The organism is Thermodesulfobacteriota bacterium (genome assembly GCA_040755095.1).
In the GTDB taxonomy this organism is placed as follows: Bacteria; Desulfobacterota; Desulfobulbia; order Desulfobulbales; family JBFMBH01; genus JBFMBH01.
This window is the reverse complement of sequence record JBFMBH010000011.1, coordinates 1-52,953: the sequence shown is the minus strand read 5'-3', so window position 1 is coordinate 52,953 and position 52,953 is coordinate 1. Positions and strand designations below refer to the sequence as shown.

At 67.5% G+C, this 52,953-nt stretch carries 54 protein-coding genes; 7 read left to right on the top strand and 47 right to left on the bottom strand.

The window, feature by feature from the left end; genetic code table 11:
• The 25 genes from AB1634_03635 to AB1634_03515 all read right to left on the bottom strand — a co-directional run.
• Nucleotides 1-1,042 (bottom strand): hypothetical protein (locus tag AB1634_03635; GenBank protein ID MEW6218610.1); only part of this gene is annotated, 1,042 nt, incomplete at its 3' end.
• 13 nt (nucleotides 1,043-1,055) lie between these two features.
• Nucleotides 1,056-2,036 (bottom strand): sulfotransferase, encoded by a 981-nt coding sequence (locus AB1634_03630; GenBank protein ID MEW6218609.1) that lies wholly within the window; start codon nucleotides 2,034-2,036, stop codon nucleotides 1,056-1,058.
• 19 nt (nucleotides 2,037-2,055) lie between these two features.
• The gene (locus AB1634_03625) at nucleotides 2,056-3,447 is read right to left on the bottom strand and encodes a flippase (GenBank protein ID MEW6218608.1); all 1,392 of its coding nucleotides are present in this window, start codon (nucleotides 3,445-3,447) and stop codon (nucleotides 2,056-2,058) included.
• Nucleotides 3,448-3,502: 55 nt separating this feature from the next.
• Nucleotides 3,503-4,651: an NAD-dependent epimerase/dehydratase family protein gene (locus tag AB1634_03620; GenBank protein ID MEW6218607.1), complete on the bottom strand. Its 1,149-nt coding sequence runs from the start codon at nucleotides 4,649-4,651 to the stop codon at nucleotides 3,503-3,505.
• A gap of 48 nt (nucleotides 4,652-4,699) precedes the next feature.
• Complete coding sequence (locus tag AB1634_03615) at nucleotides 4,700-5,755, bottom strand: polysaccharide biosynthesis protein (GenBank protein MEW6218606.1); 1,056 nt, start codon at nucleotides 5,753-5,755, stop codon at nucleotides 4,700-4,702.
• A gap of 56 nt (nucleotides 5,756-5,811) precedes the next feature.
• Nucleotides 5,812-6,774 (bottom strand): Wzz/FepE/Etk N-terminal domain-containing protein, encoded by a 963-nt coding sequence (locus AB1634_03610; protein MEW6218605.1) that lies wholly within the window; start codon nucleotides 6,772-6,774, stop codon nucleotides 5,812-5,814.
• 42 nt (nucleotides 6,775-6,816) lie between these two features.
• Nucleotides 6,817-9,912, bottom strand: a complete 3,096-nt coding sequence (locus AB1634_03605; protein MEW6218604.1) for an SLBB domain-containing protein — start codon at nucleotides 9,910-9,912, stop codon at nucleotides 6,817-6,819.
• Between the two features lie 222 nt (nucleotides 9,913-10,134).
• Complete coding sequence (locus tag AB1634_03600; GenBank protein ID MEW6218603.1) at nucleotides 10,135-10,551, bottom strand: DUF86 domain-containing protein; 417 nt, start codon at nucleotides 10,549-10,551, stop codon at nucleotides 10,135-10,137.
• Nucleotides 10,541-10,969, bottom strand: coding sequence for a nucleotidyltransferase domain-containing protein (locus tag AB1634_03595; protein MEW6218602.1), 429 nt, complete (start codon nucleotides 10,967-10,969; stop codon nucleotides 10,541-10,543). The genes AB1634_03600 and AB1634_03595 overlap by 11 nt, the downstream gene beginning before the upstream one ends.
• A 77-nt stretch (nucleotides 10,970-11,046) precedes the next feature.
• Nucleotides 11,047-11,274 (bottom strand): DUF4926 domain-containing protein, encoded by a 228-nt coding sequence (locus AB1634_03590; GenBank protein MEW6218601.1) that lies wholly within the window; start codon nucleotides 11,272-11,274, stop codon nucleotides 11,047-11,049.
• The gene (locus AB1634_03585) at nucleotides 11,271-11,618 is read right to left on the bottom strand and encodes a DUF6883 domain-containing protein (protein MEW6218600.1); all 348 of its coding nucleotides are present in this window, start codon (nucleotides 11,616-11,618) and stop codon (nucleotides 11,271-11,273) included. The genes AB1634_03590 and AB1634_03585 overlap by 4 nt, the downstream gene beginning before the upstream one ends.
• 21 nt (nucleotides 11,619-11,639) lie before the next feature.
• Complete coding sequence (locus AB1634_03580; GenBank protein ID MEW6218599.1) at nucleotides 11,640-12,785, bottom strand: RNA-binding domain-containing protein; 1,146 nt, start codon at nucleotides 12,783-12,785, stop codon at nucleotides 11,640-11,642.
• Nucleotides 12,786-12,997: 212 nt separating this feature from the next.
• A complete protein-coding gene (gspG, locus tag AB1634_03575) occupies nucleotides 12,998-13,435 on the bottom strand; it encodes a type II secretion system major pseudopilin GspG (GenBank protein MEW6218598.1) in 438 nt (145 codons plus the stop codon).
• Nucleotides 13,436-13,845: 410 nt separating this feature from the next.
• Nucleotides 13,846-14,262 carry a DUF86 domain-containing protein gene (locus AB1634_03570; protein ID MEW6218597.1) on the bottom strand — a complete coding sequence of 139 codons (417 nt, stop codon included), beginning with the start codon at nucleotides 14,260-14,262 and terminating at the stop codon, nucleotides 13,846-13,848.
• Entirely contained in the window at nucleotides 14,252-14,671 is a 420-nt protein-coding gene (locus tag AB1634_03565) for a nucleotidyltransferase domain-containing protein (GenBank protein ID MEW6218596.1), read from the bottom strand. The genes AB1634_03570 and AB1634_03565 overlap by 11 nt, the downstream gene beginning before the upstream one ends.
• Before the next feature lie 205 nt (nucleotides 14,672-14,876).
• Nucleotides 14,877-15,812 carry a metalloenzyme gene (locus AB1634_03560; GenBank protein MEW6218595.1) on the bottom strand — a complete coding sequence of 312 codons (936 nt, stop codon included), beginning with the start codon at nucleotides 15,810-15,812 and terminating at the stop codon, nucleotides 14,877-14,879.
• Nucleotides 15,809-16,810: a UDP-glucuronic acid decarboxylase family protein gene (locus AB1634_03555; protein ID MEW6218594.1), complete on the bottom strand. Its 1,002-nt coding sequence runs from the start codon at nucleotides 16,808-16,810 to the stop codon at nucleotides 15,809-15,811. The genes AB1634_03560 and AB1634_03555 overlap by 4 nt, the downstream gene beginning before the upstream one ends.
• Before the next feature lie 95 nt (nucleotides 16,811-16,905).
• Nucleotides 16,906-19,047, bottom strand: a complete 2,142-nt coding sequence (locus AB1634_03550) for a YjbH domain-containing protein (GenBank protein MEW6218593.1) — start codon at nucleotides 19,045-19,047, stop codon at nucleotides 16,906-16,908.
• Between the two features lie 196 nt (nucleotides 19,048-19,243).
• Nucleotides 19,244-19,684, bottom strand: coding sequence for a hypothetical protein (locus AB1634_03545; GenBank protein ID MEW6218592.1), 441 nt, complete (start codon nucleotides 19,682-19,684; stop codon nucleotides 19,244-19,246).
• 125 nt (nucleotides 19,685-19,809) lie between these two features.
• Nucleotides 19,810-20,814 (bottom strand): endolytic transglycosylase MltG, encoded by a 1,005-nt coding sequence (gene mltG, locus AB1634_03540; GenBank protein ID MEW6218591.1) that lies wholly within the window; start codon nucleotides 20,812-20,814, stop codon nucleotides 19,810-19,812.
• A gap of 49 nt (nucleotides 20,815-20,863) precedes the next feature.
• Nucleotides 20,864-22,648, bottom strand: coding sequence for an aspartate--tRNA ligase (gene aspS / locus AB1634_03535; GenBank protein ID MEW6218590.1), 1,785 nt, complete (start codon nucleotides 22,646-22,648; stop codon nucleotides 20,864-20,866).
• Nucleotides 22,649-22,695: 47 nt separating this feature from the next.
• The gene (gene hisS, locus AB1634_03530) at nucleotides 22,696-24,078 is read right to left on the bottom strand and encodes a histidine--tRNA ligase (GenBank protein MEW6218589.1); all 1,383 of its coding nucleotides are present in this window, start codon (nucleotides 24,076-24,078) and stop codon (nucleotides 22,696-22,698) included.
• Between the two features lie 20 nt (nucleotides 24,079-24,098).
• Nucleotides 24,099-24,521, bottom strand: a complete 423-nt coding sequence (locus tag AB1634_03525) for a CoA-binding protein (GenBank protein MEW6218588.1) — start codon at nucleotides 24,519-24,521, stop codon at nucleotides 24,099-24,101.
• A gap of 120 nt (nucleotides 24,522-24,641) precedes the next feature.
• Nucleotides 24,642-25,154 carry a hypothetical protein gene (locus AB1634_03520; protein ID MEW6218587.1) on the bottom strand — a complete coding sequence of 171 codons (513 nt, stop codon included), beginning with the start codon at nucleotides 25,152-25,154 and terminating at the stop codon, nucleotides 24,642-24,644.
• 96 nt (nucleotides 25,155-25,250) lie between these two features.
• A complete protein-coding gene (locus AB1634_03515; GenBank protein ID MEW6218586.1) occupies nucleotides 25,251-25,874 on the bottom strand; it encodes an HAD family hydrolase in 624 nt (207 codons plus the stop codon).
• 128 nt (nucleotides 25,875-26,002) lie between these two features.
• Here AB1634_03515 and nadB point away from each other — a divergent pair, with 128 nt between their 5' ends.
• The 5 genes from nadB (at nucleotide 26,003) to AB1634_03490 (ending at nucleotide 31,479) form a co-directional block, all read left to right on the top strand.
• Entirely contained in the window at nucleotides 26,003-27,619 is a 1,617-nt protein-coding gene (nadB, locus tag AB1634_03510; protein ID MEW6218585.1) for an L-aspartate oxidase, read from the top strand.
• A 238-nt stretch (nucleotides 27,620-27,857) separates the two neighbouring features.
• The gene (gene nrdD / locus AB1634_03505; GenBank protein ID MEW6218584.1) at nucleotides 27,858-29,972 is read left to right on the top strand and encodes an anaerobic ribonucleoside-triphosphate reductase; all 2,115 of its coding nucleotides are present in this window, start codon (nucleotides 27,858-27,860) and stop codon (nucleotides 29,970-29,972) included.
• A 21-nt stretch (nucleotides 29,973-29,993) separates the two neighbouring features.
• On the top strand, nucleotides 29,994-30,305 hold the full coding sequence (locus AB1634_03500; protein MEW6218583.1) for a hypothetical protein: 312 nt from the start codon (nucleotides 29,994-29,996) through the stop codon (nucleotides 30,303-30,305).
• Nucleotides 30,306-30,338: 33 nt separating this feature from the next.
• A complete protein-coding gene (locus AB1634_03495; GenBank protein MEW6218582.1) occupies nucleotides 30,339-31,010 on the top strand; it encodes an anaerobic ribonucleoside-triphosphate reductase activating protein in 672 nt (223 codons plus the stop codon).
• Between the two features lie 148 nt (nucleotides 31,011-31,158).
• Entirely contained in the window at nucleotides 31,159-31,479 is a 321-nt protein-coding gene (locus tag AB1634_03490) for a TusE/DsrC/DsvC family sulfur relay protein (GenBank protein MEW6218581.1), read from the top strand.
• 85 nt (nucleotides 31,480-31,564) lie between these two features.
• Here AB1634_03490 and AB1634_03485 read toward each other — a convergent pair whose 3' ends face one another.
• The 5 genes from AB1634_03485 to AB1634_03465 form a co-directional block, all read right to left on the bottom strand.
• Nucleotides 31,565-32,335: a hypothetical protein gene (locus AB1634_03485; GenBank protein ID MEW6218580.1), complete on the bottom strand. Its 771-nt coding sequence runs from the start codon at nucleotides 32,333-32,335 to the stop codon at nucleotides 31,565-31,567.
• Nucleotides 32,332-32,577: a hypothetical protein gene (locus AB1634_03480; protein MEW6218579.1), complete on the bottom strand. Its 246-nt coding sequence runs from the start codon at nucleotides 32,575-32,577 to the stop codon at nucleotides 32,332-32,334. Before AB1634_03480 ends, AB1634_03485 begins: the two co-directional genes overlap by 4 nt.
• A 117-nt stretch (nucleotides 32,578-32,694) precedes the next feature.
• Nucleotides 32,695-32,976: an acylphosphatase gene (locus AB1634_03475; protein ID MEW6218578.1), complete on the bottom strand. Its 282-nt coding sequence runs from the start codon at nucleotides 32,974-32,976 to the stop codon at nucleotides 32,695-32,697.
• Nucleotides 32,977-32,990: 14 nt separating this feature from the next.
• On the bottom strand, nucleotides 32,991-34,964 hold the full coding sequence (gene ligA, locus AB1634_03470; protein MEW6218577.1) for an NAD-dependent DNA ligase LigA: 1,974 nt from the start codon (nucleotides 34,962-34,964) through the stop codon (nucleotides 32,991-32,993).
• Nucleotides 34,965-35,009: 45 nt separating this feature from the next.
• Nucleotides 35,010-35,189, bottom strand: coding sequence for a 4-oxalocrotonate tautomerase family protein (locus AB1634_03465; GenBank protein MEW6218576.1), 180 nt, complete (start codon nucleotides 35,187-35,189; stop codon nucleotides 35,010-35,012).
• A gap of 152 nt (nucleotides 35,190-35,341) precedes the next feature.
• On the opposite strand from AB1634_03465, the gene AB1634_03460 reads away from it, so the two are divergent.
• Entirely contained in the window at nucleotides 35,342-36,154 is an 813-nt protein-coding gene (locus tag AB1634_03460; protein ID MEW6218575.1) for a biotin--[acetyl-CoA-carboxylase] ligase, read from the top strand.
• A gap of 136 nt (nucleotides 36,155-36,290) precedes the next feature.
• On the opposite strand, the gene ahcY is transcribed toward AB1634_03460, so the two are convergent.
• From ahcY to AB1634_03385, 15 genes are all read right to left on the bottom strand, one after another.
• Entirely contained in the window at nucleotides 36,291-37,586 is a 1,296-nt protein-coding gene (gene ahcY / locus AB1634_03455) for an adenosylhomocysteinase (protein MEW6218574.1), read from the bottom strand.
• Nucleotides 37,586-38,767 carry a methionine adenosyltransferase gene (metK, locus tag AB1634_03450; protein MEW6218573.1) on the bottom strand — a complete coding sequence of 394 codons (1,182 nt, stop codon included), beginning with the start codon at nucleotides 38,765-38,767 and terminating at the stop codon, nucleotides 37,586-37,588. Before metK ends, ahcY begins: the two co-directional genes overlap by 1 nt.
• A gap of 75 nt (nucleotides 38,768-38,842) precedes the next feature.
• Complete coding sequence (locus AB1634_03445; GenBank protein MEW6218572.1) at nucleotides 38,843-39,799, bottom strand: 2-dehydropantoate 2-reductase; 957 nt, start codon at nucleotides 39,797-39,799, stop codon at nucleotides 38,843-38,845.
• Between the two features lie 57 nt (nucleotides 39,800-39,856).
• Complete coding sequence (locus AB1634_03440) at nucleotides 39,857-40,744, bottom strand: OB-fold nucleic acid binding domain-containing protein (GenBank protein ID MEW6218571.1); 888 nt, start codon at nucleotides 40,742-40,744, stop codon at nucleotides 39,857-39,859.
• Nucleotides 40,745-41,020: 276 nt separating this feature from the next.
• Nucleotides 41,021-42,175 (bottom strand): pyruvate carboxyltransferase, encoded by a 1,155-nt coding sequence (locus AB1634_03435; GenBank protein ID MEW6218570.1) that lies wholly within the window; start codon nucleotides 42,173-42,175, stop codon nucleotides 41,021-41,023.
• Nucleotides 42,176-42,333: 158 nt separating this feature from the next.
• Entirely contained in the window at nucleotides 42,334-43,185 is an 852-nt protein-coding gene (locus AB1634_03430; GenBank protein ID MEW6218569.1) for a UbiA-like polyprenyltransferase, read from the bottom strand.
• Nucleotides 43,175-43,756 (bottom strand): UbiX family flavin prenyltransferase, encoded by a 582-nt coding sequence (locus AB1634_03425; GenBank protein MEW6218568.1) that lies wholly within the window; start codon nucleotides 43,754-43,756, stop codon nucleotides 43,175-43,177. Before AB1634_03425 ends, AB1634_03430 begins: the two co-directional genes overlap by 11 nt.
• Complete coding sequence (locus tag AB1634_03420; protein ID MEW6218567.1) at nucleotides 43,753-44,475, bottom strand: ubiquinone/menaquinone biosynthesis methyltransferase; 723 nt, start codon at nucleotides 44,473-44,475, stop codon at nucleotides 43,753-43,755. Before AB1634_03420 ends, AB1634_03425 begins: the two co-directional genes overlap by 4 nt.
• A complete protein-coding gene (locus AB1634_03415) occupies nucleotides 44,472-45,335 on the bottom strand; it encodes a menaquinone biosynthesis protein (GenBank protein MEW6218566.1) in 864 nt (287 codons plus the stop codon). The genes AB1634_03420 and AB1634_03415 overlap by 4 nt, the downstream gene beginning before the upstream one ends.
• Nucleotides 45,317-46,573, bottom strand: coding sequence for an amidohydrolase family protein (locus AB1634_03410; protein MEW6218565.1), 1,257 nt, complete (start codon nucleotides 46,571-46,573; stop codon nucleotides 45,317-45,319). The genes AB1634_03415 and AB1634_03410 overlap by 19 nt, the downstream gene beginning before the upstream one ends.
• A gap of 22 nt (nucleotides 46,574-46,595) precedes the next feature.
• Nucleotides 46,596-47,681: a cyclic dehypoxanthinyl futalosine synthase gene (gene mqnC / locus AB1634_03405; protein ID MEW6218564.1), complete on the bottom strand. Its 1,086-nt coding sequence runs from the start codon at nucleotides 47,679-47,681 to the stop codon at nucleotides 46,596-46,598.
• Nucleotides 47,678-48,817: an aminofutalosine synthase MqnE gene (mqnE, locus tag AB1634_03400; GenBank protein ID MEW6218563.1), complete on the bottom strand. Its 1,140-nt coding sequence runs from the start codon at nucleotides 48,815-48,817 to the stop codon at nucleotides 47,678-47,680. The genes mqnC and mqnE overlap by 4 nt, the downstream gene beginning before the upstream one ends.
• A gap of 11 nt (nucleotides 48,818-48,828) precedes the next feature.
• Complete coding sequence (locus tag AB1634_03395; protein MEW6218562.1) at nucleotides 48,829-49,548, bottom strand: TetR/AcrR family transcriptional regulator; 720 nt, start codon at nucleotides 49,546-49,548, stop codon at nucleotides 48,829-48,831.
• Between the two features lie 79 nt (nucleotides 49,549-49,627).
• Complete coding sequence (locus AB1634_03390; protein MEW6218561.1) at nucleotides 49,628-50,119, bottom strand: 8-oxo-dGTP diphosphatase; 492 nt, start codon at nucleotides 50,117-50,119, stop codon at nucleotides 49,628-49,630.
• A 2-nt stretch (nucleotides 50,120-50,121) separates the two neighbouring features.
• Nucleotides 50,122-50,727, bottom strand: a complete 606-nt coding sequence (locus AB1634_03385) for an HD domain-containing protein (GenBank protein MEW6218560.1) — start codon at nucleotides 50,725-50,727, stop codon at nucleotides 50,122-50,124.
• Nucleotides 50,728-50,913: 186 nt separating this feature from the next.
• Between AB1634_03385 and AB1634_03380 the strand changes: the two genes are divergently transcribed.
• Complete coding sequence (locus tag AB1634_03380; GenBank protein MEW6218559.1) at nucleotides 50,914-51,756, top strand: phospholipase D-like domain-containing protein; 843 nt, start codon at nucleotides 50,914-50,916, stop codon at nucleotides 51,754-51,756.
• Nucleotides 51,757-51,774: 18 nt separating this feature from the next.
• Here AB1634_03380 and AB1634_03375 read toward each other — a convergent pair whose 3' ends face one another.
• Both AB1634_03375 and AB1634_03370 read right to left on the bottom strand, forming a co-directional pair.
• Nucleotides 51,775-52,272 carry a zinc ribbon domain-containing protein gene (locus tag AB1634_03375; GenBank protein ID MEW6218558.1) on the bottom strand — a complete coding sequence of 166 codons (498 nt, stop codon included), beginning with the start codon at nucleotides 52,270-52,272 and terminating at the stop codon, nucleotides 51,775-51,777.
• 43 nt (nucleotides 52,273-52,315) lie between these two features.
• The coding region (locus AB1634_03370) for a type I DNA topoisomerase (protein ID MEW6218557.1) at nucleotides 52,316-52,953 on the bottom strand (638 nt) is incomplete at its 5' end.

The following is a 52,953-nucleotide window of genomic DNA, read 5'->3' as shown; positions in this document are numbered from 1 at the left end:
AGGGGGTCTTGTCGAAGTCGAGAAAGCTCTCGATGTCGAAGACGAAGTAGGCCCCCATCCCCTTCCCCACCAGAGTCCGGCCGAGATCGGCGAAGGACCATTGCGAGAAGACATCCCGGAAGGCGTAGATCATCTCATAGTAGCGCAAAAACGACAGGTCGTCCTCGCTGCGGGCCTCGCCGGACAGAACTCCGGAAACCTGCGCAGCCAGGATCACTTCGAAACGTTCCCGGAGCACCGCCATGATGGGCGAGTTCCACACCACGACAAAGGCCGCAGTCATCGCCAGGAGAATGCCTCCGGAGAATAAAAGACGCCGGCCCCAGTGGTGCCGGCCAGCACGGACCCGGCTCGGCCAGGCCAGAGAGAGCAGGAGGATCGCCATGTTCAACGCGTAGAGCCGTGAATTCATAAGCAACACAATGGCCGTGATCACCACCAGGGGCACCGCCGAGGCCATGATCTGCCGCAGTCCTGACGCCAGTCGCGTCCGCACCACGTAGTAGGCCGCGAAGAAGATGATCAGGTAGTCCCGATCGAGGTAATCGTACTCACCCGTTGGCACGACAGCCGTGTAGGCCATGTTCAGGAGGACTTTGCCAACAAGGAACCAGAAGCAAACCGTCAGAATGGTCCGGCTGTCCGCCTGAGTGGTCTGCCGGCTCCCGAGCTCGAACATGCCAAAACAGCCCAGTACGAAGCCGAAGAGGCTCACAAAGTTGCTCACCACCCAGTAGATCGGGTTGAGAAAGAGGCTTGCCAGACCATTGAGGGAAAACGAGGCGAGCAGGACGATATTGAGCAGCTCGGCCTCCTGAAGACGGCCAATGAAAGCCATCCTGCCCAGGCTACGCCCGCTGTAGGCCAGGTAAGCCCAAGCGAAGAGCAGGAAGGCTGGCGCCAGAAGAAGGCTGAACTGGTCCCGGAAGAAGATGTAGCTCTTGGGCGAGCAGACGAAGAGCACGAGGGCACCGGCCACCAAGTCCGACGGGCGCAAGGGCCGCAAGCGGACGGTCCCGGCCGTGTCCGTCAACATCGTCATGCCGTCCCCGGACTCACGCCGCTAGCCGGTGGCGCTGGGTCCAGCTGCTGTAGTCCACACCCAATCCGTCGAGCAGGGCGCACAGCGCCCGGAGCTCGAAGGCGAAGGCAGCGGTCAGATGCTCGTAGGCGACCCGGGACATGGCCCGGTCGTTCTTGGACAGCCAGCGGAAGAGGTGGTTACGGATCCTGACCCGCGCCTCGTCACTGAGGAGATGCCGGGCGGCGTTGCGCATCAGGTTATCGTCCCCGAACAGCAGCTCGTAGAACGGCTTCAGAAGTGGATAGCGGCAGACACCGCTGGCGTTGTTCACCGCCAGCTCCTGGCGGAAGCTGTCGTCAACGCCCAGGAACCGGTAGACCTCCCCAAGCACCAGGTCAGGTCGGGCCACAAAATCCTCGAACAGCACCACCTTCACCTGGGAAAACGTCTGTACATAGGCCTGCAGCTGGCGACTGTAACAGCCGACCGTCTTGTAGCCATAGCGCATGGGATAACGGCCCTCGGCCAGGCGGGCATCCTCGGCCTTCAGAGCGGCCAGGAAATCCAGTTCCTCGGTACAGGTCTGGGCCACGAATTGAAAGTGAGACAAAGCACGATCCACGGGGTGACGAAGAATGGCGATGATCTTCAGCTTCTGCCAGTCGGCAACATGTTGCCGGATGGTGGCGATGGCCTTGTCATGGAAGAAGAGATACTCCGGGGAGCACTCTCCGGTCAACCTGGCTGGGCCGGCCTCTGCGAACAGCTCCTGATACCGCTGCCAGTCGGTGACAAAGGGGGTGTTGACCAGATAGCGGCCGTAGCGGGAGGCGATCTCGCCGTCATGGAAAGCGAAGAAGGCCGGCTCCTTGATCCTGGGCAGGAAGAGCTGGGGGTGCTCCTTGAGGCACATGTAGAGAGAGGTGGTTCCAGCGCGCTGGGCGCCCACCACGAGAAAGGCCGGACAGGGTCGGGCCCCGGAACGGAAGGTGCTTGCAGGGTTCAGGGTCATAGGCGGCGGATCTCCCGGTTCATTGGCCGGCTCGGTGCCTCCGGAGCAGCCTTTCCAAGCCCGGAACATACGGAGTGAGCACTCCGAACTCCCGCCAGACCAGCCAGACCGCCAGGAGATTCCACGACGAGACGGTAGCCACGTTGGTCACCGCCGCCCCGTAGATGCCAAACCGGGGGATGAAAACGGAGTTGAGGCCCAGATTGAGAACAGTGGCTGCGCAAGCGATATTCCGGAACAGCCGCTCCCGGCCGGTCATCTGCAGGATGATGCCAACGGAGCCGCAGTTGGCGTTGATGAACTCCCCCAGGGCGAGCAGGGCCAGAATCTGGCTGCCCTGCCGGAACTCCTCCCCGAAAACGCCCAGCACCGGCCCGGGCAGGAGGAGGAGCAGGAGGAGGAGTGGCAACGACGAGATGAAGACCACCCGGGATGTGCGCCATACCAGCCCGACGAAGCCGTCCCTATCCCCCAGAGTATGGAGCTGGGCGTACCGCGGTGCCACCACGACGTTGATGACCAGGAGTACGATGCCCACTACCGAAGACAGGCGCACGGCGATGTTGTAGATCCCCACCTCGGCCCCCGTCCGGAACACCCCCAGCAGGAGAATGTCCACCCACCCCATGACGAAGAACATGATCTTGGAGGTCATGAGGGGCAGCGATACCGCCAGCATGGGACGAATAGCGGCCATGCCTCCACGGTACAGGCCGGCCAGCCCCAACTGGCGGTGGAGCAGCAAACCGCCGATAACCGTCGCCAAGACGATGGCTGCTCCCAGGGCCTGGATCGGTACCTGTGCACCCTCCCAGTCCAGGCCCTCCAGGAGCAAAAAGGCCGCCAGACATGAAAACAGGTACAAGGAGGCGTTCTGGAGAAACCCGTAGGCGCCGATCCGCCGCAGGCCCCGCAGGCTCTCGGTCTGCAAGAAGAAGAGGGCCAAGACCGGCACCAGGCACGCCACTTCCCGCAGACTCGCCTCCAGCTCCGGCTTCCTGAAGAGATCCCGGGCCAACGGGCCGGCGGCCAGGAACAGCAACAGCCCCACGCCCAACGAGCAGGGCAGGGCCACCGCTACCGCGCCCGCCAGAAAACGCCGCACCTGCTCGCCCTGTTCCCTGGCCGAAAATTCCGCCACGAAGCGCAGCAAGGCGATATCCAGCCCCAGACGACCCAATACGGTGGCAATGTTGAGCACGGTGTAGGCGATGGTGAACAATCCCATCGCCTCTGCTCCCAGACGCCTACTAATAAGAAGTGCGAACAGATAGCCGAGGACTATTCCCAGCCCGTGGCAGGCAAAGGTGATGACGCTGCCCCGCACGAACGGCTCTGCGAGGGCAGCTCGAATCCTGGCCAGCCCCCGGTGGACGCCTCGTTGCTGCCCGTCCCGGTCCACAACGGTCATCGGGCGGCAGCAGCCGGTCGCAGGGAATGGCAGGGCACCCCGAGAATTCCCCACCTCAGGCCCATGTGGTCCCCCGGAAGATCTTGTGGTGGTCGATCCGATCCTGATGGCAGACGACAAAGGCCAGCAGCTGTTGGAGCACGGCATCGGTGAGGAAGTGCGGCTGGAGGCCCAGCTCCAGCAGGCCCGTGTGCCGGGGGTTGTAGTAGTGCTCCTCCTTCTCCACCCGGGGGTTGGGCAGATGCTGCACAGTCACCGGCAGCCCCATGGCTTGACCCACCCGCTGCACCCGCTGGGCAAGGTCATTCACCGTGAAGGTTTCGGTGAACTGGTTGAAGATGCGGAGCTCCCCGGCCCCAGGCGGATTCTCCAGGGACAGACGCACACAGTTCAAGGTGTCCCGGATGTTGAGGTAGCCCCGGGTCTGGCCACCCTTGCCGTAGACGGTAAGCGGTACCCCAGCGACGGCCTGGACCACGAAACGGTTGAGGACGGTGCCGAACAGCTCGTCGTAGCTGAAAAAGGGTAGAAGAGCCTCGTCCCCTTCGTTCTCGTCCGTGAACACGCCGTAGACCGGTCCCTGCATGAGATCGGTCACCCGCAGCCCCCAGATCCGGACATAGAACCACAGGAGGTCGGTGTCCATGATCTTGGTGGAGTGGTACAGACTGCCTGCCTGGCGCGGAAACAGAAATCGGTCACTGCGCCCCTGGTGGTGGATCTGAAGCCAACCCTCCTCGATGTCGATGTCCGGCGTGCCATACTCGCCCATGGTTCCCAGCTTGATGAGATGGACCTGGGGGCAGAACTCCCGAATGGCATGGATGACGTTGGCCGTCACTCCCAAGTTGTTGTGAAGAGTCAGGTCCGCAGCCTGGCGGCGGAGCATGGAATAGGGCGCCGACGGCTGCTCGGCATAGTGCACGATCGCCTCCGGCTGGAATTCCCGGAAGACCCGGGCTACGAATTCCCAATCCAAAAGGTCACCGACTGCAGCCCACAGCGTCCGGCCGGAATAACCGGACCAGCGCCGAATCCGGGCTTGGAGGTTCGGCACCTCGTAGAGCGGCTCTACGTCCTCTTCCCGGGCCAGGCGGCGGCGCAGGTAGCTGTCCACCACCCCCACCTCGCAACCCTGCGCCGACAAATGCATGGCGGTCGGCCAGCCAAGATAGCCATCCCCGCCCAGGATCAGGACGCGCATGCCTCCGCTCCTGCCTGGTTGTTGCTCCAAAGCGGTCGGTGTCATACCTCAGGACTCGTTGTCTTGCCCGAGCAGGCCGTTCTGCCGCAAGAACGAGCGAACCGTCTCCCGGTCGATGGCCGTCTCCCGGGAGGAGACGTAGGGGTTGGTGACGGTGGTGGAGAGCACGTCAGGGTAGTCGTAGCCGATGCCTTCGTACAGGCCACGAAACGCCGGCAGCACCACGAAATAGCGACCCAGTTCCACAGCGCGACGGGTCTCCTCGCCGTTCATGAGCTCCTCATAGAGCTTCTCGCCAGGCTTGACGCCGATCTCCGACACCTCGATGGTTCGGGGGTCGCGCCCATGCTGGGGGGCCAGTTCCTCGATCATCACCGCAGCCAAGTCCTCGATGGTGACCACTGGCATCTTGGTGATGAACACCTCACCACCCCGCGCCAGCTCCACGGAATCAATCACCAGGCGCACCGCCTCCTCAATGCTCATGACGAAGCGGGTCATCTCCCGGTGGGTCAAGGTGACTGGCCCTCCCCGGGCGATCTGCTGCCGGAAGATGGGTATCACCGAGCCCCGCGAGCCGAGGACATTGCCGAAGCGGGTGGAGGTGAAGACTGGGCCGCCTTCGCCCCGGCTACTGTTAGCCGCGGTCATAAGTCGCTCGCCCATAAGCTTGGAGGTGCCCATGACATTGGTGGGGTTGACCGCCTTGTCGGAACTCGTGAAGATCACCTTGCGGACCCGGTTCTCGAAGGCGGCGGCGATGATATTTTGAACCCCCAGGATGTTGGTTTGCACCGCCTCGAAAGGGGAACGTTCACAAAGAATCACATGCTTAAGGGCCGCAGCGTGGAAGACGATGTCAATTCCGCGCATGCGGCGATACAACTTATCCCGGTCCCGGATGTCCCCGAGGAAGAAACTGGCGCGCGAATCGGCGAGATACCGCTGATCCAGGAAGAAGAGCTCACTTTCGTTGTTGTCGATGCCGATAACCTCAGCCGGATCGTACAAGGGATTGCCCAGCAGCTGCCGGATCAGCTCCGAGCCTACCGTACCGCAAGCACCGGTGATGAAGATTCGCGATCCCGCGAGTGGATGTGCCAAGGAACCCTCCTCCGCTCTATCCCCAGGGTACAGAGGCTGCTTCAGAATCGAGGCGATCAGGAGGCCAACCAGCGGGTGCCCCAGGGCAGAGCCTGCCGCAGACGAGCCAGTTGCGCCGGGTCAGCGTTGGCCTTCATACTCCGCCCGAATTCCCGCAGAAAAGCTGCGATCACCCCAAAGGCCAAGGCGACCACCACCGCCATGACACAAATAAGCGGCCGATTCGGACGCACCTTCTTGTCCTCGTCTATCTGCAACGGCGGGTCCACCACCTCGAAGCTGTAGTAGTGTTGGGCACGGGCGAAGGTCTCCCGCTCTATCTCCTTGGCGAGCAGGCCGGCCAGCTTGTCCCGCAACAGAGCATCGGCCGTATGCTGCAGCTGCTCCTGAAAGAATCGCTGGTTGTCGATGGCCTCCCGCAGGACCGCCTCTCGAAGGATCTCGCTCAGTCCGCCCAGGTACCACTCCACCATCGCCTTAGCCATGACTGGATCCCGATGCTCGACGGCCAGCACCAGCACCCCCTTCTTGACCTCCGTGGTCACCGAGCGCATGGCCATCAACCGTCTGATGCCATCCTGCTCGGTGGGTATCTTCTGCCCCCGCCATGTCTTGACTTGGGGATCCCACAGCTTTGGAAACAGAACGGGCATCAGGTCGTGCTCGGCGATCACCCGGCGCGCCAGCTCTCGACTTTTCGCCGTGACCTCGAGCCGGGCCAGTTCCTTGCTGCCGCCCCCACCGAACAGGTCGGTAGCCATGCCACCGAGACCGCCTGCCGCGGCCAGGTCCGTCTGCTTCGTGCCTGGAAGCACGGTCAGGGTCGCCTCCGAGCGATAGACATTCGGGAGCAGTCCGAAGGCGACAGCAGCCGCGGCAGCCCCGGCCGCCAGAGCCAAGCCAAGGATGATGCGCCTGGCGGCGAGGATCACCAACAGAAGGTCCAGGAGGTTGATCTCCCCCACACCGCCCGCTGGTGCCGTTGAATCCACAAGTGCTGTGGCAACCGGATCATTCATGGGCAGGACCACCGGGCCAGGATAGCAATGGCGCTGGCTGCATCAATCGAACACCTGAGTGATGACAATGCCAGCCGCCACCGCCATCTCATAGAGGATGGAGGTGACGTCCTTGATGTCCCGCTTCAGGCTGGTGTGGATGAGCTTCGGTGGTACCACCAGGGTGTCGCCGGGATAGAGAGGCCGGTCCTCGAAGCTGGAGAAGACGGTAGTCACGTAGCCGCGTTGTCTCTTGCCATGCACCGAGCCGTCGGCCTGGATGACATAGATTTCGTCCTCTTCGGCGTACTTGGTGGGCCCGCCGGTCTGGCCCAGGGCCACGGTAATGGTGGTGCCCTCCAGGCCGCAAATCAGGGTGGTGGGGTTGTAGACCTCGCCCAGGACGGCCACAGTACGGCGGACCGGCGGTACATGCAGATCGTCGCCGTCTTCCAGGAGCACGTCAAACTCGCTGTCCGCAAACCCCGGTCCGGGGGCCAGCTTCATGACAACACGGCCGGTGGCCTTGATCCTGCGCAGCCGCTCGATGAGGGTGCGCTGGGCGTCCATGGTCTGCTTCTCGGCCTCGATATCCTCTTTGGTCAGGGTCTCGGTGAGTTCCTGGGTGGCGCCCCGGGCCAGCTCACCGGCCAGGCGATCCACCAGCTCACTCATGCGCTCCTGCTGCTGGACCCGGGCCGATTCCCGGGTAAAGCGGGCGCCCCGGAAGTAGGCCAGGGGCGTGAAGCCGCCCGCCCGCTCGATGAGGGAACTCAATCGTTCCCCTTTGCGGATGGTGTAGGAGCCTGGGAAATTCACCTCCCCAGAGATCCGCACCTCGGCGGTCTCGCCCCACTCCGGGATCCGTTTGACGGTGAGCACGTCCCAGGGCTGCAAGGCGATATTGTGCCGCAAGTCGCCCGCCAGGGCCTGGCGGAGGTTGATCTCGACGAGGGATGTCTCCACCTGGCGGCCGTCGACGATCCGGTAGCGGACGATCTCGGCGCGGTCCAGATAGGCAGCCTCTCGGGGGCTGCCGGCCACCAGTACCAGGTCGCGGACGGTCATATTGGCGGCATAGGGATAGGAGCCGGGCTTGTTCAGCATGCCCTTGGCCTGCACGGTATGGTGCTCCTTGTATTCCCAGACACTGTGAACCACCACCCGGTCCAAATCCTGGAGGATGAGGTTGTAGTCCGGATCGCCGGCCAGGGCCTTGTCCAGCTCGAAGGTGAGGATGGTCACCTCCTTGGTGCGCCAGTCGGTACGATAGAGATGGCCGGTGGTCATGGAGGCATCCCGAGTGAAGCCGCCGGCCTTGAAGACCAAGTCCTTGACCCGCATGCCCTGGGTGAGGGGATAGGCCTTGGGCTCCTTGATCTCGCCATCGATGCTGGCGAATTCCTGCCAGCGCTCCTCCCACACCGAATGGATCCGCACCCGATCCAGGTTCTGCACGGCCAAGTTGTGCTGGGGATCATCGGCCAGGGCAGCGGCAACGTCGAAGTACAGGGTGTGTTGTCTCTGGGCCTCGTCGGTGCGGATCAGCTCGGCCTTGGCAAGATAGGCGGTCTCGGTGAGGCTGCCGGCTTTCTGGATGAGATCCTTGACCCGCATCCGCTCCACCGGGTAGCTGCCGGGCTTCCGCACCTCCCCCTCGATAAGGGCCTTGGGCTTGTCTTCGAAGGCCCATTTCGAAAAGACATGGATCTCATCCATGGGCTGGAGGGCGATGTTGTGGCTGCCCGGCACCCCTGCCAGGAGAGCACCCAAGTCGAAAGGGATGAGCTCGGTGCTCATGTCCTGCAAGTGGTAGCGCTTGATGAGGGCATACGAGTAATGGGCGTCTGGCAGCAGGCTCTCCACGTCCGGCAGCACATCCCGCACCCGCAGGCCGGGCCGGAAGGCGTACTCGCCCGGCCGGGCCACGTTGCCGATCAGGGTCACGGCGTTGGCGGCAACCGGCATGAGGGAGAAGACCTTGACCACGTCGCCGTCCGCCACGGGCACCGGCTGCTGCTTCTCCACCGTGTCGTACGGGATGTCGAGGATGATCTCCTGCTGGTTGGCGAAGGCCCGCTCGATCTGCAGCCGCTGGTTGTAGGCCCGGGGCGCCAGGCCGCCAGCCAGGGCCAGCACCCCCTGCAGGGTTCGCTCACCTTGCATCTCGTAGATGCCTGGCCGCTTGACGTTGCCGGTCACCGCCACCAGGGGGCCCACCGCCGGAACAAACACCACGTCGCCTGCCATGAGACGGGTGTCGTCACTGATGTCGCCCCGCTGGAGGAAGCGGTAGAGATCGATGCGGCTGGTAATCTCGCCGTTGCGCTTCAGCTCCAGGCCCCGCAGGGAGCCCAGGGGCGTAGGACCGCCGGCGGCGAGCAAGGCGTGCACCGCCGTGGCCAGGGCGCTCACGGAGTACAGTCCCGGCCGCTTCACTTCGCCCAGAACGAAGACCTGGATGGTGCGCAGCTTGCCCATGGAGACGCTCACCGACACGCCGGTGATGCTCTCCGCCTGCTGGCTGATGAGGGCCTTGACCTCCCGCAAGGTGAGGCCAGCGACACTCAGGGTGCCCAGCTTCGGGAAGTTGATCTCCCCCTCCGGGGTCACCTCCAGCTCGTAGCTGCCTTCCAGGCGGCCCCACATGATCACCTTGATGGCGTCGCCAGGGCCGACCACATAGTCCTCGGACACCGGCACATCCCGCAGGGGCGAGAAGGTCTCGGCCGGCCGGGAGAAGAGATCCTGGCCGAAGATGGTGAGACCCTTGGCAGCCGGACCGAACATCCGCTGGGCAAAGGCCGGCTGCCCGGCTACGATGCCCTCCGGCGCCCGCTGCTGCTCCGGTCCGGCTTCGCCGCCCGTGGCATCGGGAGCCGCCCCGCTCGCGGTCTCGGACTGCCGCGCGCCTTCCAGGAGCCGGCGACCGGTCTCGATCTCGGCGGGGGTGAGGGTGCCGTGGGCCAACCGCTCCCGAGCAGCTGCCGCCTGTTCGGGGCTGATCTGCCCGCTTTCCAGCATCTGCAGGCCCTGCTGCACCTGGGCCGGGGTCACTTGGCCGGAGGCCACCGCGGCCTGTACCGCCGGTGACTGGGCGATGGCGGCAGCGCCCTCCTGGGCCCCTGCGGGGCTGGCGGCCAGTAGCAGCCATGCCACGACGAGGGTGGCTAGTCGGCTCCCCCATGAAGATACGATCGCGTGCTTCAAGCTCAACACTCCGTTGGTGTTCTTGTTCCAGGTCCAACCGTTCCGACATCAGCTCCCGCTGGAGGGAGGAGGCCTACAAACTCGATGCCGGGATGTTTTGCCCCCTCCCTTAGCGGGAGAGAGTCTGCCCCCCGGGTCCGGCGCCGAGGGGGGGCCTACAGGGGCTCAGGCTCAGCCCAGGTCAACGATCAGGTCCACGAACTGCGCCAGATCGCCAAGGTGCCGCTGGATGATATCACGAATCATCCGGTAGTCCACCTTCCAGTACATGTGCACCAGGAGGTTGCGGAGCCGCGCCATTCTTTGCAGCCGCTCAGCCAGGTCCCCGGGCAGAAGACCGTGGACAGCCAAAGCGCGAAAGCAGGCGGCATAGTCCTCGGGCACGATACGCAGCCGGCGGGCCGCAACATGGTAACAGAGGGCCAGCGCCGCCTCAATGGCGATCTGCAGCCGGTAGCAGGCGATGTCCTGAAGATCCGCATCGGCCAGGAAGCGCTCCAGCGGCTCGACACCGATCCGTTGCAGGCGGGCAACGGAGTCGGTGATCTCCTGGCATCGGGTCCGGACCAGCTCCGGGTCAAGGGGCACGGCCGAAGGCCTCCCGGGTGGCCTGCACTAAAATCGGCTTGATGTCCAGGTAGCGCCTGGCCACCTCCTCCGCAAAACGGCAGCGCTCCTCCGGGTCCCGGTCCACGAGGATTTCGCCGCGGATCACCGAGAACAGAAAGGACACTGGCGCCTCGTTGACGATGCGCACGTCCACCGGATAAGCGGCCAGCTCGCCGAGGGCTCCGGCCAGCTGGGCGGCCTGGAGCAACGGGTTGTCCGGCCGGCCAGCCGTGATGACCGCGACGTCGATATCGTGAAAGGCCAGATCGCCCAGGAACGAGCCGTGCAACCAGGCGAAGCGGATCTCCGGCCGCGCCTCCAGGGCCGCGGCAAGGGCGGCACGGATCCTGGTCTTCTCCTCCCGGGTCGCACGGTAGGCCTTCCCTGGAATACCCATGACGCATAGCCTCATCCAAGGCTTCGTGCCTGTCGCGGCCGAGTTTTTCGCAACGCCGATATCCGATGGGCGAACAGCTATGCCGCGAGTTGACGTGCGTGGAGAATTTCGTGAGCTTGCATAGGTCGTATTTCTTGTGCTCGGAGAGTCAGAACCGCAACCGTTTGGCCTTCGCCCGTCACGAACTCCACCTCGAACGCCTCTCCGTCGCTATGGGACAGCACGACCGCCCCGATGTCGCCAGTGCTCAGCCCGTGCTCCTCGATATCGTGCGCCAAAACCACCGTATCCAGTTCTTGAATCATCTTCGTTCTCCTCCGGGATAATAAGCGGTTACAAATCGCGGCGGACCGCCTTCACGATCGGCGAACCAGACGGTTCTCACCACGATGGTTGTGCTTCTCGGGGTAACTATAGAGCCTTCGATGACATACTTCATCCCGTATGGTGTGCTCTCCTGTTCGACGACCCGCCCCACGGCGGCGATACGGCGGAGATCCTCGGCGAAAATCTGTGTGTTTTCGTCAGAATACCCGTGAGAACGGAAAAACTTGGCCTTCGCTTTCCCGACCGGATGGCGTAACGAGAGTATGTATTCGGCTATCTTCGCCGGCGGGATCGACGCAATTTCGAAGCCAGGAATAGACATACGTTTTGGATTCAGGAGTCATCACATCGGCAACACCACCTGGAACTCCTCGCCCACCTCGGCCATGGCGACCTGGCGCCCCCGTCTTTCGGCCTCCTGGCAGACCATGGGCAGGCCAGGTCCAAGCTTGTCGATGTACCGCAGGTTCTCCATGAACTTGACGATCACCGGGTTGACCGCATAGGAAACCCCCCGGCGAAGCTTTTCGACGGTGACGGTGTTGGGCAGCCGACCCGGGCTGATGACCTCCAGCCGGTCGTCGAACAGCAGCACCCGGGTCCGGGAGCCGGCAATGGCATAATTGCGGTGCACGCAGGCGTTGACCAGAAGCTCCCGAAAGACCTTGTCCGGATAGGTTGGCTCCAGCTCCCGCCGCTGTGCCCCTTCGATGACCGAGGGCTGTCGGAGGTTGTTCCGGATCACTGCCAGCGCCGTATCCACCTGGTAATCCAGGTTCCCTTCGATGACCTGGCGGTCCACCAGCTCGGCATCCGGCCGGCGACCGGCATAGTGGGCGAAGCTGATGCTGCTGTTCCGCAGGTGGCGCTGCGGTTGGATGCCAAAGACCAGAAGGCCGGCCACCGTCGCCTCGCCAGTCTCGGTGAGGATGTCGGTGTTGCGCAACAGGCTCGCAGGGTCTTCTTCCTGGGCAAGATCGATGTCGTAACGCTGAAAATAGACCGCGATCTTGGCCAGGTTCAGATCCCGGATACCGGTCTTCTCGACCCCGGTCAGATCGTAATGGAAGACGCCTGCCTGCTGAAACAGGCGCATCAGCTCCCCCTGAGATGCCGCCCGGCTCGTGGATCCCACCCGCACCAGGAAGAGGTTACGGCTGGTCTGGTAGGGCCTTTCCTTGCCCTTGGGGACATCGATGACCGCCAGACGCTTCCCCTGCCAGACCACCTCCTGGTACGTCGGCGACAGGGGTGGCACCACGTTCTGGCGCGCGATGTTGGCGATCCACTCCTCCCATGAGCGTGAGTCATCCAGCCCCTCGACCCTGCCAGCATCATCGATGCCGAGCAGGATGGTTCCCCCCTGGGAGTTGGCAAAGGCGACCAGTTCGCGGGCCAGCGAGTCCGGATGCGCTCCGGCGGACTTGAATTCGACGCCGCTGTTTTCAGCCTGAGCGATCAGTCGCTCGACCCGGTCAAGCAGTTCCATTCCAGCGCCGGTACCCCTCCCCCTGCCACCGCACCCGGCTCTCCGAGCATCCTTGCGGACCGCTCAGATCACCTGCGGGTGAGCCCATCCTTGTCCAGGCGGGCACAAACGATGGCGAAGACCGCCTCAGCTGCAGCCAGAGCCCGTTCGGCCTGCTGCCGGCCGATCATCTCGAAGGGTGCCCCGCCGGGAAAGGCGTCGGGATACCCTACTCACTGCCAGCTGCCGACATCGGCATCCTCGCCATCGCCTCCAGGCCGATCGTCGTTGCCGTAGGAAAAGATATCCACCTCGCCATGCTCGCCGGGGTTCTGGTAGTGGTAGCCGCGGTCCCAGGGATCCCGGGGCAGATCCTTGGCCAGATACGGCCCAGTCCAGCGGTCACTGCCCGGGTTTCTCACCAGGGCCTCCAGGCCCTCGCCCTGGGACGGATAGCTGCCCACGTCCAGCCGGTAAGCGTCCAGGGCCGTCATCAGCATCTCGATCTGGGTCTTGGCCGTCTTCTGCTTGGCCATGCCCAGCTTGCCGAAGAGACGGGGCCCCACCAGAGAGGCCAGCATCCCCAGGATGACGATAACCACCAGAAGCTCGATGAGGGAAAAGCCCTTCTGACGGGCACAGCGAAGACGACGAGGGGTGGCACGATGCATGGCGTTTCTCCCCGACCATGATGGACAATACAAGGCGCGGCCGGCTGGGCCATGGCGGAAAGGACTTGCCGCAGGGAGGCCATCCGCTCCGCCGGCCTCAGGATGGCAGATCCCAGCGCAGATAAAGCGCCCCAAGGCGGTCCAGAAAACGTTTGCCCGTCTGGCACACAACGACGAGGTCGACGTCACTGAACTCGTCCCAGTCCTCCCGGGCCAGGGGAGCCACAAAGGATGATCAGCTCCGGAGCGAAGGGCTGAAAGATCCTCAGCACATGGCCTTGAAGAGCCGGCAGATCCAGAGCCGCCCGCTTTGCCGGCACGCCGGGGCTCCGCAGGGCCGTGCGGAGTGCTCTGTGCCCCAGGTCGTTTGGGCTACCTCGGCTGACAGACATGCCGCTCCCCCGAGAAGTTCACAGCCAACGCCCGCCAATGACGGCCAGAAAACTCTCGAGGGTGGCGACCACGTCCTGGGCAATGCGATGGACTTGGCCCAGGTCGATGCGAGCGTATTCGTGCACCAGCAGGTTGCGGAACCCCACGGCCCGTACCATCTGCTCCACGAGGGCCGGATCGAGGATCCCCTCCCGCTCCAACAGATAGAAGAGCTCACTCGTGCTGCCGGCCACCCCAAGATCCAGGTCGCTCACCAGGTGGGCTGCCAGGTCGATGCACCCCTGCACCGCCATTTGCAAGTTGAAAAGGACGCTTTCCTGACGGTCCAGGTCAGCCACAAAAACGTCCAGGGGCACGTCCCGCTTGCTGCGGACCCGGTCGAGATGCCGGGCGATGGCTCCGGCCTTGGCGCAGACGAGATCCCTATCCACCATGGCTGGCAAACCTGTCCATGAGCCGCGCCTGCATCCGCCTCAGATGGGGCAGAAAATCCAGGTACTGCACCAGGCTGGTCATCCGGAAGCGGGCCAGCTGGCCGGGATCGACGGCCAGAACCAGCCGGCCTCGGCGAAACACCTGCATGCGGGCCACGTCCGAGGCGTCGTTGAGCACGAGGATGTCCACATCCCGCCGCAGCAACCGGCAAAGGTCAGGCAGCCACTGGTCCAGAAGGGCCTTGCGATCCAGGTTCCTTGCGGACTGGAGCAGGACGGCGATGTCCACGTCACTGCCAGGACGCTCCCGGCCCGCGGCCACCGAACCGAACACGTAGACCGCCAACACCTCCGGCCGGAAGGAAAAGTACTCCGCGAGCTGCCGGCCGAGCTGAACCAGATCCGCCATGGCCGAAACCGTTCCCCCCACCGGTCTTCGCTCCGCTGCAGTAAGGCGTTGCCCGGCCCCGCCGCCCCTGGCTCCACGCGCCCCCTCCCCCAGCGGGGGACGGCCGGGGTGCGGGCATGCCAGTCTCTGTTCCTCCGCGAGCTCCCGGTGAACAGGGCTGCCTGCCGCCGGCCGCCCCGGCCCGCCTCCGTTCCAGCGTGGCCTCTCAGGAGTGACGGCCAAACAGCCCGCCCAGAAAGCCGGGCTTCCTGGCAGGCGGACCGCCGGGGGCCGCCAGCTGCGCCTTGAGGCCAGCGGTCACCTTGCCTTCCAGAAACGGCACTTCGAAGCACTTCTCGTGCATCACCGGTCCATGGCCAAAATAGCCGTCCTCGCCGAAGAGCTCGCCATGGTCCGAGGTGATGATGATATGGGTGCCTTCCGGTGCCTTCCCGAACAGGCGCCGGTACTGGCCGTCCAGGTATTCCACACAGCGCACCTGCTGCTGCCGGAGCCGCTCCATCTCCTGGGGATCGAAAAACCGTTTCTCCTCCGGCTGTCCCGCCCCCTTGCCCTTGTCCCGCAGCAGGTCGTCCATGTGCTTGAAGACACCGTGCACGCCGGAGATGTGGGGCAGATCCTCACCCTGGAGCATGTACGGGTAATGGGTCTCGCCCAGGTTGAGGAACGAGAACACCGGCGCCGGGCCCCCGAAGTCCAGGCCGTCGATCATGCCGGCAAAGTCGTTGTGGCTGTCCATGAGCCGGTAGTCATCGAAATGCACGGCCATGGAGGTCATGGGATTGAGGACCGGCATGGAGACCCGGGCCACGGTGCGATAGCCCAGGTCCTTCAACACCTTGGGCAGGGAAAGCTCCGGCACAAAGGTCCGGAAGGACAGGCCCTCCTGGCCGATCCGCTCCACCCACTTGCTGAACTCCTCCTTGTAGACCTCGGAGGCAAACACCCCTCTGGGGGAGGTGTGGGGCATCATGCCCATGAGATAGGCGTAATGGGCCGGTGAGGTCCAGGAGGCGTAGGAATAGCGCTTCTCCACCCCGGTGCCGTTGGCGGCGGCGAAGGCGTCCACACTGGGGGTGGCCGCGGCCACAAAGGTGTCGTGGCGGCAGCTGTCCATGATCACGAAGACGATATGGTTCATGGGACCGTCGCTGTTCCTTCGGCCAGCAGGCAGCGGAAGTAGTCGATTGTCCGCACGAGACCGCGGTCGAGATCGACCTGCGGCTGCCAATCCAGCTCTGCCCGGGCCTGGCTGATGTCCGGCCGCCGCTGTAGGGGATCGTCGCTGGGCAGGGGCCGGAAGACGATCCGCCCCCGGCTGCCGGTCATGGCCAGCACCTTTTCGGCCAATTCCAGAATGGTGAACTCGGCCGGATTGCCCAGGTTGACCGGGCCGGTCACGGCATGGTCCGTGGCCATGAGCCGGATGAGGCCCTCCACCAGATCGTCCACATAGCAGAAGGAGCGGGTCTGACGGCCGTCACCATAAACGGTGAGGTCCTGGCCCTGGAGGGCCTGGACGATGAAGTTGCTCACCACCCGGCCATCATGGGGATGCATCCGCGGCCCATAGGTGTTGAAGATGCGGGCCACCTTGATGGTCAGGTCATGCTGGCGCCGGTAATCGAAGAAAAGGGTCTCGGCACAGCGCTTGCCCTCGTCGTAGCAGGAGCGGACGCCGATGGGGTTGACGTTGCCCCAGTAGTCCTCCCGCTGGGGGTGGACAGCCGGGTCACCGTACACCTCGGAGGTGGAAGCTTGCAGGATCCGGGCCCGCACCCGCTTGGCCAGGCCCAGCATGTTCAAGGCGCCCATCACCGAGGTCTTGGTGGTGTGCACCGGGTTGTACTGGTAATGGATGGGCGAGGCTGGGCAGGCCAGGTTGTAGATCTCATCCGCCTCGACAAAGAGCGGCTGGCAGATGTCGTGGCGGATGATCTCGAAATAGGGGCTGGCGAGCAGATGCTCCACATTGGCCTTGGTGCCGGTAAAGAAATTGTCCAGACACAGCACCTCGCAGCCCCGGGCCAGCAGGCGCTCACAGAGATGGCTGCCGAGAAAACCGGCCCCACCGGTGATCAGCACCCGCTTGCGGGCCAGGGAGGAATAGGGCGGTGAGGAGGCAGGATAGCTGGTCATGGGGCTCCCGGAAGAACGGAGTGAACAAGAGGTCAAGAAAACCGCTTTTCCCCCGGGCTGTCAACCCCCTTTTCCCGCCGCTGGTCCCGGAGCGCTCAGTCCCGCAGCTCGTCGAGGTGACGGCTCAGGGTGTCGGGGTTGCCTCGGTTGGCCATGGGGTAAAGAGCGTTGATCTGGCCCACCGTCTGGCCTGGATCCCTGGTCCAGGGCCGCAACGAGTAGCTGAGCTTGCGCGGCACATCCCGGTCGGTAAAGAGGCTGAAGGGGATGGTGAGGTAGATGCCCTTGTCGTGGTAGCCCCGGTTGTACGAAGCGACAAAGCCGCTGGTATCGGTGATCGAGTACCAGACGCCCACGGTGAAGTGGCGGAAGGTGCGGCTGACATCCAGACGGCCACCCCAGTCACCGGCCAGGAACCGGCCCACCTTCAGCCCCAGGTCAACCCCGTAGGCCGGCAGCAGCGCCCCGTAGAGATTGCAAAAAAGGGTGCGATAGTCCTGGGCGCCTTGCAGGTGGAATTCACGATCCAACCCCCGTTTCCAGACCCACTCCGACTCCAGGCCCGCCCCCCAGCGCCCTGACGGCGCCAGCCGGAAGATCTCGGCCCCGAAGCCACCGTAGGCTGACTCGAAGAAGCCGAGCGCCCCCCGGGCCAGCCAGTGGCCAGGCAGGTCCACGACCTGGTCGAAGGCCAGGGTCTCCACCCGCAGATCGGTCTGCGCCATGTAGGAGACGAAATCGGTACGGGACGGATTGGGCTCCTCCACCCGGTTGCTGGTACTGACGTTGTTGTAAAGGGGGGTATGCACAGCCAGCCGGCCCAAAACGCCCGTCCAGGGAAAAAGAGAGGCGTGCCAAACGAGCCCGATGTTGTTCTTCAAAAATCCGGAAGGATCATTGAGCAGGGTGCGCCAGCTGGGACGCACGCCGTAGCGCAGCAGGCTGGAGCCTCCTTCCGGCGTCAGCGGCGAGGCACTGGGCTCCTGCCAGAAAAACATCCGCCGCGCCTCCCCGCCGTCGGTGGTCAACCCACTAAACGTCAGCAGTGTTGCCGCGTCGAGCCGGTTGTCGAGAAAGGCCGCAAAGTCCTGGCGGCCCATGGTCATGGTCACCAAAATGATATTCTTGGTCTTGAGGCTCACCGAGAGCCACTCGATCCGCTCCGGCAGCATGGACAGGGTGGCGCGGGCCGCCCGCCCCATGGCCTTGACGTCCGAAAGATAGGTGGGGTTCTCGATCTCCAGCCAGACCGCCCGGTCGCTCACCGCCACCTGGACGTTGGAGAAGTGCTCCGCCACCACCTCCTCCCGGATGAACAGCGCCAGCTCATCGTTGCCCGCCGACGCCGCCCGGCGGCGGAGCTCCTCGTCGGCCACCCAGTACGGCTGTTTCTTCCAGGGCAACATCCCTTCCGGCTCGAAGGGCCAGATGCCGGCCAGGGACCAGCCCAGACGCTCACCCCGCAGGGCGGTCAAGGACATGAGCAGGTGCGGCGTCAGGCGGTAGCGCAGCCCGAAGTTCAGCGGACTGCTGCCGGGGTCGCTCACCTGGGCCAGGCCGAACATGGTCTCATACTCCAGGCTGGAATACTCACCCACCGCCGACAGCTCCTCGGTGAGGTGAAGCTCGGCGCCGCCGAAGAGGCGGGTGTGGGTTTCTCCGCTGGTGAGGAAGTCCACCGCCGCATCTTCCGAGGCCGGACCTGCCGAGCCGGCCCCCTTGGTCTGATCGCCGGCCAGGATGCCCTGGCCAGCGCCCAGGGTCAGGTCCAGGGCACCAAGGCGGCGCGAGAGGACCAGATAGCGCGAGGTGAACAGGCCGGTGCCGTGGATGTCGGTAGCGCCGATGGCCACGGCAGGATGGCCGCCGGATTCCTCCAGAAGGCGCACCTTGACATCGATGGCCTTGTCCTTGTAGTCGCCATACCCGGCTCCGAAACGGGTGCCGAGCCCGGACACCTCGGTGAGCCGACCGCTCACCTCCAACCACGGCATAAGCGCGGCGCTCAGGGCATAGGTGGCGTACGGATCCGCCCAGGTGTAGCCGGCCCGTACCGTCCAGTCCGGCAGCAGGCGGGCGGAGGGCATGTCCAGAAGACCGCTGCCGCCGCCATGGCTCGGGAAGGGGTAGATGGCGGGAGGAGATGCAGCCTGGAGGTCCGCAGGGGAGGCCGACAGCAGAACGGCGACCAGGAGGGATGTGAGCCCTGGGGAAAGACGTCCCCACTGAAAAGGCATACACCGCAACGTAACGCCAAGCGATGGCCTCAGTCGACTGCGAATGCTGGCTAGCCGAGTCCCAGACCCGCCGAGCATGCATCCTCCGCCAAGACAAAAAACGACACTGACCCCACCCGGGAGCGGAGCCAGTGTCGTTGTTCAACAGGGATGGCCGCTGCGCAGAGGTGCGCAGCAACATCCGGAATGAAACCGTCTAGTGGTGGTGGGTGGTGGCCGTGTGGCTGGGGGTCGTCTCGTCGTCGCTGGCCAGGGCCGCAGCAGTGATACCCACCGCCACCGCCGCACCAACCGCCAGCGCCGTGCCCAGGGTGGCACCGCCCAGCCCGACGCCCGCGCCAACCCCGGCCCCCACTCCTGCGCCGGCCCCTGCCCCGGCGCCGGCAGCCCCGGCCCCGGCGCCTGCACCTCCGCCAGCACCGGCACCAGCCCCTGCACCAGTACCGGCGCCGGCACCGGTTCCGCCACCCGCGCCAGCACCAGCCCCGGTGCCACCGCCGGTGCCCGCTCCTGTGCCTGTACCCGTGCCACCCCCCGCGCCGGCACCGCCGGCGGCACCGGCCTCAGCGTAGGTCATGGGCGCACCAGCCAGCAGCATCGCCAGAACCAGAAATGGAACAAGCAGCTTCTTCGCCACGGTTGCCTCCTCCCAGTGTTGATGAATCAACCGCCCCTACGGGCGTAAGCTAGAAGCTCTTATAACGTGCGCCTTTTACCCGTGTCAAGCTCTTTTGCCCCGGACCGACCCGAGATCAGACCTGCTCACGGCCGGCGGCTGTCGCCCTGGTAGCGGCGAACCGCCTGGCTATGGGCAGCGAAATCGGTGGAAAACTGGTGGCTGCCGTCGTTTTTCGCCACAAAGTAGAGGTAGGGCACCGCGGCGGGTGCCAGCACCGCCTCCAGGGCGGCCCGGCCAGGATTGGCGATGGGGCCTGGCGGCAGGCCGCGATGGACATAGGTGTTGTAGGGGGAGTCGGAGGCGAGATGCTGGCGGGTGAGGTTGCCATCAAAGCGCTCCAGGCCATAGATCACCGTCGGGTCGGCCTGCAGCGGCATGTCGAGGCGCAGGCGGTTCAGAAACACCGCCGCCACCAGGGGCCGCTCCTGGGCACGGCCGGTCTCCTTTTCGACGATGGAGGCCAGGGTGACCACCCCGTGGCGGTCCAGGGCAGCCCCCGGATACCGGTGAGCCAAGTCCTGGTAAACCGAGGCAAAACGGTTGACCATGAGCCGGACGATCGTCTCCTCGTCCATTCCCGGCACCAGGGCATAGCTGTCCGGGAAGAGGTAGCCCTCAAGGTGCGTCGCGGCGATCCCCAGCTCCTGGGCCAGGGTGTCGCTGCCGGTCAGCTCCAGGAAACGCTCCCGGTCCGCCAGGCCGGCGCCGGCCAGAAGATCGGCCACCGCTGCCGCGGTCAGGCCTTCGGGAATGGTGACCGGCTGGCGGGCGGTGCCCCCCCGGACCAGGGCCGCCAGGACCTCCACGGGTGCCAGGCCGGCGCTCAGGCGGTAGACACCGGCCTGGAGCCGGCCGGCTTGGCCGCGGAGGCGGGCCAGGACGGCGAAACGGACGTCCGGTCGGATCACCCCGGCCTCGGCCAGGAGGCGGCTGATGCCGCGCAGCCCGGTCCCCGCCGGGATGACGACGCGCCGGACCTCCTGGGCCGACCCCGGGCCGGGGAGGACGGCGTAACCGCCCAGCCAGAGGGCAAGCCACAAAGGCGTACCGAGCAGCAGGCTCCCCAGGAGCAGCCACCGGTCCCTCATAGGCCCTCCACGGCCGGAACCGACCCCCAGGCCGGCAGCACCGCCAGGCTCATTCCCAGTCCGGCCGCAGGGACAGCTCGGTGAGCTGCCGGCGGGCCACGGCGGCCGGTGCCTCGGTCAGGGGACAGGTGGCCTTCTGGGTCTTGGGGAAGGCGATGACGTCCCGGATGCTCTCCTTGCCGGCCAGGAGCATCATCAGCCGGTCGAGGCCCAGGGCAATGCCGCCGTGGGGGGGGGCGCCCAGCTCGAGAGCGTTCAGAAGAAAGCCGAACTTGCCGGCCGCCTCCTCGGCCCCGATGCCCAGGGCGGTGAAGACCTGCTCCTGGAGATCCTTCCGGTGGATGCGGATGCTGCCGCCGCCCACCTCGTAGCCGTTCAGCACGAGATCGTAGGCCCGGCTGCGCACCGCGCCAGGGTCGCTGGCCAGAAGGGACAGGTCCTCGTCCCGAGGCGCGGTGAAGGGGTGGTGCACCGCCACCCAGCGCTTCTCGTCGCCGTCGTATTCCAGCATGGGGAAATCGGTCACCCACAGGAAGGAGAAGGCCCCCCGATCCACCAGATCGAGACGGCGGGCCAGCTCCAGGCGCAGCTCGGCCAGGGCCTGGTGCACCACCTTGGGCTGGTCAGCGACGAAGAGCACCAGGTCGCCCGGGGCCATGCCAAGGGCCGCCGCCATCCCGGTCCGCTCCTCTTCGGTGAAGAACTTGGCAATGGGCGACTGCCAATCACCGCCCTCCTTGACCTTGACCCAGGCCAGGCCCTTGGCACCGAACGGCGCGACGAAGGCGGTGAGGTCGTCGAGGTCCTTGCGGGAGAGGTGGGCCGCGCCCTTGGCGTTGATGGCCTTCACCAGGCCGCCGGCGGCCACCGCGTTGCGGAAGACCGTCAACTGGCAGTCGGTCACGATGGCGGTGAGGTCCACAAGCTCCAGGCCGAAGCGCAGGTCGGGCTTGTCCACCCCGAAGCGAGCCATGGCCTCCCCGTACGTCAGGCTGGGGAAAGGGGCAGCCAGCTCCCTGCCCAGCACCTCCCGGAAAAGCGCCTGCAGCATGCCCTCGATGAGGCCTTGGATCTCGGCCTCATCCACAAAGGACAGCTCCATGTCCACCTGGGTGAACTCCGGCTGGCGGTCCGCCCGCAGATCCTCGTCCCGGAAGCACTTGACGATCTGGTAGTAGCGCTCCAGACCGGCACACATGAGCAGCTGCTTGAAAAGCTGCGGCGACTGGGGCAGGGCGTAGAAGCGGCCCGGGTTGACCCGGCTGGGCACCAGGTAGTCCCGAGCCCCTTCCGGGGTGCTGCGGGTGAGGACCGGGGTTTCGATCTCCAGGAAGTCGTGGCCATCCAGGAAGCGGCGGATGGTCTGGGCGGTGCGGTGGCGGAGGATCAACGGCGCGGCGCTCTGCGGCCGCCGCAGGTCCAGGTAGCGGTACCGCAGCCGCAGGCTCTCCGAGATCTCGACCTCCTCGTCCAGGGGAAAGGGCGGAGTCAGAGAGCTGTTCAGGGTACGGAGATCATCCACCATCACCTCCACGGCGCCGGTGGCCAGATTCGGGTTCTCCATGCCGGCCGGCCGCGGGCAAACCGTGCCCCGGACAGCGATCACCCACTCGCTGCGCAGGCGGTGGGCCTGAGCGTGGGCCGCGGGGCTGCGCTCCGGGTTGAGCACCACCTGGGTCAGCCCCCAGCGGTCCCGGAGATCGATGAAGATGACACCGCCATGGTCCCGGCGGCGCAGCACCCAGCCCATGAGCACCACCTGGGCGCCGGCGTGCCCGGCCCGGAGGTCGTTGCAGGAATGGCTCCGCCTGAGCCCAGCCAGGGAATCGAACATGGGGAGATCTCCCGGATCGCGAGGTTGGAAAAGGGACCGGCAGGGGGTCAGATCGGCCCCGGAGTCGTGGAGGATGGCTGGCACAGGGGCATAAGGGCTTCTGCCCAGGCCCTGGGCGCCGGCGCCACCGGCAGCGGCTGCTGCCGGCCGGAGGCCATCTCCTTCATGAGGGCCTGACCTTGCCGCAGCTCGTTGTCGCCCAGGACCAGGACCCAGCGGGCCCCCAGCCGGTCTGCCAGCTTGAGCTGGGCCTTGAGGCTGCGGCCCTCGAAATCCTGGCCCACCCGCAGCCCCAGACCGCGGGCCGCGTGGGCCAGGGCCATCAGCCGCCCGGTGGCCTCCTGTCCCAGGCCCACCAGGAAGAGATCCAGGGCCGGCGGGCTTACCGCTGCCGCCGCGGCCTGCTCGACCAGAAGAGCCAGCCGTTCCAGGCCGATGGCAAAGCCGATGGCCGGCAGATCCGGGCCGCCCAGGGCCGCGATCAGACCGTCGTAGCGGCCGCCGGCGCCCACCGCCGCCTGGGCGCCGAGCTGATCGGTGACCAGCTCAAAGGCGGTGCGCACATAATAGTCGAGGCCCCGGACCATGGCCGGATTGACGGCATAGGGAATGCCCAGGGCCTGGAGGGACCCCTGCACCCGGACGAAATGCTCCTGGCAGGCACCGCACAGATGGTCCTTCATCTTGGGCAGGCCCTGGTAGCGCTCCTGGCAGTGGCTGCTCTTGCAGTCCATGACCCGCAGCGGGTTGGTGCTGCGGCGGCGCTGGCAGTCAGGACACAGCTCGGCGGCCAGGTCGTTCAGGAAGGTGAGCAGGAGCTCCCGGTAGGCGGGCCGGCAGCCCGGGCAGCCCAGGGAGTTGATCTCAAGGCTCGCCGCCACGCCGTTGGCGGCCAGGACCGACCAGGCCATGGCCATGACCTCGGCATCCACATAGGGGCTGGCCGAGCCGATCACCTCCACCGACAGCTGATGGAACTGGCGCAGGCGCCCTTTTTGCGGCCGCTCGTGCCGGAACATCGGCCCCAGGGTGTAGAGGCGCTGCACCGCCTGCACGGTGTGGAGACCGTGCTCGACAAAGGCCCGCAGCACCGAGGCAGTCCCCTCCGGCCGCAGGGTCACCGACTCGCCGTTGCGGTCGGTGAAGCTGTACATCTCCTTTTCCACGATGTCCGTGGCCTGGCCGATGCTACGGGCAAAAAGCTCGGTCTTCTCCAGAAGCGGCACCCGGATCTCGGCGCAGCCGTGCCGCGCCAGCACCTCCCGCGCCCGGGCCTCCATGGCCTGCCAGGTGCCCGACTCGACGGGCAGGATATCCTTGAAGCCCTTGAGGGCCTGCATCTCCACGCGACTGGCCTCCCGCTCGTTGCGGCCTTGCCACCAGCCCTGCCGGGCGCTCCCCGGACCGCCGGACGGCAAACGGTCATTCATACCAGCCGCCCGGCCGGAAGTCAAGCCGGGCCCAGGCCTGGCAGGATGCCGGCCGCCAGGCGCTGGTGCTCGACCTTGAGACAGCGGTCCATGACCACCATGAGTCCGGCAGCCCGTGCCTCGGCCGCCGCCGCGGCGTGGACAATGCCCTGCTGCATCCAGACCGCCCGGGCACCGATCCGGATCGCCTCCCGGACAAGGGCCGGCACCTCCTCCGGCCGCCGGAAGATGTCGACGATGTCCACCGGTCCGGGCACCGCGGCCAGGCTCGGATAGCAGGGTCGGTCCAGGACAAAGGCCAGGCCGGGATTGACCGGGATGACCTCGAAGCCGGCAGCCAGAAGGTAGCGCGCCACCTGGTGGCTGGGCCGCTCCGGCTTGGGGGACAGGCCCACCACCGCGATACGGCGGGCGAAGGCGAGAAGCTCCGGTATGGTGACCATGAAGACCTCGGACGGGGAAGAGAAGAACGAATATCGAATGTCCAACAAGGAATGTCCAATATCGAAGGGACCGGCAGGGAACGGTTCGGATGAGGAATCAGACCGGAGTCCGGGCGCCGGTCACGGGCAGCCGGTTGTCTGGGCCGCGGCCGGGCCGCGCAGAAGGCCGGTACGGTCGGCGCTCACCCCGCAGAAGGTCGCCGCCACGGTCAGCAGCCAATAGCCGTCCGGCTCGGCCGCGATCCGCTGCCGGAGGGAGGCGGACAGCCAGTGGGAGTCTTCCGCCAGGTTGTAAAAGGCGGAGTCGACGCCGAAAAAGCCATCCAGGAAATGGGCCAGGGTGTGGAGGAGCTTACTGGGATAGCCCTGCTCGAGGTTGGCCAAGTCGGGCAGGCCAGCCAACCCCAGGGCGCCGAGATCCCGGAGCAGGTTGGCCACCGCCTGGCGGTTGGCGGCCTCGCCCCGGTCCACCGCCTGCCAGAGCTCCGGCCGGGAGGCCGGCCACGACGCCTCGGCCCGCACCTGCGCCGCATCGTAGCGCACCAGCTGGTACTGGTCGAAGAAGCGCCGCACCCGCTGGCTGGCCGTGGCCAGATCCGCCGCCGGCACCAGGATCTCGTGAATGACCTGCATAGCTCACCTCACCTTTCACAGCCCCTCAACCATCCGGACGTTCCCTGCCGGTCCCTTCGACATTGGACATTCCTTGTTGGACATTCGATATTCGCTCTACCCGAACACCGGCAGCCCCAGGATCTCCATGAAGCTGCTCACGTGGAAATCGGCCTGCAGAGCCGGGTTACGGTAGGCGACCAGAGGCATGCCGGCGGCGGCGGCGTGCTCCTGGTCGATGATCGAATCGCCGATGAAGAGGCCCTGCTCGGACCGGAGGTCGAAGTGGGCCAGGATCCGCTCCAGGGCCTCGGGATGGGGCTTGGGCCGCGCCACGTCCTGGGCGGTGACCACCAGGTCGAAGGAGCCGGCCAGGCCGAACTCCTCCAGGATCGCCGCCATGGTGCTGGTGCGGTTGGTGCTGATGGCGGTGCGGGCCGGGGGCCGGATGGCCGCCAGAAAGGCCGGCAGGTCCGGGGCCATGACCAGCTCGGCGAGGAACGGCCGGTAGTCCAGGGTGCGGCGATGCTGGTCGGCGGCTGCCGCCTCGCCAGGGTAGTGCCGGAAGATGTGCGCCACCGCCGCCCCGACATGATGGATGTGCACGAAGTCCAACTCCTCCCGGCTCATGGGCGGCCGGCCGAAGTGGGCCAGCAGCTGGTTGTAATAGACCTCGTTGGCGCGGCGGGAGTCGAACATGACGCCATCGCAATCGAAGACGACCAGTTGGGGTTTGCCCATGGCACAGGTCTCGCGGTATGGTGGAGCGCGCAATCGATACTGGTCGCCCGGCCGGGCGACCGACCCAGTGATACTGGACGGCGGTCGGGCTGTCAAGGCTGCCCGCCGCCGCGTGCTCGGGGCTTGCCATGATTCATGAAACCGATGTGCTGGTGATCGGCAGCGGCGTTGCCGGGCTGTCCTTCGCCCTCAAGGTGGCACGGTTTGCCCGCGTCACCATTGTCACCAAGAAGGACCGGGTGACCAGCGCCACCAACCTTGCCCAGGGAGGGGTGGCGGCGGTACTGAGCCGGGAAGACTCCTTTGCCCTCCACGTGCAGGATACCCTGGCTGCCGGCGCCGGTCTCTGTCACGAGGACGCGGTCCGGATGGTGGTGGAGCGTGGTCCGGCCTGCATCCGGGAGCTCATGGACATCGGCGTCGCCTTCAGTGTCCGGGACGACGAGCCGGACCGCCTGGATCTGGGCCGGGAAGGCGGCCACAGCGCCCGGCGCATCGTCCACGCTCGGGATCTCACCGGCCAGGAGATCGAGCGGGCCCTGGTGCGGGCCACTGGTGAGCACCCCAACATCACGGTGCTGGAGGACCGCCTGGCCGTGGATCTGCTCATCGGCTCCCGGGCCGGGGTGCAGCCGGATGATGGCCGGTTCGGCGATGTCTGCCTCGGCGCCTATGTCCTCGACCGGCTGGGAGGGGGCATCGCCACCTATCTGGCCCGGGTGACGGTGCTGTGCACCGGCGGCAGCGGTAAGGTCTACCTCTATACCACCAACCCGGACATCGCCACCGGCGACGGCATCGCCATGGCCTGGCGGGCCGGAGCCCGGGTGGCCAACCTGGAGTTCATGCAGTTTCACCCCACCTGCCTGTACCACCCCCGTGCCAAGAACTTTCTGATCTCGGAGGCGGTGCGGGGCGAAGGCGCCATCCTCCGGGACCAGCGGGGCCAGGCCTTCATGGCCAAGTACGACCCCCGGCGGGAGCTGGCCACCCGGGATGCCGTCGCCAGGGCCATCGACGCCGAGATGAAGGCCTCCGGCGACGACTGCGTCTACCTGGACATCTCCCACCGGCCGGCGGAGTTTGTCCGCCGGCGCTTTCCCCATATCCACGCCACCTGTCTCGCCTACGGCATCGACATCACCCGGGAGCCGATCCCGGTGGTGCCGGCAGCCCATTACATGTGCGGGGGCGTGGTCACCGATCTTGGCGGCCAGACCAGCCTGGAGGGCCTCTATGCCCTGGGGGAGACCGCCTGCACCGGCCTGCACGGTGGCAACCGGCTGGCCTCCAACTCCCTCCTGGAGGCCGTGGTCTTCGCCGACCAGGCGGCGGCCCGGGTCGAAGCGGACTGGCCACGGCTGTCCCACCGCCAGCTGCCGGCGGTGGTGGACTGGAATCCCGGCCCGGCCCGGCGTCTCGAGGAGTGCATCCTGGTGAACCACAACTGGGACCAGATCCGGCGGCTGATGTGGAACTATGTCGGCATCGTCCGCTCCGACCAGCGCCTGGCCCTGGCGCACAGCCGCCTGGCGCCGATCAGCGCCGAGGTGGCCAGCCACTACCGGAGCTACCTTCTGACCGCCGACCTGGTGGAGCTGCGCAACATTGCCCTGGTCGCCGAGCTCATCGTCCGCTGCGCCATCAGCCGCAAGGAGTCCCGGGGCATCCACTGCAACCTCGACCACCCCCGGCCCGATGACGCCGCCTGGCGGCGGGACACGGTGCTGCACAAGGGCGCCTGACCCCCTGCCCTGCCGGGCTGTGCCCGGCGACCCTCCTCCACCGCCCGGCCGCCAATTCCTATCCCTTTGATAGTCTGTCCTTTTTGTCTCGCCGGCCGCAAGAGGCTTTTTTCGCCTTGACACACCACATCTAGTCGTAATAAAAAGACCGGACACAACATATCGTGCCTCACCCCGGAGGTCTTCCGCGGTGGGCCGCACAGTCGCTCGCCACCCCAGGTCACAAAGGAGACAAGTCATGGCCCTCGTCATGCCGCTCAAACCGGAAAAGGAAATGGCTGCGCGGGAGGAGACGACGGATCTGGCCCTGTTTGTCCGCACCACAGAAGAGAACATCATCGGCTGGGATCGGCAGCGGATCATCGACGCCCTGCTCCGGGAGACCTTTGTGGACCGGGACACCGCTGACCGCATCAGCCAGGATGTGGAGCAGACGGTGCGCACCGCCCAGGTCAAGACCGTAACCGGCCCTCTGATCCGGGAGCTGGTCAACGCCAAGCTCCTGGAGCTGGGCCTGGAACAGGCCCGGCGCATGCACACCCGCCTGGGCGTGCCCCTCTATGATGTGGACCAGCTCCTGGTCCATCCCAACAAGGAGAACGCCAACGTGCCCCACGGCCCGGAGGCCACCAACCTGACCCTGGCCGAGGGCATCAAGAAGGAATACGCCCTGTTGCACGTCTTCACCCCGGACGTGGCGGACGCCCATCTGGCCGGCGACATCCATATCCACGACCTGGGCTTCGTCGACCGGCCATACTGCTCCGGCCAGTCCCTGGAATACATCAAGAAGTTCGGGCTCAACCTGCCCCACGCCCTGTCCATGGCGGCACCGGCCAAGCATCCGGAAGTGCTGCTGGCCCATATGGTCAAGTTTGCCGCGGCCCTGCAGAGCCACTTTGCCGGGGCCATCGGTTGGGATGCGGTCAACCTCTTCTACGCGCCCTATCTCGAAGAGCTGGACGACCGGGCGGTCAAGCAGCTGGCCCAGATGCTCATCTTCGAGTTCTCCCAGCAGGCGGTGGCCCGGGGCGGCCAGGCGATCTTCTCGGACATCAACATCTACTGGGAGGTACCCAAGCACTTCGAGGAGGTGCCGGCCATCGGCCCCGGGGGCAGCTATACCGGCAAGACTTACGGCGAATATGAAGAGCAGGCGCAGCGCTTCGCCTGGGCCCTCTTCGAGGTCTACAAGGAGGGGGATGCCGCCGGCCGGCCCTTCTTCTTCCCCAAGCCCCTGGTGCACATCACCGAGAAGTTCTTCCGCACCAAGGGCCACCAGGAGTTCCTGCACCACATCTGCGACGTGGCGGCAGACAAGGGCAACACCTACTTCGTCTTCGACCGGGGCGAGACCGCCAAGATCTCCGAGTGCTGCCGCCTGTCCTTCAAGCTGGAGGCCTCGGACTTCGAGGATGCCAAAGAGCCTTGGCGGATGCGCTACTCCGCCTTGCAGAACATCACCATCAACCTGCCCCGCCTGGCCTTCCGGGCCAAGGGCGACGACACCCGGCTCTTCTCCCTCCTCACCGACCAGGTGATGCTGGCGGTGCGGGCGCACGAGCAGAAGAAGCGCTTCATCGAAAAGCTGATGGCCTTCGGGGAAAACGGTCCGCTGTCTCTCCTGGCCATGCGCCTGGATGGCCAGCCGTACCTGCGCTTGCACCGCTGCACCCACCTCATCGGCATGGTGGGCCTCAACGAGCTGGTCCGGGTGCACCTGGGTCAGGAGCTGCACGAGTCCCCGGAGGCCATGAAGCTCGGCCTCAAGGTCATCGCCCACATGAACCTCCTGTGCCACAAGATGAGCCAGGAGGCCGGGATGCGCTTCGTACTGGAGCAGACCCCCGCCGAAAGCACCGCCCACCGCTTCGCCAAGCTGGACATGCTCCACCTCGGCGCCGAGGCCAGCCGGGTGGTGCAGGGCAGCCACGCCCGGGGCGAGATCTACTACACCAACTCCACCCTGTTCAAGGCCGGCTCGGCCATGAGCCCCATCGACCGGGTGGAGCGGGAGGGACTCTTCCACCCCCTCATCGAGGCCGGCTCCCTCACGCACATCTGGCTGGGGGAGGCCCACCCCGATCCGGTGGCCCTGGCCGACTTCGTCACCAAGATCTTCCGCTACACCCAGAACGACCAGGTGGCGTTTTCACCGGAGTTCACCTCCTGCCTGGACTGCGGCCGCACCTCCCGGGGGCTGCGGGATGCCTGTCCCTGCTGCCAGTCCAGCCATGTGGACGGCATCACCCGCATCACCGGCTACTTCACCAAGGTCTCCAGCTGGAACAAGGGCAAGCGCGGCGAGCTCCACGACCGCTACCGCAACCACGGCCAATTCCAGGCCTGCTAAGCACACCTAAGGAGGCACCTCATGACCCTGTTCACCAAGGACGACTGTACCCTGTGCAAGCGCATCACCGCCCGGTTCGACCTGGAGGCCATGGGGGTGGCGGTGGAGATCCTGGACCGCAACGATGCCGCTGCCCTGGCGCACCTGGCCTGGCACGGCCTGGTGGAGCAGGCCCGCAAGTCCCTGCCCATCCTGGTCCTGGACGACTCCTCGTCGGTCGTGGACTACGCCCTCATCGAGGCCCATCTCCAGAGCCGGGCCCGGCGCCACGGCATGTTGCCCCTGGAGGCGCCGGCACCGAACGCCTGTGCCGCCGGGGCCTGCGCCCTGTAGCCGGGGGCCCCGGCATCCCATCCCGAGCCACCCATGCAACGGCTGAAAGGCTGCCTCGACACCTCCTTCGTGGACTGGCCGGGCCGGATGTGCGCGGTGCTCTTTCTGGCCGGCTGCAACTTCCGCTGCCCCTTCTGCCACAACCACGAGCTGGTCCTTGCGCCCGGCCAGCTGCCGTCCCTGCCCTGGCCGGAGGAACGGCTGCGCCTGCGCAGCCGGCGGCGCTGGCTGGGGGGGATCACCGTGAGCGGCGGCGAGCCCACCCTGGACCCCGAGCTGCCCCGGCTGGCTGCTGAGCTGCGGGACGACGGCTGGCCGGTGAAGCTGGACACCAACGGCAGCCGGCCCGAGGTGCTGGAGGGCCTCCTGGCCGCCGGTCTCCTGGATATGGTGGCCATGGACGTCAAGGCGCCCCTGGAGCCGGAGCCTTATGCCCAGGCCGCCGGCGTGGCCGTGGACTTGGCGGCCATCCGGGCCAGCATCGACCTCCTGGCCGCCAGCGGCATTCCGCACCAGTTCCGCCTCACCGTGGTGCCGGGCCTCCACGACGCTGCGGCGGTCCGCGCCTGGCACCGGTCGCTGCCCCCCTCGGGCCGCCGGGTGCTGCAGGGCTTCCGCCCCCTGACCACCCTGGATCCCGCCTTCCGGGACCGCCCCACCTTCAGCCCCGCCCAGCTGGATGCCCTGCAGGCCGAGCTGGCCTGACCGCTTCCCATCCCGGCAAATGAATGAGCACTCATTTTTTTTCGCACCCGGCCAGGACAGCTTGACAAAGGAGACGGCCTAGTGTAAGTACACACAGTGTTTGGCAGCCGCATAACCCCACAAGGCAAATTCAGCAAGGAGGAGGAGCATGGCAACCATCGAATTTGGTGGCAAGACGTTTGAAGTCGACGAGGACGGCTTCCTGGCCAAGGGCATGGAAGAGTGGTGCACGGAATGGGTTGACTATGTCAAGCACATCGAAGGCATCGAGGCCCTGACCGACGAGCACTGGAACATCATCAACACCCTGCAGGACTATTACAAGAAGAACGGTATCGCCCCCATGGTCCGGATCCTGTCCAAGACCACCGGCTTCCCGCTCAAGAGGATCTACGAGCTGTTCCCGTCGGGACCGGGCAAGGGAGCCTGCAAGATGGCTGGCCTGCCCAAGCCGACCGGCTGCGTGTGATCTGCAACCGAGCCTGGGGGATCCCCTGGAGGACAGCGACGGCTGTCCTCCTTTTTTTTTGCCCGAAAAACGGTCGCTGCCGCGGTCAGGCTTCGGCGAGCCGAGCACAAAAGTCGGCGTGGATCGCAGCCAGCCGGGTCAGGTAGGCGGCGCCCTTGATCCGGGCGCCTTTGAGCCCGCCCCGCAGGTTGATCTCCGACAGGTAGCTGACCCCATCCGCCCCGACCAGAAGATCCAAGTGGCCGTAGGGGAAGCGGCCCCGGGCCATGACCTCGCCGCACAGGCGCTCCTGGGCGGCGGTGAGCGCCACCGGCTGGCGGCTGCCGCCGAAGTGCAGATTGTGCCGGAAGTTGTGGGGGTTGTGGCGCCGGTAGGCCTCGTGATGGTCACCCAGGAAGATGGCCCGGATGTCCGTGGCACCGGCCACGAAGGGCTGGAGCACGAAGGGATAGGCCAGGGTGCCCAGGCTGGCCTGGGCAAAGACCGCTTCCAGATCCGGCCAGCGCAGGATGCCCATGCCGGCGTTGGCCCGGTCGCTCTTGGTGATCACCGGGCCGACGCCCGCCTGGGCGTAACGGGGAAAGGCGGCGACCAGCTCGTGCTGATCCCGGATGGCCAGGGTGTGCGGCACCATCCAGGGGCCAAAGAGGGCGGCCTGCAAGACCTTGGAGCGGGAGGCCAGCTGGGCCGTGGCTGAAGGGAAGAGGGTGACGCCCCGCTCCAGGAGATCCACCAGGAGATGCTCCTCCCCGGGCTTCAAGCCCAGCCGGCAGGCGATGACATCCCCAGACACGAGGTGGTGGTGCTGAGCCCGCCAGCTGGCGTTGTCCGTGATCAGCCGTCGGCCGGCGCTCAAAAGAGCATCTCCCGGAAGCGCTGGTGGAACTGGGACAGATCGGCATGGCACTCGCCGCAGAAGAGGCGGATCTCGCCATGGATCTCGGACTCGTCCCCGTCCGCCGAGAAGCTGCCGTCCTCGTTCTGGAAGTAGCGGGTAGTGAGGACCACGCCGTCGGCCACCTCGTAGAACTCGGAGTCGTTGCCGCAGTTGGGGCAGACGATGCGTGGTGCCTGAACGGCGACCGAGCCTTTGGGCATGAGCAAGACCGGCTGCAGGCCCTGAGGGGGCGCTCGGGCGAGCGCCTGCAATGCGGCCGGCCGGGGCGCATTCAGCCAGGCCGCGGCGGCAGGTTTTACCCGGCCAGCCGGCCAATGTCAATACGTGTGGATGGCAAACTCGCTGTGCTCTCCCACCGGCTCCTCCTCCCGGGTCCGCACCCGGGTGACCAGGGACATGGGCGAGCCTTGCGCAAACCACGCCAGCATGCGCTCGACCGCCGCGGCCTCGCCTTCCACCAGGCTCTCCACGGAGCCATCCGGCCGGTTACGCACCCAGCCCACCAGGCCGTTCCTTCTGGCTTCGTCCCGGGTGTACGCCCGGAAGAACACGCCTTGCACCCGGCCTTCAACGATCACGTGGACCCGCCGTTGCGCCATCCTCCGTCACCTCCTCAAGACAGCCCCACCAGCCGCCGGAGCTCCGCCTCGGAAACCAGCTTGAGACCCAGCTCCTGGGCCCGCTGCAGCTTGCTGCCCGCGCCGGCCCCCACCACCACGTGGGTGACCTTGCGGCTGATGCTGGAGGCCACCTGCCCCCCCAGGGCCTTGACCCGGGCCTTGGCCTCCTCCCGGGACATGGTGGCCAGGGTACCGGTAAAGACCACCAGGGCCTGGCTGAGGCCGCCGGCCGCCTCGACCACCGGCTCCACTCCCAGGGCCAACAACCGGTCCAGCATCCGCTGATTCGCCGGGTCCTGAAAGAACGACACGCAGGAAGCCGCCACCTCGCTGCCGATGCCGGCGATGGCCAGGAAGTCCTCTTCCGTGGCGGTGAGCATCGGCGCCAGGCCCCCGAAGTGGCGCGCCAGGGCCTGGGCAGTCACCTCGCCCACGTGGGGAATGCCCAAAGCACCCAGAAAGCGGGAGAGGCTGGCCTTCTTGCTGGCCTCGATGGCCGCCAGCCGGTTGGCGGTGGAGCGCTCGCCCCAGCGCTCGAGGCCCACCAGATCCTCGGCCTTGAGGGCATAGAGATCCGGAATATCCGCCACCAGCCCTTTGGCCAGAAGCTGATCCAGCACCTTCTCGCCCAGGCCCTCCATGTCCATCCCCGCCTTGCTGGCAAAGTGGATGAGACCCCGCCGGCGCTGGCCGGGGCAGGCGGGATTGGGGCAGCGGTGCGCGGCTGCCTCGGCAGCCCGCACCAGGGATGTTTCGCACTCCGGACAGCCGGCGGGGAAGACCACCGGCGTCTCGTCGCCCTGCCGCCGCTCGGGGATGGCGGCCACCACCTCCGGGATGACGTCGCCGGCCCGCTGCACCAGCACCTGGTCCCCCTGGCGCAGGTCCTTGCGCCGCAGCTCGTCCTCGTTGTGGAGGGTGGCGCGGGAGACGCGGACCCCGCCCACCGCCACCGGCTCCAGCACCGCCACCGGCGTCACCACCCCGGTGCGGCCCACCCGGAACTCCACCGCCAGGAGGCGGGTCGTCGCCTGGGTGGCAGCGAACTTCCAGGCCACCGCCCAGCGCGGTGTCCGGGACTTGGCCCCCAGCCGCCCCTGGAGGGCAAAGGCATCCACCTTCACCACCATGCCGTCGATCTCGTAGGGCAGCTCCTGGCGCAGCCCTGCCAACTGCTGATAGTGGGCGACCACCGCCGCCAGATCCGGACACAACCGGATCAGGGGATTGATCCGGAAGCCCCAGTCGGCCAATTGGGCCAGGAGGGCGAACTGGCCCTCGCAGGGCGCGCCGGCCGGATCGTCGACGCCATAGGCGAAGAAGTCCAAAGGCCGCCGGGCGGTGATCCGGGGATCCAGCTGCCGCAAGGAGCCGGCGGCGGCGTTGCGGGGATTGGCAAAGGGCGGCTCGCCGGCGGCCAGCCGCTGGCGGTTGAGATCCCGGAAGCCGGCGATGGTCAGGAAGACCTCGCCCCGCACCGCCAGCCGGGCCGGCGGCAGTCCCCCCCCCGGCCGCAGCCGCAGGGGCAGGCTGGCCACGGTCCGCAGGTTGGCGGTGATATCCTCCCCCACCAGCCCATCCCCCCGGGTGGAGCCCACCGCCAGCACCCCGTCCTCGTACACCAGCTCCACCGCCACCCCGTCCACCTTGGGCTCGGCGACATAGGCCGGCGCCTCTCCGGTCAGCAGGAAGGCCTTGATCCGGCGCTCGAACTCCCGCAGGTCCGCCTCGGCGAAGGCGTTCTCCAGGCTGAGCATGGGCTTCGTATGGGGGACAGCCCGGAAGCCCGGCAGGGGGGGGCCACCGATGCGCTGGCTGGGAGAGTCCGGACTCACCAAGTCCGGATGCGCTTCCTCCAGGGCCAGCAGCTCGGCAAAGAGGGCGTCGTACTCGGCGTCGGCGATGATCGGCGCGTCGAGGACGTGGTAGCGGAAGGCGTGCTCATGGAGCTGCCGGCGCAGCTCCATGAGGCGAACCTTGGGGTCGGTCACGGCGTGGAACGGTGGGGAGGGCTAACCCAGGAGCTCACCGCCGGAGGCGATGCTCTCCCGGGGCACCTCGTCGATGAAGATCAGGATGGAGTCCTTGGGCTTGTTGGCCAGCCGGGCGATCACCTCGGTGACCTCCTGGCAGATGGCGGCCTTCTGCTCCCGGCTCAGGGTGCCGGCAACCCGGATGTTCACATAGGGCATGGGGGCCTCCAGGGGAAAGAACGGGGCATCCGTGCAGGCCCCAAGATGCTATGCCTCAGCCGGCCTTGTCAAAGGTTATTTGGGGCCCGCCCGCAGCCTTGCCGGAACGGCCCTGTTGACAGGCTGCGGCCCTGGGATGACACTGCAGCGCCATGACCGACCTCCTTACCCCCCAGGCCTGGCAGGCCCGCCTGGCCACCCGCTTCCTGGGCCGCGGGCCTGTCACCGCTCTTACGGAAACCGGATCCACCAATGCCGATGCCCTGGCGGCTGCCGCGGCCGGCGCGCCGGCGGGGGCCCTCTTCCTGGCGGACCGCCAGACCGCCGGCCGGGGACGGCTGGGCCATTCCTGGCACTCGCCGCCGGGCGCCGGCCTGTACGCCTCCCTCATCCTGCGGCCCCAGCTGGCGGCCGCCGATCTGCCCAAGCTGACCCTGGCCGCCGGCCTGGCCGTCTGCCGGGCATTGGCACGAGCCGCCGGTTTGGCGCCGGGCCTGAAATGGCCCAACGATCTCCTGCTCGCTGGCCGCAAGTGCGGCGGCATCCTGGCCGAGACCGGGCCCTCCCCTGGCGGACCGGTGGTGGTGCTGGGCCTTGGCCTCAACAGCAAGGAGCCGCCCGGTGGCCTGCCGGCGGCGCTGGCCGCCCGGGCCACCTGGCTGTCTGCCCACACCAGCGCTCCCCTGGAGCGGGGTGTCATCCTGGCCGCGATCCTTCTGGAGCTGGAGGGCGTGCTGGCGGAGCTGGAGGCCGGCGGCTTTGCCCGCATCCTGGCTGCCTGGCGGCAGCGGGACGCCCTGGCCGGTCAATGGCTGGAGGTGGTGGCGGTGGATGGCCGCGTCGTCGCCGGCTGGAGCCTGGGGCCCGACGACCAGGGGGTGCTGCAGGTGCAGGAGGCTAGCGGCCGCCGCCATGCGGTCCTGAGCGGCGACCTGCGGCTGGGGCGGCGGCCAAGGCTTCCGTGAAGAGGTCCCCGGGCAGCATGGACAGGATGGACAGCATGGACTCCATGGACCCGACACCCCGGCCCATTCTGTCCATCCTGTCCATCTGGTCCATCTGGTCCATACCGTCCATCCCGGGCCGACACGGCCCTCAGGGCTAATAGCGGTAGTACTCGGGCTTGTAGGGCCCTTCCACCGGCACGCCGATGTAGGCGGCCTGCTCGGAGGTGAGAGCGGTCAGCTTGGCCCCTGCTTTGGCCAGGTGCAGCCGGGCCACCCGCTCGTCCAGGTGCTTGGGCAGCAGATAGACCCGCCTTTCGTAGCGATCACTGTGCTGCCAAAGCTCGAGCTGGGCGATCACCTGGTTGGTGAAGGAGTTGCTCATCACAAAGCTGGGATGGCCGGTGGCGCAGCCCAGGTTCACCAGCCGGCCCTCGGCCAGGATGATGATCCTCTTGCCGTCCGGGAAGATCACGTGGTCCACCTGGGGCTTGATGTTCTCCCAGGGCAGGCTCCGGATGCTGGCGATGTCGATCTCGGCATCGAAGTGGCCGATGTTGCAGACGATGGCCTGATCCTTCATCGCCTCCATGTGGGCCCGGGTGATCACCCGCACGTTGCCGGTGGCGGTGACGAAGATGTCGGCGACCGGCGCCGCCTCCTCCATGGTCACCACCCGGTAGCCCTCCATGACCGCCTGCAGGGCGCAGATGGGATCCACCTCCGTCACCCAGACCGTGGCGCCCATGCCGCGGAAGGCCTGGGCGCAGCCCTTGCCCACATCCCCGTAGCCGCAGACCACCGCGATCTTGCCGGCGATCATGACGTCGGTGCCCCGTTTGATGCCGTCGATCAGGGACTCCCGGCAGCCGTAGAGGTTGTCGAACTTGGACTTGGTCACCGAGTCGTTGACATTGATGGCCGGGGCCAACAGCTCGCCCTTCCTGGTCATCTCGTACAGACGGTGCACGCCGGTAGTGGTCTCTTCGCTGATGCCGCGAACACCGGCCATGAGCTCCGGGTATTTGGCATGCAACACCTGGGTGAGATCACCGCCATCGTCCAGGATCATGTTCGGCCGCCAGCCGTCCGGCCCGAAGATGGTCCTGTCGATGCACCACCAGAACTCCTCTTCGGTCTCCCCCTTCCAGGCAAAGACCGGGATGCCGGCAGCCGCCATGGCCGCAGCCGCATGGTCCTGGGTGGAGAAGATGTTGCACGACGACCAGCGGATCTCGGCGCCCAGGGCGATGAGGGTCTCCATGAGCACCGCGGTCTGGATGGTCATGTGCAGGCAGCCGGCGATGCGGGCCCCGGCCAGGGGCTGCCGGCCGGCAAGCTCGTTCCGCAGGGCCATGAGCCCGGGCATCTCGGTCTCGGCGATGCGGATCTCCTTGCGGCCCCACTCGGCCAGGGCCAGATCCGCCACCTTGTAATCCTGATCGGCGCCCATCAGCAGGCCTCCTTCGCCGGCAGGCCGGCAGCATCCCGCAGGGCCTCCGCCTTGTCGGTGCGCTCCCAGGTGAACTCCTCCCATTCCCGGCCGAAGTGGCCGTAGGCCGCGGTCTTCTTGAAGATGGGCCGCAGGAGGTCCAGATGCTGGATGATCCCCCGGGGCCGGAGGTCGAAATGCTCTGTGATGAGGGTCTTGATCCGCTCCTCGTCGATGCGGCCGTTGCCAAAGGTGTTGACGTTCACCGATACCGGCCGGGAGATGCCGATGGCATACGCGATCTGCACCTCGACCTGGTCGGCAATGCCGGCGGCCACCAGATTCTTGGCCACATAGCGGCCCATGTAGGAGGAGGAGCGGTCCACCTTGGAAGGATCCTTGCCGGAGAAGGCACCGCCACCGTGGGAGCCCATGCCGCCGTACGTGTCGACGATGATCTTCCGGCCGGTGACGCCGCAGTCCGCCACCGGGCCGCCGATCACGAAGCGGCCGGTCGGGTTGATGAAGTATTTTGTCTGGGCGTCCACCATCCCCTCCGGGATGATGGGCTTCACGATCTCCTCCATCACCCCTTCCTTGAGCTCGCTGTACTCCACCGACGGGTCGTGCTGGGTGGACAGGACGATGGCCTCCACCCGCTTGGGCTTGCCGTCCTGGTATTCGATGGTGACTTGGCTCTTGCCGTCCGGCCGCAGCCAGGGCAGCCGGCCAGCCCGCCGCACGTCCGCCAGGCGCTTGGTGAGGCGGTGGGCATAGATGATGGGCATGGGCATCAACACCCGGGTCTCCCGGCAGGCGTAGCCGAACATCAGGCCCTGGTCGCCGGCCCCCTGCTCCAGGTCGAGACCGGTGCCCTCGTTCACCCCCAGGGCGATGTCCGGCGACTGCTTGTCGATGCTGGTAAGCACGGCGCAGGTCTTGGCATCAAAGCCATACTCCGGCGAGGTGTAGCCGATCTCGGCGATGGTGTCGCGCACCACCTGCGGCATGTCCACCCAGGCCGAGGTGGTGATCTCGCCGGCGATCAAGGCCAGGCCGGTGGTGACCAGGGTCTCGCAGGCCACCCGGCACCGGGGGTCCTTGGCCATGATGGCGTCCAGAATGGCATCCGAGATCTGATCAGCGACCTTGTCCGGATGGCCCTCGGTCACCGACTCCGAGGTGAAGAGATAGCTGCCCATGGATCCTCCTTCTTGATTCCGTTATGGATGGTATGGGGACGAAAAAGCCACGAGTTGACAGATCGGAAGGACGGTCTACGGCCGGGCCTGCAGGCCGGGCATCTCGGGGGGCCGGCCGGCGGAAACCGCCTGCACCGCCCGGCACAAGGCCTCGTTGACCGGCGCTGCCATCCCCAGGCGCCTGGCCTCCGCCGCCACCGCGCCGTTGATGGCCTCGATCTCGGTGGGCCGGCCGGCCCGGACGTCCTGCAGCATGGAGGAGATGTTGGCCGCCGTGGCCTGGCAGACCGCCACGGTCATGGCGACGGGATCCTCCGGGACCGCCACCCCCTTCTTGCGGGCCACCGCGACCGTCTCGGCCACTGCCTGCTCCAGGAGGGCCCTCGCCTCGGGCCGCTCCGGCAGCGCACCGTTCGGGCAATCCAGGAGCGCGGTCAGGGCATTGATACCGGCGTTGACCATGAGCTTCAGCCACACCTGGCCCAGGATGTCCGGCGCCACCTGCGCCGGCAGCCCCACCCGGGTCAGGTGCGCCGCCACCGCCTCCAGGCGACTGGCCAAATCCTGCGACACCGCAGCGGAAAAGCCGAGCCAGGTCGGCCCCTGGCCGGCGTGGCGCACCTGGCCGGTAGCCAACAACGTGGCGCCCTGGGCGGTCACCCCCAGGGCGGCCGGCGCTGTCGTCCAGGTCGCCAGCAGGGGCAGATGGGCGATGCCATTCTCCAGGGTGACGAGCAGGCCTTGGGGGCGAAAGAGCCCTGCCGGCAGACGGGCCAGGGCAGCGGCCACGGCATGGGCCTTGACGGTCAACAGGACGAGATCGCAGGCCGGGATCTCCCCTGGCTGGGCCGTGGCCCGGACCCGCACCCGGCGGGTCCGGCCAGCGGCCTCGATGATGATCCCCTGGGCAGCCAGGTAAGCAGCCCGTTCCGGCCGCTTGTCCAGGAGCCAGACCTCCGCGCCGGCATCAGCGGCCAGGAAGGCGGCAAAAAGACAGCCCAGGGAGCCGGGGCCAACCACCACCGAGACCATCGGTCCTCTGCCTCCGGTTGTGTGGCACCGGCGTGCCGGAGGCTCTCCCGGCCACGCTTACTCCTTGGTGACCTTGACGTCCTCGACGATCACCTGGTAGTTGTAGCCGGAGCCGAAATCCTTGTTGGCCTCCAGGACGCCGGAGGCGAGGACAACGTCGCCGACATTGGGTGCCTCCTGGGAGGTGACCACCAGATCGTGGGTATTCGCCACCGGATCACCGGTTCCGTCCTGGAGGTGGATCCAGTTCTTGCCCATGATGTTCCGGGACACCTTGGTCACCTTGCCCCGCACCTGCACCTCCTTGCCCGAAAGCTCACCGGCGCGGGCAAAGAGATCGGCAACACTGTGGCCGTTGGGCCCAGGGGCCTTCTCCACCCGGACATCGGCAAAGGGCACCACCGCCTTGCCGCTGCCCGGCGGCATGGCCTGGGCAGGGCCGCCGGCTCCGCCCTCGGCCTTGAGGGCGTCGGCAAACGAGCCGGCCTCACCGCCCGGGGCAGCCGCGCCAGGGGCCGGGGCGCTGCCGCCCATGGCCGGGGGCATGCCGCCCGGCATCCCGGCCGGTGCCTTGCCGACGATACCCGAGGAGAACACCACCTCCTCGAAGACCCGGCCCAGGGCCTTGCTTTCAAAATTGCGCATGATGAGGCCGTCCTGGAAGGACACCTCCTCGCCCAGGGTCACCTGCACCATGGGCACGGCCACCCACTTCTTCTCCTGACCACTGTCCACCAGCAGATAGGTGTAGCCGCTGGCATTCATGGTCTCGGCCACCTTGCCGGCAAAGGCCCAGCTGGTGGCGGTCTCGCCGGCCGGCGCGCCGGAGGAGGACGCCGGGGCGCTGCCAGTGGCCGGTGCCTGGGCCGGCGGCTCGCCCTCCTTGCTGCACCCCGCCACTGCCAGTATCGCCGCCATCGCCAACAACAAGCTCTGCTTCTTCATCGAGCCCTCTCCTGTACCCCAAGGGTAGTGTCTGAGCTGAGCAATCCGGCTGCAGCTCCGGCTGGAGCCCCGGCCGCCAACGAGCAAGCCCCGCCGCCGCGCCGCCCTGCAGGCAGCACCCATGACCGGCCGGGGCCAAAAGTCTCGGCCCTACAGAATAAAGGATCTCCGATAGCGGGACAACCGAATTTTGCAGGGAATGGCGGTGCTTGACCGGCTGCGCAAGCGCTCTGCCGCCCTCGTTTCCGGCAGACCAATCCGAGGTGGCGCCGGCGCTCAGCCCGGTCGCGGGCAGGGCTCCCCGGTCCCGCACCGGGCCTCGTGCGGTCCGGTTTGGCCGGCTGCGGCCAACAGCTCGGCGTCAGAAAGCGGGCGATGCAGGTGGCCGGCCAGCCGGCGCAGGGCGCCGGTGAGGGATGCCAGCTCCGGATTCGCCACCGGCCGCCCCAGGCGGGAAAGGGCGGCCGCCACCGCCCGCCGGCCGGCCTTGGCGCCCAGCAGCAGCCGGCGCTGGCCGCCCACCCGTTCGGGAGGAAACGGTTCGTAGGTGGCGGGATCAGCGTACAGTCCCTGGAGATGGAGGCCCGTCTCACAGGCGAAGACCCGCTCTCCCACCACAGGATGGGCCGGCGGGATGGCGCTGCCGGCCGCGGCAGCCACGGTGCGGCACAGCGGCGCCAGGGCCGCCAGGTCGTAAGCCCGCCCCCAGTGCAGGGCGGCAAAGGCCGCCACCTCCTCCAGGCGGGCGAGTCCGGCCCGCTCCCCCAGCCCCAGCACGGTGACATCGGCCCAGGCCGCCCCGGCCTCCAGGGCCGCCACGGCGTTGGCGGTGGCCATCCCGAAGTCGTTGTGGGTGTGGACCGCCAGCTGGCAGGGCACAGCCGCCAGCCGCCGGATGAGACCGGCGATCCGGGCCGGGCTGGCTACACCCACCGTGTCGGCCAGCCGTAGCCGCTGGACGCCCAACGTGGCCGCCCGCTCAGCCACCGCCAGCAGGAAGGGCTCGTCCGCCCGGGTGGCATCCTCCAGGCCCAAGGCCAGGATCTGGCCCCCAGAGCGGCGCGCCTCGGCCACCGCCTCCTCCAGGGCCGCCACGGCCCACTCCCGGGAACGGCCCAGGCGGGTGACCAGATGCCGATCCGAAACCGGCAGGGACAGGGCCAGGACGTCGGGCCCCAGGGCGGCGGCCTGGCGGATGTCGGCCTTCAGGCACCGGCACCACAAGGCGAGTCTGGTCGCTGGTGACCTCCGCCGGGCATGGGCCAGGAGGGGGGCCAGCCGCTCGGCCTGGGCAGCCGCCCAGCCCAGCTCGATCTCCTCGACCCCCACCGCGACCAGGCCATCGACCATCGCCCTCGCCGCGGCCAGGTCAAACGATACCCCGACGGTCTGGGCCCCTTCCCGCAAGGTGGTGTCGATCAGTCCGTGCATGATCTATCCTCCCGCAACCAGCAGAGCCTGGGACATGAATCGCTGGACAGGAAGGCTTGCAGGTTCGATGCCCGGCTTCTGGGGCGGGCGAAGGGGGAGGTGACCGCCAGGAATGAAGCCTTTCCGACGCCAAGGTCGCCTCCCGGACAGGAAAGCCGTCACACGACCAGGGCCAGCCAGGTGGCCACGAACAGGGTCAGGCTGATGGCGCCGTTCAAGGTGAAAAAGGAGAGCTGGATGCGGGACAGGTCCCGGGGGTTGACCACGATGTGCTGGTAGAAAAGGGCCGCAGCGGTAGCGGCGATGCCCAGGTAATAGAAGGCGTTGAGGCCGGCCACCAGGCCGGTGCTGACGAAGAGGGCGAAGGCGATGACGTGGAAGAGCACCGCCAGCTGGAAGGCCCGGCGGCGGCCGAAACGGGCCGGCAGGCTGCAAAGCCCGCGACTGCGGTCGAAGTCGGCGTCCAGGCAGGCGTAGACGGTATCGAAGCCGGCCACCCAGAAAAGCACCCCCAGGGAAAGCACAGCCGGAAAGCCGGCCAGACTGCCGGTCACCGCTATCCAGCCGCCCAGGGGCGACAGACTCAGGGCAATGCCCAGGACCACGTGGCACAGCCAGGTGAAGCGCTTGGTATAGGAGTAGCCCAAAACAAAGGCCATCATCACCGGCGACACCAGGAGAGTCAGGGGATTGAGCCGGTGGCAGGCCAGGAAGAAGAGGCTGCCGGCGACGACCACCATGAGCCAGGCCTCCCAGGGCCGCACCGCGCCGGAGGCCAGGGCCCGATTGGCGGTGCGCGGGTTGTCCCGGTCGAAGGGCAGGTCAACGATGCGGTTGAAGCCCATGGCAGCGGTGCGGGCGCCCACCATGGCCAGGAGCACCCAGCCGGCGATCCGGCTGTCCGGCACACCCCGGGCGGCCAGAAAGGCGCCCATGAAGGCAAAAGGCAGGGCAAAGACCGTGTGCTCGAACTTGATCATCTCAAGAAGGGTCCGGATCTTATTCACCATTGTCGACACCTCGCCACCGCGCCAGGTCCGGAATCGGGAAACCGGCCAGCTCGCACAGCCGGCCGGCGAAGTAGCCTGCCATCTCGTCCAGGGAGGCAGGCCGATGGTAGAAGGCGGGCATGGCCGGGCAGATGATGGCGCCGGCATCATGGGCCGCCAGCATGTTCGCAAGGTGGATGCGGCCCACCGGACTCTCCCGGACCGCCAGCACCAGGGGCCGCCGCTCCTTGAGCGTGACGTCAGCGGCCCGGTGGATGAGGTTCCGGGACAGGCCGCCGGCGATGGCCGCCAGGGTGCCCATGGAGCAGGGCACCACGATCATGGCCGCATAGCGGCTGGAGCCGCTGGCCGGCGCCGCCGCGAGATCCGTCACCCGGTGCCACACCGCCACTTCCGCCAGGGAAGCCGGCTCCCGATCCGTCTCCAGGGCCAGCACCTGGCGGCCGGCCTCGGAGACGATGCCGTGCACCTCGACGCCCAGCCGGGCCAACTGGGCCAGCACATGCAGGGCATAAAGGCTGCCGGAGGCGCCGGTGATGGCCACCAGCGCCCGCTGGCGCTCGTCCTTCATGGCCTCGCCTTGCGGCCGGAGTAGATGGTGACGATGCCCATGGTGAGGGGCCTGGCCTCGACGGCGACGAAGCCGGCCCGGGTCATCATGGCCAAAAGCTCGGCCGGCTCATAGAAGGCGGCGATGGAGGAGGCCAGATACTCGTAGGCCTCCCGGTCCCCGGAGACCGCCCCCGCCACCTTGGGCAGCACCCGGTTCAGGTAGAAGCGGTACAAGGGACCGAACCAGGAGGAGCTGGGCCGGGAGAACTCCAGGATCAGGAGGCGGCCGCCGGGCTTCAGCACCCGGTGCATCTCCGCCAGACCCCGCTCGGTGCGGGAGAGGTTGCGGACCCCGAAGGCCACGGTGATACCCCAGAAGGCGTCGCTCCTGGCCGGGATCTCCTCGCCGTCGCCACAGACCGGAAAGATCCGCCCCCGCCGGCCATCCGCCGGCAGCACCGCCCGGCCGGCCCGGAGCATGTCCTCGCAGAAATCGATGGCCACCACCCGGCGATCCCGGGCCTGGCGGGCCAGCTCCAGGGACAGGGGCAAGGTGCCGGCGCACAGATCCAGAACCGGCCCGGCAGGAAACTCGGCCAGGAGCCGGGTGGTGACGTACCGCCAGTAGCGGTCCACCTGCATGGAGAGGACCGAGTTCAGCAGATCATAGCGCTTGGCGATGGCCGCAAACTTCTCGCGGACAAAGGCCTTCTTCAGGGCCGGGCTGGGAACCGTCATGGGCAAAGACCGCAGGGCAAGGCCGGTGCCCGCTCCGGCACCGGCAGCTGCCCGCCGATGAGCTGCAGGGGCAAAGCCCGCGGGCTGGCCTCGCCCCTGCCGATGAGGATGGCGAAATACCGCTCCAGGGCCCGGATCTTGGCCGGGCCCAGGTCATACTCGATACCGGCCAGATAGCGCTGGCAGGCCTCCGGGGTCATGGGGATGCGGGGCGCCACCTTGCGGCCGATCTCGGCCAGCCGGGCACGGCCCTCGGCGGCGCAGCGACCAAGCTGCCGGTGCACTGCCAGCACCTCCCCGGGCCGATCCTGCCAGACTTGGCGCCGCACCACCCACAGGGCGAAGACAAAGGGCAGGCCGGTGTGCCGGCGCCAGACCTCGGCCAGGTCCAGCTGATGGGGCCAGGCCCCCGTTGCTGCCAGCTGCAGGGCCTGGTCGCCAATGGCCACCCGGCCGGCCGCCGGTGGCTCCGGCCCCGGCCCCGGCAGCACGAAGCGGGGCCGGACGCCCAGGAGCTCCTCGCACACCACTGCCGCCAGGCTGTTGGAGGTCTGGGACTGGGGCGACAGGAGCACGGTCTCCCCGGCCAGCTCCGACACCGGCCGTTGGCTCAGGAGAAAGACGCTGCCCACCGGCCCGGAGGCGCTGAGGGACAGATCGGCGAGGATGGCGTAGCCCTCGGGCCGCACCGCATACTCCTGGCTGGAGACGAGACCCAGATCCAGGTCGCCGGCCGCGAGCAGCTGACACAGGGCCCGGGGCGGCGCCTCGATGACTCGCCAGGCCGGCTCGTGCACCGACTCCCGCCAGACCTCACAGAGGGGGGCGGTGTTGATGAAGCTCACCATGCCGATCCGCAAGGTCGATCCTCCTCTGCCGGGCTGGGCAGCACCCACTGGCATGGCAACCCCTCCAGAGCGGTGGTGAGACGATTCTCCAGCTCGGCAGCCGTGGCGGCCTGACAGCTTACGGCCAGAAAGCGGTCACGCCGGCCCGGCGCCAGGCTGCCCCAGGAGCCGGCCTGGCCCAGGAGCCGGGCGCCGTTTTCCGTGGCCATGGCCAGGACCTGCGCCGGGGTCACCCCGGGATGATCCTGGCGCAGGAGCGCCATCTCGCGCCACAGACAAAGCCGGTCGTTGCTGGCCAGGCTGTCGGTGCCCAGGGCCGGGGCCAGCCCGGCAGCCAACATGGCGGCCAGCCTGGGCTTGCCCACCCCCAGCCGCCGGTTCGAGCCCGGACACAGGCAGATGCCGGCCCGGCGCTGGGCCAGGAGATCGATCTCCCGGCCGGTCAGCTGCACCCCATGCACACAGATGGTGCCCCGGTCCAAGAGGTCCAGGCGGTCGAGATACTCCGCCCCGCCGCAGCCCGGGGCCACAAAGGAGCCGTCCCAGAAGCCCCGCTCAGCCAGGAAATCCTGCATCGGCCCCCGGCCGGTGGCCAGGAGCTCCACCTCCTCCGGGGACTCGGCCAGGTGGATGGAGAAGGGGTGCCCCAGCCGGCGGCTGCGCTCCTTCACCAGCACCAGCAGCTCGGCCGCTGTGGAGTATGGCGCGTGCGCTGTCACCGGCTGGCTGGCCGGAATGGTCGCCGCCAGGGCCTGGAGCGCTGCAGTCTTGCTCTGGCGGCCAAGACCGTACACCTCCAGGAGGAAGGGGCCTGCCCCGCCCTGCCCTTGCCACAGCCCGGCACTGGCCAGCGCGTTGCCGGTATCGAGGGCCAGCCCGATGCCCCGGGCCACCATCCCGCGGCCCGCCTCCTGGGCGAGACCGACCCAATCGGTCCCTTCCACCCCCACCTTGGCCCGGGCGGCCAAGAGGCCCCGGAGCCAGTGCACAAAGGTGGCGGCCGGCTGCGGGGCTCCCTGGCCCAGGGCCGTACACCCGGCCAGCTCCAGGTGGCCATGGGCATTGACCAGGCCGGGCATCAGCACCTGGTCCGGGTAGTCCCGCACCGGGCCGAAGAATCCCGCCGCCAGCTCCGCCCAGGGACCCACCGCCTGAATGCGGCCGCCGGCGGCCAGCACCGCGCCGTCGGCCAGAGGCGGCCGCACCACCGGCACCACCCAGGGCGCCCGGTGCAGGATCGGTCCAGCCATGGCCGTGGCAGGCGCCCTGCCCTCAGTTGGCCAGCCGGCGCTCGGCCTCGCCCAGCAGCTGGTAGTCCATGCGCCGCTGCCGTGGGACAAAGCCGGCGCCGGTCACCAGGCGCCGGATCTCGGCCTCGGACAGCCGGAAGGAGACGCCGGTGGCGGCCACCACGTTCTCCTCGATCATGGTGCTGCCAAAGTCGTTGGCCCCGAAAAACAGGGACAGCTGCGCCACCTGCGGCCCCTGGGTGACCCAGGAGGCCTGGAGGTTGGGAACATTGTCGAGCACGATCCGAGACAGGGCCAGGGTGCGCAGGTAATCCACGGCATTGGCGGCGCGGATGCCCGCCAGGGCGGTGTTGCGGGGCTGGAACGGCCAGGGGATGAAGGCGGTGAAGCCGCCGGTGCGGTCCTGAAGATCCCGGATCTTCAGCAGGTGCTCCAGCCGCTCGGCCCAGGTCTCGATGTGGCCGAACATCATGGTGGCGGTGGTGCGCAGGCCCAGGCCGTGGGCCTCTGCCATCACCGCCAGCCACTGGTCGGCCGTGCACTTGTCGGGGCTGATCTGGCTGCGCACCCGGTCCACCAGGATCTCGGCGCCGCCGCCGGGAATGGAGTCGAGGCCGGAGGCGATCAGCCGCGCCAGCACCTGCCGCACCGGCAGGCCGGACCGGGCCGCGAAGTGGCTGATCTCCGGCGGCGAAAAGCCGTGGATGTGGATGGGATGCTCGGCCTTGATGAAGCGGAGCATCCCTTCATAGAAGGGCAGGTCCAGGTCCGGATGGAGACCGCCCTGGAGCAGGATCTGGGTGCCGCCCAGGGCCAGGGTCTCGTCGATCTTCTGCCCCAGCTCGGCCCGGGACAGGACATAGCCCTCCCCCTTCTCCGGGGATTTGTAGAAGGCGCAGAACCGGCAGCCGGAGATGCAGACATCGGTGTAGTTGATGTTGCGGTCGATGACGTAGGTGACCAGCGGCTCCGGGTGCAGCCGCCGCCGCACCCGGTCGGCCAGCATGCCCAGCTGATAGAGATCCGCGTGCTCGGCCAGGGCCAGGGCATCGGCAGCGCCGATCCTCTCCCCTGCCGCCACCCGCTGACAGATGCTGCTCGCGCTCATGCCGCGACCTCGTAGCGCCGGATCGGGTTGTAGAGGGTGTCCCGCTCCACCGGGATGCGGCCGGCCTCCCGGATCAGGCCCAGGAGCTGCTCCCGGGTCATCGCCTGCTCGGTGTCGGCGCCGGCCATGTGGGTGATGATCTCCTCCTTCACCGTGCCGTCCACGTCGTCAGCACCGAAGGCCAGGGCCAGTTGGGCCAGCTTGGGGCCGATCATCACCCAGTAGGCCTTGATGTGGGGGAAGTTGTCGAGCAGGAGCCGGGCCACGGCGATGTTGCGCAGGTCCTCCAGGCCGCCCGCCCGGTGGACATTGGCCAGCTCGGTATTCTTGGGGTGGAAGGCCAGGGGGATGAAGGCAAGAAAGCCCTTCGTCTCGTCCTGGGCCTGCCGCAGCAGCTCCAGGTGCTCCACCCGCTCCTCGGGGGTCTCGATGTGGCCGTAGAGCATGGTGGCGTTGGAGTGGATGCCCAGCCGGTGGGCGGTCTTGGCCACCTCCAGCCAGGCCTCGCCGGAAAGCTTCTTGTCGCAGGTCAGCTGGCGGATCCGCGGGCTGAAGACCTCGGCACCGCCGCCCGGGATGGAGCCCAGGCCCGCGGCCCGCAGCTCGGTCAGGGTGTCGGCCACCGACTTGCCCGCCAGCCCGGCCAGATGGGCAATCTCGACGCAGGTGAAGGCCTGGATATGGACCTCCGGCCGCAGCTGCCTGATGCCGGACAGCAGCTCCAGATAGTAGCTGTAGGGCAGGTCGGGATGGATGCCGCCCACCATGTGGATCTCGCTGATGGACTCGGCCAGACGCTCCGTGACCTTGGCCAGCACCTCGTCCACCGTCATCTCGTAGGCCAGGGGCGAGGAGCGGTCCTTGCCAAAGGCGCAGAACTTGCACAGGTTGGTGCAGATGTTCGAGTAGTTGATGTGCTGGTTGACGATGAAGTAGGCGTCGGCGCCGTTCTTGGCCTCCCGCACCAGGTTGGCGAGATAGCCGACCGCCAGGATGCTGGGGTTGGCGTACAACCGCAGGCCATCCTGCCGGGAAAGCCGTTTCCCGGCCCGGACCTTGTCCAGGATGTCGGCCAGGCCCGCCTCGGCAATGAAGGCCTCGGGATCAGGGGGAACAGGGGCAAGGCTGGCCAGCATGGGGTCTCTCCTCACGACAGGGCGGCAAGGCAAGGGGCAGCCGCGGGCCGGTCCGCATCCCGGCCATCGCCGGCGGCCTCCCCCGTCTGCCAGGCCATGGAAAAGACGTCCAGGAGCTGCTGCACCCGGCTGGTCCAATCGGCGCCCTCAGGCCGGGAGAAGCTGACGCCCGGGCTGGGCGCCGCATAGCTCTGGAGGAAACGGTCGAAGACAGCGTCCAGGACAAAGGCCATGGCCTCGGGATCGAGCCGGGCCTCCAGCTGGCCAGCTGCCTGGGCTGCCGTGCACAGGGGCAGGAAGAAATCCCGCGAGAAGAGGCGAACCCGGGCCAGGAGCTGCTCCCGGTGGGGCAGATCGTCCTCGGAGACGATCCGCAGATACAGGCGGAAGAAGGCGGGGTGCTGGTCAATGAAGCGCATGCCGCAGAAGAGCGCCTCCCGGAGCGAGGAACGAAGCTCCTGCTCCGGCAGAGCGGCCAGGGCCGCGGTGAGGCTGCGCTTGACCTCCCGGGTCAGCTCTTCGAAGACAAAGAGGAACAGGGCCTCCTTGTTCGCAAAGTACTGGTAGACCGAGCCCTTGGCGATGCCGAGCCGCCGCACCACGGCGTTGAGGCTGGCCTTGGCATACCCCTTGGCCGCGAACTCCTCAGCCGCCTCCGCCAGGATGCGGCCGCGCTTGTCCGCCGGCAGGTTCCAGAAGGTGTCGGTGGGCTTGGTGAGCGGGCTTTCCATATGACCAGGCGGTCATATAGCCGGAAATCGGCGCCCGTGCAAGCCTTTTTTGCGCGCTCGCGGACGGCCTTGCGGCCGCTCACAGCCGCTGGCACTGCCAGGTCACCGGCTGGCCGCCGGCGTACGGCATATAGCCGTGGAAGATGCGGGGGTCGTCGTCGAAGACCAGGGGCAGGAAGAAGCGGTCGCCGGGCCACATGGGCAGCTCCGGCAGGCGGGCCAGGGGCACCCACTCCAGGGACCCCTCCTCGTTACGGGCAAAAGGGGTGCCGGAGAAGCGGTCGATGCGGAAGATGAAGCCCAGCCAGTCCTCGGCGGCCGGGCCGAAGCCGGTCCAGTTGATGGTGCCCCGCAGCACCAGGGCCTCAGCCACGATCCCGGCCTCCTCCAGGATCTCCCGCCGCATGCCGGACAGGACATCCTCGTCGGGCTTCAGCTTGCCCCCCAGGCCATTGTATTTATTGAAATGGGTGTCGCCTTTGCGGGCGTTGCGAAGGACCAGGAGGGTCTGGCGCCGGTCCGGGGAGAGGACGTAGCCCAGGGTGCCGACGATGGGGGTGTAGGCGGCCATGGTCAGCGGCCGGCCAGCAAGGGGCCGGAGGCCAGGATGCCGGCCCGGGCCAAACCGGGCAGGGGCTCGCGGTTGAGGTCGTTCAGGCGCTCCGGCGGGTAGGACAGCCGGCTGAAAATGGTCTCCTCCAGGGCAAAGGTGTGCTGGTTCATGCGGTCGAGCCGCTGGCGGATCTCCGGGGTCCGGCCGTAGCGGGCCATGAGATCCACGAAGCGGTCCGCCAGGGAGACCACCTCTTCGTGGCGGACCCTCTTGTCGGCGTAAAAGACCAGGGCCGCCTCGTTGGGATCCTCGCCGGGCTGCCAGTCGGTCAGGAGGATGTGCTGGCCCACCAGCCGCCCCACCTCCGGGTAGCCCAGCTTGGCCAGGAGGTCTTCCCCCCGGACGGCATGGTTGCCGCCGTCCTCCATGGCGATCATCTTGGCGATGTCATGGAGAAGGCCGCCCGCCTCCACCAGGTCGACGGAGAGCGCGACCCCGGCGGCAGCCAGGTCCGCGGCCAGCAGCACCCCGATCTGGGCCACCCGCTGGGAATGGGCCACCACGTGCGCCGGCACCCGGTAGCGGGCCAGAAGCTCCAGGCTCTCCACAGGATTGGGAATCGGCATGCCTGCTCCAGTAGCTTGATCGACGCAGCCGATGGTCAGGCCGGCGATTCCCCCTCGGACGGGTCCGGCGAGTCAGACCGGTCCGACCGGTCCGAGGAATTCGCCCGCCCCGGCACCAGCGCCCTTGCCGGGGCGGCTGCGATCAAGGACAATGAAGGCCGTTCCCTTCCAGGCCAGGAGAATGCCATGCCCAGCAGAACGCGCCCCGCTCCGTTCCCCGAGAGACAACCCAGCAGCTGGCCGCTGGCCGCCATGCTGCTGCTCCTCCTCTTGGTCCTGGCCCTGCTGCCGGCCGGCAGCCGCGCCGAGCCGGTGCCCCGTCTCGATCCCAACCGGGCAACCGCCGCCGAGCTGGAGAGCCTGCCCTTCATCGGTGCCGAGCGGGCCCAGGCCATCATCCGCTTCCGGCAGAGCCACGGCCCGATCCGAAGCGCCGAGCAGCTCCTGGCCGTGCCGGAGATCGGCCCCCAGACCCTGGAGGCCATCCGGCCCTACCTGCTGCTGGGGGACGAGGCCCCCAAGGTACCAGGGGCCAGCGTCTCTGTCCAGGCGGCCATCGGCACCCGACCGGGGGACATAGTCCTGCTGGCGGATGGCGACCTCCTGCCCGTCCTCCTGCAGGATCTGACGGCCGCCCGGACCAGCATCGAGATGGCCATGTTCCTGTTCAAGACCGGGGATGCGCCGGACAACCGGCCGCGGCAGGTGGCGGAGGCCCTCATCGCGGCCCAGCGGCGGGGGGTGACAGTGACGGTGTGCCTGGAGCGGTCGGAGCGGGACCAGGAGCTCGATGCCGCCAACCGGGCCACGGCCAGGCTGCTGCGGAAGAAAGGGGTGACGGTGCGGTTCGACCGGCCGGAGGTCACCACCCACGCCAAGGTGGTGGTGATCGACCGGCGGCTGGCGCTTCTGGGCAGCCACAACCTGACCCACGCCGCCCTGGGCGTGAACCGCGAGCTGTCGCTCCGGGTGGACAGCCCGGCGCTGGCGGCAGAGCTGGGCCGCTATGTGCAGGGCCTGGGGCTCTGACCGGTCCTCGGGCGCCGATCAGAGCTCGTAAAGGGTGTCGTCCCGCCGGGGCGCACTGCGGCTGACCGGAACGGCCCCGACCTTCTTGCCGCCCTCCAGCGCGAACGGCTCCTCGGACTCCAGAAGGTCCCCCATCTCCGCCTCCAGCTGGTCCGGATCCTCGCCGGCCTCCATCCGGCTCAGGGCCTCTTCCATGGCACTGCCGAGCCTGAGGCCAGTGCCGTCGCTGAAGCGGCGCATGAGGCGGGCCATCTGCCGGGGATCATCCTCACTGAGCCCCTCGGCCTCCCGGGCCAGCCCTTCGATGACCCGCTCCATCCGGCCCTCATCCACCGGCAGATCCGGGCCCTCGCCCTCCTCTTTGGCCCGACCGACCCGGGCGAACAGGGAGGGCCGGCGGCGCAGCCGCACGTTCCGGCAACGGGGACACCAGGGCTGGGTGGTGGTATCGATCCGGCGGGACAGAAAATTGAAGAGGGTGTTGCAGTCCTGGCAGTAGAATTCGTAGATGGGCATAACGATCCGTCCAGTTGACTCGTACGGTTGCGGGGGGGCCCGATCAGCTCTTCCGCCGTACCACCACCCGGCGCTTCTTGCCGCCTCCCCCGGAGCCGCTGACCCGCCGCACCAGACGTCGCACCTTGGCCGGTGCGGCCGCATCGGCCGACCCCGGCGCCAGCCCCGCTCCGGTCACCAGATCGAGACCGTCTTCCCCGGGCAGGGGCTGCTGGTAGCGGCAGCCGGCCCGGGGGCAGCGCAGCACCACCCGGCCGTCCACCGTGGCCTTTTCCACCAGGTACGGAGAGCCGCACAGCTGGCAAGGCTCACCGTGGGGCCGCGACCAGGCCATGAGGTCGCAGCTGCTCTGGGAGCAGACAAAGAAGGTGCGGCCGGCCGGGGTGCGCTTGCGGAGGATCTGACCGGTGCCGCACAACGGGCACGGCACCTCCTGTTCTTTCGCCTTCTCGAAGGACTGGGAATGGCGGCAGGCCGGAAAGCCGCTGCAGGACCAGAAGCGGCCGAAGCGGTCCTCCTTGAGGATCATGCTGCGGCCACACTCCGGGCAGTCCTTGGCCGGGATGGCCGGATCCTCCACGATCCGGGCTGCAGCCATACCGGGGCTGGCCAACCGTTGCGGCTCGGCGGCCGGCGCGTAGAAGACGGCCGCGGCCCGGCGCCTCGCCGGGGGGGCGGACG

Excerpts from the sequence above, each read along its gene's own strand:
- AB1634_03630 (MEW6218609.1), bottom strand. The coding sequence starts at position 2,036 with ATGACCCTGAACCCTGCAAGCACCTTCCGTTCCGGGGCCCGACCCTGT.
- AB1634_03625 (MEW6218608.1), bottom strand. The coding sequence starts at position 3,447 with ATGACCGTTGTGGACCGGGACGGGCAGCAACGAGGCGTCCACCGGGGG.
- AB1634_03620 (MEW6218607.1), bottom strand. The coding sequence starts at position 4,651 with ATGCGCGTCCTGATCCTGGGCGGGGATGGCTATCTTGGCTGGCCGACC.
- AB1634_03610 (MEW6218605.1), bottom strand. The coding sequence starts at position 6,774 with ATGAATGATCCGGTTGCCACAGCACTTGTGGATTCAACGGCACCAGCG.
- AB1634_03595 (MEW6218602.1), bottom strand. The coding sequence starts at position 10,969 with ATGGGTATTCCAGGGAAGGCCTACCGTGCGACCCGGGAGGAGAAGACC.
- AB1634_03590 (MEW6218601.1), bottom strand. The coding sequence starts at position 11,274 with ATGATTCAAGAACTGGATACGGTGGTTTTGGCGCACGATATCGAGGAG.
- AB1634_03585 (MEW6218600.1), bottom strand. The coding sequence starts at position 11,618 with ATGTCTATTCCTGGCTTCGAAATTGCGTCGATCCCGCCGGCGAAGATA.
- AB1634_03580 (MEW6218599.1), bottom strand. The coding sequence starts at position 12,785 with ATGGAACTGCTTGACCGGGTCGAGCGACTGATCGCTCAGGCTGAAAAC.
- gspG (MEW6218598.1), bottom strand. The coding sequence starts at position 13,435 with ATGCATCGTGCCACCCCTCGTCGTCTTCGCTGTGCCCGTCAGAAGGGC.
- AB1634_03570 (MEW6218597.1), bottom strand. The coding sequence starts at position 14,262 with ATGGTGGATAGGGATCTCGTCTGCGCCAAGGCCGGAGCCATCGCCCGG.
- AB1634_03565 (MEW6218596.1), bottom strand. The coding sequence starts at position 14,671 with ATGGCGGATCTGGTTCAGCTCGGCCGGCAGCTCGCGGAGTACTTTTCC.
- AB1634_03560 (MEW6218595.1), bottom strand. The coding sequence starts at position 15,812 with ATGAACCATATCGTCTTCGTGATCATGGACAGCTGCCGCCACGACACC.
- AB1634_03555 (MEW6218594.1), bottom strand. The coding sequence starts at position 16,810 with ATGACCAGCTATCCTGCCTCCTCACCGCCCTATTCCTCCCTGGCCCGC.
- AB1634_03550 (MEW6218593.1), bottom strand. The coding sequence starts at position 19,047 with ATGCCTTTTCAGTGGGGACGTCTTTCCCCAGGGCTCACATCCCTCCTG.
- mltG (MEW6218591.1), bottom strand. The coding sequence starts at position 20,814 with ATGAGGGACCGGTGGCTGCTCCTGGGGAGCCTGCTGCTCGGTACGCCT.
- aspS (MEW6218590.1), bottom strand. The coding sequence starts at position 22,648 with ATGTTCGATTCCCTGGCTGGGCTCAGGCGGAGCCATTCCTGCAACGAC.
- hisS (MEW6218589.1), bottom strand. The coding sequence starts at position 24,078 with ATGAATGACCGTTTGCCGTCCGGCGGTCCGGGGAGCGCCCGGCAGGGC.
- AB1634_03525 (MEW6218588.1), bottom strand. The coding sequence starts at position 24,521 with ATGGTCACCATACCGGAGCTTCTCGCCTTCGCCCGCCGTATCGCGGTG.
- AB1634_03520 (MEW6218587.1), bottom strand. The coding sequence starts at position 25,154 with ATGCAGGTCATTCACGAGATCCTGGTGCCGGCGGCGGATCTGGCCACG.
- AB1634_03515 (MEW6218586.1), bottom strand. The coding sequence starts at position 25,874 with ATGGGCAAACCCCAACTGGTCGTCTTCGATTGCGATGGCGTCATGTTC.
- nadB (MEW6218585.1), top strand. The coding sequence starts at position 26,003 with ATGATTCATGAAACCGATGTGCTGGTGATCGGCAGCGGCGTTGCCGGG.
- nrdD (MEW6218584.1), top strand. The coding sequence starts at position 27,858 with ATGGCCCTCGTCATGCCGCTCAAACCGGAAAAGGAAATGGCTGCGCGG.
- AB1634_03500 (MEW6218583.1), top strand. The coding sequence starts at position 29,994 with ATGACCCTGTTCACCAAGGACGACTGTACCCTGTGCAAGCGCATCACC.
- AB1634_03495 (MEW6218582.1), top strand. The coding sequence starts at position 30,339 with ATGCAACGGCTGAAAGGCTGCCTCGACACCTCCTTCGTGGACTGGCCG.
- AB1634_03490 (MEW6218581.1), top strand. The coding sequence starts at position 31,159 with ATGGCAACCATCGAATTTGGTGGCAAGACGTTTGAAGTCGACGAGGAC.
- AB1634_03480 (MEW6218579.1), bottom strand. The coding sequence starts at position 32,577 with ATGCCCAAAGGCTCGGTCGCCGTTCAGGCACCACGCATCGTCTGCCCC.
- AB1634_03475 (MEW6218578.1), bottom strand. The coding sequence starts at position 32,976 with ATGGCGCAACGGCGGGTCCACGTGATCGTTGAAGGCCGGGTGCAAGGC.
- ligA (MEW6218577.1), bottom strand. The coding sequence starts at position 34,964 with ATGGAGCTGCGCCGGCAGCTCCATGAGCACGCCTTCCGCTACCACGTC.
- AB1634_03465 (MEW6218576.1), bottom strand. The coding sequence starts at position 35,189 with ATGCCCTATGTGAACATCCGGGTTGCCGGCACCCTGAGCCGGGAGCAG.
- AB1634_03460 (MEW6218575.1), top strand. The coding sequence starts at position 35,342 with ATGACCGACCTCCTTACCCCCCAGGCCTGGCAGGCCCGCCTGGCCACC.
- ahcY (MEW6218574.1), bottom strand. The coding sequence starts at position 37,586 with ATGGGCGCCGATCAGGATTACAAGGTGGCGGATCTGGCCCTGGCCGAG.
- metK (MEW6218573.1), bottom strand. The coding sequence starts at position 38,767 with ATGGGCAGCTATCTCTTCACCTCGGAGTCGGTGACCGAGGGCCATCCG.
- AB1634_03445 (MEW6218572.1), bottom strand. The coding sequence starts at position 39,799 with ATGGTCTCGGTGGTGGTTGGCCCCGGCTCCCTGGGCTGTCTTTTTGCC.
- AB1634_03440 (MEW6218571.1), bottom strand. The coding sequence starts at position 40,744 with ATGAAGAAGCAGAGCTTGTTGTTGGCGATGGCGGCGATACTGGCAGTG.
- AB1634_03435 (MEW6218570.1), bottom strand. The coding sequence starts at position 42,175 with ATGCACGGACTGATCGACACCACCTTGCGGGAAGGGGCCCAGACCGTC.
- AB1634_03430 (MEW6218569.1), bottom strand. The coding sequence starts at position 43,185 with ATGGTGAATAAGATCCGGACCCTTCTTGAGATGATCAAGTTCGAGCAC.
- AB1634_03425 (MEW6218568.1), bottom strand. The coding sequence starts at position 43,756 with ATGAAGGACGAGCGCCAGCGGGCGCTGGTGGCCATCACCGGCGCCTCC.
- AB1634_03420 (MEW6218567.1), bottom strand. The coding sequence starts at position 44,475 with ATGACGGTTCCCAGCCCGGCCCTGAAGAAGGCCTTTGTCCGCGAGAAG.
- AB1634_03410 (MEW6218565.1), bottom strand. The coding sequence starts at position 46,573 with ATGGCTGGACCGATCCTGCACCGGGCGCCCTGGGTGGTGCCGGTGGTG.
- mqnC (MEW6218564.1), bottom strand. The coding sequence starts at position 47,681 with ATGAGCGCGAGCAGCATCTGTCAGCGGGTGGCGGCAGGGGAGAGGATC.
- mqnE (MEW6218563.1), bottom strand. The coding sequence starts at position 48,817 with ATGCTGGCCAGCCTTGCCCCTGTTCCCCCTGATCCCGAGGCCTTCATT.
- AB1634_03395 (MEW6218562.1), bottom strand. The coding sequence starts at position 49,548 with ATGGAAAGCCCGCTCACCAAGCCCACCGACACCTTCTGGAACCTGCCG.
- AB1634_03390 (MEW6218561.1), bottom strand. The coding sequence starts at position 50,119 with ATGGCCGCCTACACCCCCATCGTCGGCACCCTGGGCTACGTCCTCTCC.
- AB1634_03385 (MEW6218560.1), bottom strand. The coding sequence starts at position 50,727 with ATGCCGATTCCCAATCCTGTGGAGAGCCTGGAGCTTCTGGCCCGCTAC.
- AB1634_03380 (MEW6218559.1), top strand. The coding sequence starts at position 50,914 with ATGCCCAGCAGAACGCGCCCCGCTCCGTTCCCCGAGAGACAACCCAGC.
- AB1634_03375 (MEW6218558.1), bottom strand. The coding sequence starts at position 52,272 with ATGCCCATCTACGAATTCTACTGCCAGGACTGCAACACCCTCTTCAAT.